Below are 57,671 nucleotides of genomic sequence, written 5' to 3'. Positions count from 1 at the left end.
GCTATCACAGGTCAGAAAGCTATACCTACAATGTCAAAGAAGTCAATCTCTAACTTTAAGTTAAGAGAAGAAATGCCAATTGGTGCTAAAGTAACTTTAAGAGGTGATAAGATGTATGAATTCTTAGATAGACTTCTTTCTATTGCTTTACCAAGGGTAAGAGATTTCAAAGGCGTAAGTGATAAAGGTTTTGACGGAAGAGGTAACTATACATTAGGTGTAAAGGAACAAATCATTTTCCCTGAAATCAGTATCGAAAAAGTAAATAAGATCAACGGTATGGATATCACTTTTGTGACTACTGCTGATTCTGATGAAGAAAGTTACGAACTGTTGAAGGCATTCGGTATGCCATTCGCAAGTAAAAACTAAATATTATGGCAAGAGCTGCAATAAAAGCAAGAGAATTAAAAAGAGAAAAATTAGTAGCAAAGTATGCTGCTAAGAGAAAAGCTCTTAAAGAAGCTGGTGATTATGAAGCATTGGATAAACTTCCAAGAAACGCTTCCCCGGTAAGATTACATAACAGATGTAAACTAACTGGAAGACCAAAAGGCTACATGAGAAAGTTTGGAATCTCTAGGGTTACATTCAGAGAAATGGCTTCTGAAGGTAAAATACCAGGTGTTACAAAAGCTAGCTGGTAATTCTCTTAAATATATTTTTAAAGAAATAAAATGTTTGTATCTTTGCAGGCCGTTTTCAGGGGTAGTAAGGATATAATTAGATTTAAATTAAAATGACAGATCCAATAGCAGATTATTTGACCCGTTTGAGGAATGCTATTAAAGCAAAGCATAAGGTAATTGATATACCTGCCTCAAATATCAAAAAGGAACTTACGAAGGTACTTTTTGATAAAGGTTATATCCTGAACTATAAGTTCGAGGATACTAAAAACCATCAGGGTAATATAAAAATAGCGCTTAAGTACACTGAAGATAACAAGCCTGCTGTTTATAACCTTGAAAGAGTGAGTAAACCTGGTTTAAGAAAGTATACCAAGGCTGATGCTCTACCAAGAGTATTAAACGGATTAGGTGTAGCTATCATATCTACATCTAAAGGTGTTGTTACTGACAAAGAAGCCAGAGAGCTTCAAGTTGGTGGAGAAGTATTGTGTTACGTTTACTAAGAATTAATTAAATAGACATCAATGTCACGAATAGGGAAAAAACCAATTAAGCTTGTTGACGGAGTGTCCTACAATTATGATACTAAGGAAGGTATCATTTCTGTAAAAGGACCAAAAGGCGAGCTTAAACAAAAAATTGACCCTGCTTTCAAATTGGTTGAAAATGAAGGCACGTTAAGTATCGAAAGACCAACAGAACAGAAGAGACATAAAGCTCTTCATGGTTTATACAGGTCTTTGATACATAATATGTTTGAAGGAGTTAGCCAAGGATATAAGAAGCAGTTGGAGTTAGTAGGGGTAGGTTACAAAGCCACCGCTCAAAACAATGTGTTGGAACTAAGCCTTGGATATTCTCACAATATCTGGATGGCCATTCCAAGTGAATTATCTGTATCAGCTGAGACTGAGAAAGGTAAGAATCCGGTAGTAACATTAGAAGGTTACGATAAGCAATTAATCGGACAAGTAGCGGCTAAAATTAAGTCGTTGAGAGAGGTTGAGCCTTACAAAGGTAAAGGTATCAAGTTTGTTGGTCAGTATGTTAGACGTAAGGCTGGTAAGCAAGCTGCTAAATAATTAAAGAGATGGCATTCAATAAGATTAGAAGAAGACTTCGAATTAAAAAGGGTATCAGAAACAGAATTCAGGGTACTACTGAAAGACCAAGATTATCTGTTTTTAAAAGTAATAAGGCTATTTACGCCCAGATTATTGACGATAGTAAAGGACAGACGCTTTCTGCATCTTCATCTGCAGAGTTAGGTTCTAAGCTAAATATTAACACTTCCATAGAAGTAGGTAAGAAGATCGCTGAAAAAGCATCTGCTGCCGGCATCAAAGAAGTAGTATTTGATAGAAATGGTTATTTGTATCATGGTAAAGTAAAAGCTTTAGCTGATGGTGCAAGAGATGGAGGTCTAAAATTTTAAAGCATTATGTCTCAAAGTAATATTAAATCAGTGAAAGCAAGCGAAATCGACCTTAAAGAAAAGGTTGTTGCCATCAAAAGAGTAGCCAAAGTGGTGAAAGGTGGTAGAAGATTTAGCTTCTCTGCTATTGTGGTTGTTGGTGATGGTAATGGTGTTGTAGGTTACGGATTAGGAAAAGCTAACGAAGTAACTGACGCTATCACTAAAGGAATTGATGACGCAAAGAAAAACTTAGTGAAAGTTCCTGTTATTAAGGGAACTGTACCTCACGAGGCTTTAGGTAAATACAGTGGTGGTTTCGTATTGTTGAAACCAGCATCTCCTGGTACTGGTGTTATAGCTGGTGGTGCGATGCGTGCTGTATTAGAAAGTGCAGGTGTACATAACGTACTTGCGAAATCTAAAGGATCATCTAACCCTCACAACGTGGTAAAAGCAACATTTGATGCTCTTACCAACATGAGAGATCCTTTTACTGTAGCTAAAGATAGAGGAGTATCATTGTCTAAAGTATTTAACGGATAAGATCATGTCTAAAGTTAAAATTTCACAAGTAAGAAGTACAATCGGAAGACCTGAGGTACAAAAGAGAACTATCAAAGCTTTAGGCTTAGGTAAGATAAATAAATCTGTTGAAGTGGAATTAACTCCACAAGTAAACGGAATGATTAATAAAGTGAACCATTTGGTATCTGTAACTGAGATATAATTATGAAACTCAATACATTAAAACCTGCAGAGGGTTCTGTAAAAGGAAAGAAAAGAATAGGTAGAGGTCAAGGATCTGGTAAAGGTGGTACTTCTACAAGAGGACATAAAGGTGCTCAATCAAGATCTGGTTACAGCAAGAAAAAAGGTTTTGAAGGTGGTCAAATGCCACTTCAAAGACGTGTACCTAAGTTTGGTTTCACTAGTCCTAACAGAATTGAATACAGAGCAATCAATCTTAGCACTTTAGAAGAGCTTGTAGGCAAAACTAAAGCGAAAGCAATCGATCTTCAATTATTGGTTGACAATGGATTGGCTCATAAGAATGATGTTGTTAAAATATTAGGAAACGGAGAGTTAAAGTCTAAAGTAGATGTTACGGCTCATGCTTTTTCAGCAACTGCAGCTAAAGCAATAGAAGCTGCTGGCGGTAAAGCAACTACGTTGTAATTATGAAGAAGTTTTTTACTACTATAAAGAATATATTTTCAATTGAAGATCTGAGAATCAGAATCCTTAATACTATTGGGTTCTTGATGATTTTCAGATTAGGTTCATTCATCGTGCTTCCCGGAGTTGATCCAGATGCATTAGGTAGTGGAGCTACTGGTGGTATATTCGATCTTTTAAATACCTTTTTAGGAGGTTCATTTAGTAGGGCTTCGATTTTTGCTCTAGGTATTATGCCTTATATTTCTGCCTCAATTGTTATTCAGTTGTTGACAGTGGCTGTACCTTACTTCCAAAAGCTTCAAAAGGAAGGTGAATCTGGAAGAAAAAGATTAACTCAAATCACGAGATTTTTAACAATAGCTATTACAGCAGCTCAAGGCGGTAGTTACTTAGCTGTAACGATACCTGCTGAAGCTATCATGTATTCAGCTGCATTTTTCCAGGTTGCTTCAATGGTAATCTTGGTTGCGGGAACCATGTTCTGTATGTGGCTAGGTGAGAGAATCACCGATAAGGGTATTGGAAACGGTATTTCTATGCTTATTATGATTGGTATCATATCTAGGTTTCCTGGATCAATCGTAAGTGAAATGATGACAAGAGGCATGAGTGGAGCTCTTATGTTTGTGTTGGAAATTGTGGCATTATTCTTCGTGGTAATGGCAACAGTAATGCTAACACAGGCTGCGAGAAGAATACCTATTCAGTATGCAAAGCAAGTTATTGGTAACAAGTTGTACGGTGGTAAAAGAGATTATATTCCATTAAAAGTGAATGCTTCAGGTGTAATGCCTATCATTTTTGCTCAGGCATTAATGTTCATTCCATCAATGATTGCCGGTTTATGGCAAGATAGTGATATCGGGGCATATATTGGAAGTACTTTTGCTGACCCTTACAGCTGGCAGTATAACTTAGTGTTTGGTTTGTTAATACTTGTTTTTACATTCTTTTACACGGCTATTACTGTTAACCCTAATGACATAGCTGATAATTTGAAAAGAAATGGAGGTTTTATTCCTGGTATTAAGCCTGGAAAGCAAACTTCTGAATTCATAGATCAGATTTTAACAAAAATTACATTACCAGGATCAATATTCTTGGCAATCGTTGCTATACTACCTGCATTTGCTGTTCAAGCTGGTGTAAGTGGTAATTTCGCTCAGTTTTTTGGCGGAACATCATTGATCATTATGGTGGGTGTAATTCTTGATACTTTGCAACAAATAGAAAGTTATTTGTTGATGAGACATTATGAAGGAATGATGAAGTCCGGAAAAGTAAAAGGACGATCTCAAATTGCTGCTGCCTAGTTCAGATAATGATTCATTACAAGACTAGAGAGCAAGTAGAACTAATAAAAGAAAGTGCGCAAATTTTAGGAAAAGCGCACGGTGAAGTTGCAAAGCATGTTAAGCCAGGTGTTAAAACCATTGAGCTTGACAGAATTGCAGAAGAGTTCATAAGAGATCATGGAGGAGTACCTTCATTTAAAAATTTCAACGGATTTCCTGCGTCACTATGTATTTCATTAAATGAGAACGTAGTTCACGGATTTCCAAGCGATTATGAATTAAAAGAAGGTGACATTATATCAGTTGATTGTGGTGTCTTCTTCAAAGGGTTTCATAGCGATTCAGCTTACACTTACCCAGTAGGAAAAGTGAATGACGAAACGTTAAAGCTCTTGAAAGTGACAAAAGAGTCGCTTTATAAAGGTATTGAAAAAGCTGTGTGTGGAAATAGAATTGGTGATATAGCCAGCGCTATTCAAAAACATGTGGAACCATTTGGGTATGGTATTGTTCGTGAGTTAGTGGGGCACGGAATAGGAGAAGAACTTCATGAAAGTCCGGAAGTGCCAAATTATGGTAAACCTGGTAGAGGACCTAAACTAAATGATGGATTGGTTATAGCAATTGAGCCTATGATTAATCTGGGTTCTAAAAGTGTAGTTCAGGAAGACGATGGATGGACAATAAGAACAGCAGATAGGAAACCATCTGCCCACTTTGAACATACAGTAGCAATATTTAAAGAAGGAACTGAGGTCTTAACGACCCATAAATATATAGAAGAAAACTTTAAGTTTTAATATGGCAAAACAGCAGTCTATTGAGCAAGATGGTACAATTACAGAAGCATTATCTAACGCAATGTTTAGAGTTGAGTTAGAAAATGGACACGAAGTAATTGCGCATATATCTGGCAAAATGAGAATGAACTATATTAAGATTTTACCGGGTGACAAAGTGAAGTTAGAAATGTCGCCTTACGATTTAACAAAGGGACGAATAGTTTATAGATATAAATAAGATACTGATGAAAGTTAAAGCATCTGTTAAAAAACGTAGCGCTGATTGCAAAGTGATCAGAAGAAATGGGAAGGTCTACGTAATTAATAAAAAGAATCCAAGGTTTAAACAAAGACAAGGCTAAGTTATGGCACGTATTGCAGGAGTTGATATTCCAGATAATAAAAGAGGCGTAATTGCCCTTACCTATATTTTTGGTATAGGAAGAAGTACAGCGCAAAATATTCTTGAGCAGGCTGGGGTGGATCCTAACAAAAAAGCACAAGATTGGACTGATGACGAATCTACAGCGATTCGTAACATTATCAGTGAGAATCACAAAGTAGAAGGTGTTCTTAAGTCAGAAGTTCAACTTAGTATCAAAAGATTGTTAGATATCGGTTGTTACAGAGGTCTTAGACATAGAAAAGGTCTTCCGGTTAGAGGACAAAGAACTAAGAACAACTCTAGAACAAGAAAAGGTAAGAGAAAGACTGTAGCTAACAAGAAAAAAGCTACTAAATAATAAATAGTGTAATTAACGATGGCACAGAAAAGAAAAGATAAAGCAAAAAAGCGTGTAGTAGCTGTAGAGGCTATTGGTCAAGCGCATATCAAAGCTTCGTTCAATAACATCATCATATCAATGACTAATACAACTGGTCAGGTGATATCATGGGCATCAGCCGGTAAAATGGGATTCAAAGGTTCTAAAAAGAACACTCCATATGCAGCTCAGATGGCAGCACAAGATTGCGCTCAAAAAGCTTATGATCTTGGTTTAAGAAAAGTAGAAGTACTAGTAAAAGGCCCTGGTGCAGGTAGAGAATCAGCTATCCGTACTATCCAAAATACTGGTATTGAAGTTACTATGATTAAGGATGTTACTCCATTACCACACAATGGATGTAGACCTCCTAAAAGAAGAAGAGTATAATATTATCTATTAAGAAAGAATAAGAAATGGCAAGATACAGAGGTCCGAAAGCGAAAATTGCTAGAAGATTTAATGAGCCAATATTTGGTCCAAGCAAGGCGGTTGCTAAAAAAGCATACCCTCCGGGCCAACATGGTAGAAGCAGAAGAAGAAAGCAATCTGAATATGCTATCCAGTTAATGGAAAAGCAAAAGGCTAAATACACTTACGGTGTATTAGAGAAGCAATTTGCTAACATATTCAAGAAAGCTTCTAGAAAATCTGGTGTAACTGGTGAAATCCTATTGCAAATGCTTGAAGCTAGATTGGATAACACAGTATTCAGATTAGGTATTGCTCCTACTAGAAGAGCTGCAAGACAATTAGTTCTACACAAGCACATCACTGTAAATGGTGAAATCGTAAATGTTCCTTCTGTTTCTTTAAGAATCGGAGATGTTGTAGCGGTTAGAGAGCGTTCTAAATCATTAGAAGCTGTTACTGATAGCCTTGCAACAAACGGAGCCAAAAGATTCCCTTGGTTAGAGTTTGATGCTAGTGAATTAGCTGGAAAGGTAGTTTCTGTTCCTCAGCGTGATGATATTCCTGAGAACATTAACGAGCAGCTAATCGTTGAACTTTACTCTAAGTAATCGAAATAAAATATTTACTAGTCCCGATCTTTTATCGGGACTACAACAATTAAAGCTAATACTAATATGTCAATTTTAGCATTCCAAATGCCAGATAAGGTCGCCATGGAAAAGGCGGATGACTTTCATGGTATCTTCACATTTAAACCTCTTGAAAAAGGGTACGGTGTAACTATTGGTAATGCCCTAAGAAGAATTTTACTTTCTTCTTTAGAGGGTCATGCCATTACAGGAATTAAAGTTCCTGGTGTGTTACACGAATTCTCAACGATAGAAGGTGTTGTAGAAGATGTTTCTGAAATTATCTTAAACCTTAAAATGGTAAGATTTAAGAAAATCGGAGATTCTTTTGATAATAAAATTACAGTTTCAATAAAAAATCAAAAGGAATTCAAAGCTGGTGATATTTCTAATTTCACTTCTGCTTTTGAAGTACTTAACCCAGATTTAGTAATCTGTAATCTTGATGATTCAGTTGATTTCGAAATCGAATTATCTGTTGACAAAGGAAGAGGTTATTTACCTGCTGAAGAAAACAAACCTGCTGAGCAAGTATTCGGATTTATTCCAATCGATGCGATCTTCACACCTATCAAAAATGTGAAATACAGCGTTGAGAATACAAGGGTAGAGCAGAAAACTGACTATGAGCAGTTAGTTTTAGATATTGAAACTGATGGATCAATTCATCCTGAGAAAGCATTAGAAGGTGCTGCTCACATACTTATTCAGCATTTCATGTTGTTCTCTGACAAGTCTATCGAATTAGAAACTGAGAGAGCTGGTGAAATTGAGCAAGTGGATGAAGAGATGCTTCACATGCGTAAGTTGTTGAAAACTCAACTTAACGATTTAGACTTATCAGTAAGAGCTTACAATTGCTTAAAGGCGGCTGATGTAAAAACTTTAGGCGATCTAGTAAGATTAGAAATTTCTGATATGATGAAGTTCAGAAACTTTGGTAAAAAGTCATTAGCTGAACTTGAGCAATTAGTTCAGGATAAGAACCTTACTTTCGGTATGGATCTATCCAAGTATAAACTTGATGAAGAATAATAAGCAATGAGACACGGTAAGAAATTTAATCATTTAGGAAGAACTGCTCCTCATAGAAGTGCAATGCTTTCTAATATGGCCTCTTCATTGATTTCAAACAAGAGAATCACTACTACAGTAGCAAAAGCAAGAGCGTTAAGAAAATATGTAGAGCCTATCCTTACAAAAGCTAAAGATGACACTACACACTCTAGACGAGTTGTTTTCTCTTACTTAAACGATAAAGATTCTGTTAAAGAACTATTTGATGAAGTAGCAACTAAAATTGCTGACAGACCAGGTGGTTACACAAGAATTCTTAAGTTAGGAAACAGACTTGGTGATAATGCAGACATGTGTATCATTGAGTTAGTTGACTACAATGAGTTGATGCTTGAAGAGAAGGGGGCTAAGAAATCTAAGACTAGAAGAAGCCGAAGAGGTGGAAGCAGCAAGAAGGACGATGCTCCTAAAGCAGAAGCAACGGAAGCAAAATCTGAGAAGAAAGAAGAGCCAAAGGCGGAAGCTGTAGAAGAAGTAGAAGCTAAAGCTGAAGAAGCGAAGGAAGAGCCAAAGGCAGAAGAACCTAAGGCAGAAGCTAAAGAAGAGAAAAAGGATGAAGAGAAAGACAACTAAAACGTTGAATTTCTAAAAAATAGAAGGGATTGGATTTATATCTAATCCCTTTTTTTATTTTTGCACCAAACTAAATTTAATGGATACAACCACGAAACAAAAAGCCTATCTGTTACTTGAAGATGGTCTTCTTTTTGAAGGTACAGCAATAGGTAAAAATGGAACAAAAGGTGGTGAAATATGCTTTAATACGGGCATGACTGGCTACCAGGAAATTTACACAGACCCATCTTATACGGGCCAAATAATTGTTAATACTAATTCGCACATAGGAAACTATGGGGTTATTGAGGATGAAAATGAGTCTGACTATCCTAAAATAAGCGGAATTGTTGTTAATGATTATTCTCCGATAGCCAGTAGACAAAGATCAAATGAAAGTCTCCAGCAGTATTTAGAAAGGCATGAGGTTACAGGCATAGCAGATATTGACACAAGAATGCTTGTTAGGCATATTAGAAGTAAAGGAGCAATGAATGCGATTATTTCTTCTGAATTGAACCCTGATGAACTTAAAAAAGAACTTGCAAAAGTCCCTTCTATGGATGGTCTGGAACTTTCTTCTAAAGTATGTACTAAGGAAAGAAAGAAACTGGGAGATGAAAATGCTGAATTCAAAGTTGCTGTATTAGATTTAGGTATTAAAAACAGCATATTAAAGAACCTTATTTCAAGAGGTGTTTATTGTGAAGTTTTCCCTGCAAAATCTACATTCGAAGATCTTAAATCTTTCAATCCTGATGGTTATTTTATATCCAACGGACCTGGTGACCCATCCGTAATGGATTATGCTGTGGAAACAGTAAAAGAAATACTCAAGGAAGATAAACCATTATTTGGCATATGTTTAGGTCATCAAATCTTAGCCAGAGCCTGTGGCATTGGTACATATAAAATGCACCACGGCCATAGAGGTTTAAATCATCCAATATTAAATTTAGGAACAGGTAAAAGTGAGATTACATCCCAAAATCATGGGTTTGTGGTTTCTGCTGAAGACATAGAGAAATCTGATAAAGTAGAAGTTACTCACCGCCATTTAAATGATGATACTGTGGCAGGTATCAAAGTAAAAGGTAAGAACGCATTTTCAGTGCAGTATCACCCTGAAGCTTCTCCAGGACCACATGATAGCAGATACCTATTCGATCAATTTATTGAATTAATGAAATCTAAAAAATAAAAGATGAGTTTAATAGAAAGCATATATGCAAGGCAAATCCTTGATTCTAGAGGAAACCCAACTATTGAAGTTGATGTAGTTACAGAAAACGGAATTTTAGGAAGAGCAGCAGTACCATCAGGCGCTTCAACAGGTGAAAATGAAGCAGTGGAACTTAGAGATGGTGATAAATCAAAATACTTAGGTAAAGGCGTATTAAAGGCTGTTGAAAATGTAAATGGCGACTTGGCTGAGGAGTTAATCGGTTTTTCAGTATTTGATCAAAAGTTGATTGATCGAATAATGATAGAAGCTGATGGTACACCTAATAAAGCTAAACTCGGTGCCAACGCTATATTAGGTGTTTCTTTAGCCGTTGCTAAAGCTGCTGCTGCTGAGCTTGGATTACCTTTATACAGATATATAGGTGGCACAAATGCAGCGACATTACCAGTGCCAATGATGAACATAATCAATGGAGGATCACATTCTGATGCACCAATAGCGTTTCAGGAATTTATGATTCGACCAGTAGGCGCGCCTACTTTTAGTGAAGCAATTAGAATGGGTACGGAAGTATTTCATAACCTGAAGGCTATCATAAAAGAAAAAGGACTTAGCACTGCCGTAGGTGATGAAGGAGGGTTTGCTCCTAATTTTTCGGGTGGTACGGAAGAAGCGCTTAACAGTGTTCTTGATGCGATAAAGAAAGCAGGCTATACTCCTGGTAAAGATATTACTATTGCATTAGACTGTGCTTCATCAGAGTTTTATGAAGATGGAAAATACAACTACGCAAAGTTCGAAGGTGAGAGTGGTGCTGTTAGATCTAAAGAAGAGCAAGTTGCTTATTTGGCTGAATTAGTAGATAAATATCCAATTGATTCAATCGAAGATGGCTGTGATGAAAATGATTGGGAAGGCTGGAAGATGTTAACTGCCAAGATTGGAGATAAATGTCAACTAGTGGGTGATGACCTTTTTGTAACGAATGTTAAATTCTTAAAAAGAGGAATCGAAGAGAAATCGGCTAACTCAATATTGATAAAAGTAAATCAGATTGGTACGCTGTCTGAAACATTAGACGCTATAGAAATGGCTCATAAAGCAGGATTTACGGCAGTAATTTCTCACAGATCAGGAGAGACTGAGGATGCAACAATTGCTGATATCGCAGTTGCTACTAATGCAGGCCAGATTAAAACAGGCTCTGCATCTCGTTCTGATAGAATGGCCAAGTACAATCAATTACTAAGAATTGAAGAGGAATTGGGTGAAGTAGCTTACTTCCCTAAAAAGTAGAGTATACTGTACGATTACATATCTAAAAAGCCGGTTCTTCAGCCGGCTTTTTTTAGAAAATCGTATTTATTCTTATATTCAAACATATTTTTTAAACTATCATACAATGCAAATTCCAAGATTTAGCAGAAACTTTTACTTCTTGTTTGGTATTTTCTTTTTAATCTGGATGCTTTTTATTGATTCAAACGATATCTACACCCAATACAAATTGAATCAAAAAAGGAAGAACCTTGAAGACCAAAAAGCGTATTATCTAGAGAAAATTACTGAGGTAAAGCAGGAGCGTGAGGAGCTTTTTAGTAGCAAGAAAAAACTGGAGAAATTCGCACGCGAGAAGTACCTCATGAAAAAAGAGTCAGAAGACTTATTTATTATCGAAGAAGAGGAATGAAAAAATACGCTGTTCTATTTGTCTTTGCTTTGATGTCATATGCATCTTTAGCTCAGACAGGGAATGAATTAGATGGTGATAAACTATCTGATAGAATTTATTTTGGGGGTAATCTTGGGCTTCAATTTGGAACAATTACAAACATTGAAATTTCACCTTTAGTCGGGTACCGATTTACTGATGACTTCTCGGCAGGTCTGGGCATCACCTATATTTACTTCAAAAGAGAATTTGACAATTTTGAAGATTTTGAAACTAACATTTATGGTTACCGTCTCTTTGCTAGGCATAATATTCAAGAGCAATTCTATGCACAGGCAGAGTATGAAAATTTGAGCCTTGAATTTTTCAATATTAATGATGGCTCATCAAGAAGAGAGTGGGTTCCGGGGGCATTTGTAGGTGGCGGTTATTTTCAACCATTAGGTAGAAATGCTGGTTTCAATATCGCAGCATTGTATAATGTACTCTATGATGAAGATAAATCACCTTATAACAGCCCATGGGTGTTTAGAATTGGGGTAACCTTGGGATTTTAAGCTAAAGTTTAACACCAAACTTTTCAGCCAACTCCTGCAAATCAGCCACCACTTTTGAATTTAGAGGGATTCCCTCTTTTATTCTTTTAGCTTCAAACTCTCTTTCTGGATCACCTGGTATTAATACCTTCTTACCTTCAATGGCCTTTGTTTCTCTAAAACGGGAAATCCAGTTATCCATGTGAGATTTAAATTCATCGGCTGGCCTCCAGGCATCTATGCGCATAGCACCTACGAAATGACCTAAGCCTTCACCCACCGGATTTTCAGGTAAGGGTAGAAAGCTTACAAACGGAGGCGCCCAAGGCCCATAGTTGGCACCACTGAAAACCGCAGAGAAAATATCTACGATGGATCCTAGTGCATAACCTTTGTGGCTCCCATGTTCTCGATCACCACCTAGTGGAAGTAGTGCTCCGCCATCTTTTAATTCATTAGGGTTAGTGGATGCACTGCCATCTTTTTTCTGTACCCAACCTAAGGGTGCTTCTACATCTTTGCGTTGTAGAATTTCCAGTTTGCCATTAGCAGCAGTAGTTGTTGCTAAATCCGCTACAAAAGGAGGTTGATTTTTAGTGGGTATGCTTACAGCTATAGGATTAGTTCCTAGCATTCTTTCCGTAGCGAATGTAGGAGCTACTAAAGGACTTGCATTCGTCATAGCCATACCAATCATATCTCTTTCTAGTCCCATCATGGCGTGATAACCTGCTATCCCGAAATGGTTCGAATTTTTAACGCTCACCCAACCGGTACCAACTTTATCAGCTTTTTCCATGGCTATTTCCATAGCTTTTGGAGCCACTACCAAACCTAAACCTTTATCACCGTCAACAACTGCTGTACTAGGGGTTTCGTGCACTATTTTAATTTCAGGTTTGGGATTTACTCTATCTGTTTCCCATAGTCGTACGTATCCAATTAACCGTGCCACACCGTGAGAATCAATACCTCTTAAGTCAGCTTTTATTAGAACATTGGTTGCTAGATCAGCATCTGATTCACTACATCCTATTGATAGAAAAATGTTCTTTGTGAATTTTGTTAGTCGCTCAACTGGGATTATTTCTTCCATCTGAATTTTGATTCATTAGCTCAGCCAGAGCACCCTCTTTTAAGGAGTATGTAGATACTCTAACACTTTCAAACTTATATTTTGATACTAGGTAATTTATCAGGCACGAAGCTACAACAATCATATCAACTCGTATCTCAATCATACCGGGAATTTGCATTCGTTCTTCCCGTGTTTTGTTGATCAATTTTTGATGTATTTGTAGATATGAAGATAATGTGAGTGGTAATTCCGGTTTATTTTCATCGAAATCAAGTCCATTTTCTTTGCAGTAGATTTCACTTAAAGTATCGAAAGTACCTGACGAGCCTGCAAGTATCAAAGGTTTGTACTTAGAAAGAGCTGTCACTAATTCGCCAAGATTTTCGTCAAAATACTGATCCAAAGCTTTCATTTCATTGGAGTCTATAGGATCAGACTTATGAAACAGCTCAACTAATCTCTGTCCACCTATTTCAAAACTTCTTTTCCAGCTAATCTCTTTATTATTACCGATGATAAATTCTACACTACCGCCTCCAATGTCCATCACCAACGCTGGTTTTTCATCTAAATTAAGCGCCAGGCTTACGCCTTTAAATATTAACTCTGCTTCCCTATCACCAGTAATAATGGATACATCAATACCTGTAATTTTAAAAATGCTCTTTTTTATATCCTCACCGTTAGTAGCATTCCGGAATGCACTAGTAGCAAAAGCATGAACCTCTTCTATTTTTTCATTTATAATTCGCTCACTAAATGAGCTGAGGGCCTCAATAGCCCTATCTTGCGCATCTAGCAGTATCGTTTGATTATTAATGCCACCAGCACCAATTTTTACAGCCTTCTTTATTCTTTCAATGATTCTGAAATTTTTGCTTCCTAATTCGGCTATCATCAAATGAAAGGTGTTTGTACCACAATCGATTAGTGCAATTTTTTTCATTCAGTAATTATATCAGTTCACAATATAGCTGGGATTTATTAAAAAGCCTATCCGCTTATTGGCTCTCTTTTACTTATATTTGACGCTCTAATCAAATAAATCGATAACTACATGTCTGATAAAAGAGTCTATACATTACCTACAAAAGACGAAAAATATAAACTATTAGAAAGTAAAAATAACGAAGCGTTAAAAGGTGGCGGTGAAGCAAGAATAGAAGCTCAACACGGCAAGGGGAAGTTGACAGCAAGAGAACGTATTGATCTGTTGTTAGATGAGGGCTCGTTTGAAGAGATTGGAAAGTTTGTCATGCACCGTTGTAAAGATTTTGGCTTGGATAAGCAGTACTATTTAGGTGATGGTGTTGTGACTGGCTATGGAACGGTCAACGGTAGGTTGATCTATGTGTTCTCACAGGACTTTACTGTTTTCGGTGGTTCATTATCAGAAACACATGCTGAGAAGATCGTTAAAATTATGGAGTTGGCCATGAAAAATGGTGCTCCATTAATCGGTTTAAACGATTCAGGTGGCGCAAGAATTCAGGAAGGGGTAGTTTCCTTAGGCGGTTATGCGGATATCTTTTATCGAAACACACGGGCTTCAGGCGTTATACCTCAGATTTCAGCTATTATGGGACCTTGCGCTGGAGGAGCAGTTTACTCACCCGCGATTACTGATTTCATCCTAATGGTAGAGAATACTTCTTACATGTTTGTGACAGGGCCGAATGTGGTGAAAACTGTTACTCAGGAGGATGTTTCGGCAGAGGAGTTGGGTGGAGCAAGCACTCACAGTACGAAAAGCGGTGTAACACACTTTTCATGCGCTAATGAAGTAGAATGTATTAATAATATAAAGGCACTGTTGAGCTACATGCCACAAAACTGTGAGGATGATGCGCCAATGGTTGCGTATGAAAGTAAGGCTGATGAAAAAGTACCTTCCTTAAATAACATCATTCCAGATAATCCTAACCAGCCTTACGATATGCGTGAGGTTATTGAAGGCATTGTAGATGAAGATTCTTTCATGGAGGTTCATAAAAACTTTGCTGATAATATCGTTGTCGGTTTCGCGAGAATAGCAGGAAGGAGTATTGGTGTAGTGGGCAATCAGCCTGCGTCATTGGCAGGTGTATTAGATATTGACGCCAGCACAAAAGGAGCTCGATTTGTACGTTTTTGTGATTGTTTTAATATTCCATTATTAGTGTTGGAAGATGTACCCGGATTCTTACCAGGAACAGATCAGGAGTGGAATGCAATAATTACTAATGGAGCTAAATTACTTTATGCTTTTAGTGAAGCAACTGTGCCAAGAATTACAGTAATTACAAGAAAGGCGTATGGTGGAGCGTATGATGTAATGAACTCTAAACATATTGGTGCTGACATGAACTATGCTTGGCCGATGGCAGAAATAGCCGTTATGGGAGCAAAAGGTGCATCAGAGATTATTTTTAGAAAAGAAATTTCTGAAGCCAAAGACCCTGAGGCCAAATTGCAGGAAAAGGTCGATGAATACACAGAGAAATTTGCCAACCCTTACAGAGCTGCCCACAGAGGTTATATTGATGAGGTGATTATGCCCGAAGATACACGCTCGAAGCTCATCAAAGCATTCAAAATGCTTGAGAATAAAGTTGATACTTTACCCAAAAAGAAACACGGAAATATTCCTTTGTAATTATGAAAAAAGAGAGCAGAAAGTTTTTAGATAAGTATTTAAATAATGCATCGCCAACAGGTTTTGAAAAATCAGGGCAAGAGATATGGCTTGAATACATTAAGCCATACATAGATGATTATTTTACTGACACTTATGGAACAGCGGTAGGTGTAATAAACCCAAAGGCAAATTACAAAGTTGTGATTGAGGCTCATGCCGATGAGATTTCATGGTTTGTGAACTACATTACAGAAGAAGGGTATATCTACGTTAGGCGTAATGGTGGCTCTGACCATCAGATTGCACCATCGAAAAGAGTAAACATCCATACAAAAAAGGGCATTATAAAAGGTGTTTTTGGTTGGCCGGCAATTCATGTTAGAAGAGATAAATCATCTGAAGAACAACCTTCACTCAAGAATATTTTTGTCGATGTAGGGTGCACTAGTAAGGAAGAGGTAGAAAAGTTAGGAGTGCACGTTGGCTGTGTAATGACTTTTGATGATGAGTTGATTGACCTTAACAAAAATTACTTATCAGGTAGGGCACTAGATAATAGAATAGGCGGCTTCATGATTGCGGAAGTAGCTAAAATGCTACATGAAAATAAAAAGAAACTAGATTTTGGTCTGTATATAGTCAATGCTGTACAAGAGGAAGTAGGTTTGAGAGGGGCGCAGATGATCGCAGAAAGGATTAATCCTAATATAGCCATTGTAACGGATGTTTGCCACGATACTTGCTCACCCATGTATAACAAAATAGAAAGTGGTCATCAAAAGGCCGGGGATGGCCCTGTTCTGACATATGGCCCTGCGGTGCACAACAATGTGCTTGACATGATTATTGAAGTGGCAGAAAAGAATAAAATACCATTTCAGCGAGCAGCTGCATCAAGAGCTACCGGTACTGATACAGACGCTTTTGCTTACTCAAATCAGGGAGTCGCATCGGCTTTAATTTCGCTACCATTGAAATATATGCATACCACAGTAGAAACTGTACATAAAGAAGATGTTCAGAATGTTATAAAACTTATTTATTCATTCTTATTAAAGGTTAAAAACGGGCATGATTTTCGCTATTTGAAGTAAAATCGAAATTTATTTTTGTAATTTCCTTACATTCAGCTATTTGAAGAGTTGGAATTTTTCAATTAACCAGAATGGTTTCGTATTTTTGTTGCAACCTATGACTAAACTTGAGAAGTGATGAAATTGATCAAAATTATATTTTTAATGGCTGTTTGTACCATGGCGTTTAATACTCAGGTGCAATCCCAAAATCGTCCTGAGCATGAATTGCATGCGATGATGATTTACAACTTTTTGAAGTATATCCAGTGGCCTGGTGATCAGAATGCAGGTGAATTTGTGATAGGCGTACTCAAGGATGACAACGTTTATAACACACTTAATACCTGGTACGGAAATAAGGAGAGAGGTGGTAAGAAGTTCATTATTAAGAAATTTGAATCAGCTTCAGAGGTATCTGGCTGTCAGCTGTTGTATGTTGGAGATAGCGGTAGCAATCAGTTTGAGGATGTTTTAGGCAAAATTGGCTCTAGCTCAACTTTAACAGTTACAAACAGAAGAGGTCTAGGAGAAAAAGGAAGTTGTATCAACTTTAAAGTGTTAGATGGTAGGTTAAAGTTTGAATTGAATCAGGCGGCAATGAATAAAGCCAACTTAAAAACCTCAAGTCAATTAACGGCCATGGCAATATTAATATAACCGAATTAAAAATAATTGAAAGCCATTCGCTAACCAGTGAATGGCTTTTTTATTAGGTAGCCTTTAGATAATCATAATCAAAACTCTTAATTTTCTGTTAATCGGCTTTTAAATTGATGAATAAAACTTCACTAGTCTCTGCTCATACATTGGAGGAAAGCATTAAAAATGCACCTTTTGCTATGTGCTGGATGAATGCCGAAGGTGAGCTGATAGCCGTTAATAATCAGTTTTGCGAATTGTCAGGATATTCTAATGAAGTACTTCTTGCAAAGAAAGTAACAGACATACACCCTGATTTCTCACTAAAAAGCTTTAAAAGTTATTTCTCTAAGCTTTCTTCTAATTCAGAAGAGGCCTTTGATACGCCATTATTGCTTTGTTCGGGCAACGAAAAAGTGGTACAGATTATTCCGCGCATTTTTAAGTCTGACGAAAGCGAATTATTGTGCCATTTTTTAATTGATGTTGAAAAACAACGAAGTGTTGAGCAGGAGTTAATGGCCAATCAGGAGAGGTGGAAAGTGGGTATGGAAATTCTAAATGAAGGGGTTTGGGATTGGAATATTAAGGATAAAAAGATTTTCTTCAGCAATCAGTTTGCGGAAAATTTAGGTTACACTCGAAAAGAGCTAATGAATTTTTTAACTGATTGGAATGACTTTCTACATCCAGACGATTCAGCGAAGTATAGCATTCGGTTAGCTGATCACTTAAAGGGCTTAACAAAGAAATATGAGTCGGAGCATCGATTAAAAAATAAAGCGGGACAATATAGGTGGTTTAAGGATAGGGGAATGGTCATTGCAAGAGATGAAAATGGCCGAGCTACCCGAATGATTGGTAGTAGTTTAGATATCACCGAAAGACTGGAACTTGAAAGTAAGGAGAAGGCCACAACTAAAAGGGCGCTTGAAGATAGTCAGAACAAGTTTCAGAATATCCTTAATTATTCAAATGATGCCATCATAATACTTGATGCGGTAACTCAATCTATTGCCGAGGTAAACCCAAGATCTGAAGATATTTTGGGATTCAGGGGTAAAGAACTCATCGGAAAAAAAATATCGGAATATACTCCCTCACAGCATGATAAGATTAATAAGTTTTTAGACTCTGTATTAAGTAGCAAAAAGGGTTTATCTGCACAGTTTGTATTACAGTGCAAAAATGGGGAGACCATCTCAGCTGAAGTATCAGCTTCGCATTACGCTGTGGAGCAGAACCAGGGAATAATATTAGTGATACAACCCATTTCTCAACAAAAACATATTGAGGGTATTATTACAAGGCTGGTGGAAGAAGCTTTGTCAAAATCCAAGATGGATTTTATTCCCAATTTCATTAGAACAATGGCTGAATACCTCAATGTTTCTATTGTTGGTATATCACAGGTTGTAGATAACGTTCAGGATGAGCTTGAGATTGTTAGTTTGTGGAACAAGGATCATTTTGAAGAAAATTACACCTATAAAGTAAATGGTTCTCCAGCTGAGAAGGTGTTGAAAGAGGGAACTACTTATTATAGACAGGGAATTGCGCAGGCCTTCCCAAAAGATGCATTTTTAACAGCTAATAAATCGCAAGGTTATCTGGGTGTACCTATTTCTGATAGCTCCAAAAAAACTATTGGGCATCTTTTTATTATTGACTCTAAAGAATTGGAGCGAGAGCCGTGGGTTGAGTCACTATTATTAATTGGTGCCAACCGAATGGGCCTTGAAATTGAGCGCAAAAGAGTGGAAGATGAGTTGAAAGAGAGGTTAGAGCTCGAAGGTTTGGTTTCAGATATTTCAGCAGAATTCATTAATGCTAATGAAAAGACAATCAGAGAGTCAATCGACTGGGCCTTGCGGAAGGTAGGCGAATACGTTAATGCAGACAGATCTTACATATTCAAACTGAGTGAAGATGGTTCTTACGGTACAACTACCGCTGAATGGGTGAAACGGGATGTAATGCCTTTAAAATCTGAGTTTCAGAAAGTTTTACGAAAGGATTACCCATGGCCTTTTGAATTGCTTGACGCTAAACGTATGCTTCTAATCTCAGATATTGAAGAGCAGACGGATGACATAGGAGCGTTTCAGAAGATATTCGATCAATACGGCATCAAATCTATGCTGAATATGCCAATGGTGGTTGGTAATAGAGTGTATGGCTACATGGGTTTTGATGCAGAGCAGAAAAATAATTGGTCTATTAATGATATCATTCTTCTTAAGCTTGTGGCGGAAGTAATAGTGAACTCAATTGAGAGAGTGACCATTGAAAAAAGTTTACGGCAAATGAATGATAACCTTGAAAAGGAGGTAAAAGACCGTACAAAAAAGTTGGAGAAGGCACTAGAGGAGGTGAAAGATCTACGAGATAAGCTAGAAGCTGAAAATATTTACCTAAAGGAAGAAATTGGATCTACAAATTATATTGAAAACATAATAAGCCAGGATAAAGATTTTAAGCGCGTTTTAGTTGATATGGAGCATGTTGCCAAAACATCTTCAACAGTATTAATACTCGGTGAGACCGGTACAGGTAAAGAGGTGATTTCCAAAGCAATTCATAGTTTAAGTGAAAGAAAGGATAAACCACTGATAAAGATAAATTGTGCTGCATTGCCCGCTACATTAATAGAAAGTGAATTATTTGGGCATGAAAAAGGTGCATTTACAGGGGCAGTTGCTGCCAAACAAGGTAGGTTTGAGCTGGCCGATGGAGGTACCTTGTTTTTAGATGAAGTGGGTGAAATGCCCATTGAGCTACAACCAAAGCTTTTGAGAGCTTTGCAAGAAGGTGAGTTTGAAAGATTAGGCGGTACAAAGACCATCAAAGTAGATGTGCGCTTAATAGCTGCTACTAATCGCGATCTTGAAAAGGCTGTTGAAGAAGGTAGTTTTAGATCTGATTTATTTTATCGGTTAAATGTGTTTCCGCTATATATTCCGGCTTTGAGGGAGCGAAAGAGTGATATTAGATTGTTAGTGAATCATTTTGTTCAGAGATATAATCAAAAACTGGGAAAAGAAGTAAATAAAATACCACAAAGTGTTATTTCTCAATTGGAGAAATACAATTGGCCCGGTAATGTGCGTGAGCTTGAAAATATTATCGAGCGTGCTGTAATTATTAGCCCTTCTAATCAATTGAAGCTAGGCGACTGGTTTCTTTCGGGTACGAAGTCAACACAAAATGATGATAAATTTGAGACACTCGAAAAATTTGAACGCAACTATATTTTAAAAGTATTACACCACACCAATTGGAAAATTAGTGGACCAGGAGGTGCTGCAGAGGTGCTGGGCCTCAAACCAACAACGCTTGAAAGCAGAATTAAAAAGCTCAATATTTCACGTCAATAATTCACGAAATATCGTGAAAAACACGAAATATCGTGAATAAATATTTCAATTAATCTTTTCTCATTTAGTTGAAAAGCCCTTTTTTGGACTTAAAACCCATTTTTTAGTTTAAATTAATTTTTTGGCACTGCCTTTGTAAAGTGAAGAGCATTGTCCAACTAGTTTATTTAAAAAAAATGAGAAAATTACAAACAACATTTGCATTAACACTTTTACTAATTGCTTCATTAACTGGAAAAGCAGGTAGCGATCGCCCTGTTCACGAAATCCACTCAATGATGATTTACAACTTCATTAAATATATTCAGTGGCCAGGATACGATTCGTCACAAGACTTTGTAATCGGAGTAATTGGAGATGATAATGTATACAGCACACTAAACACTTGGTACGATGGTAAGGTAAGAGGTGATAAGAAATATGCTGTTAAGAAATTCAACTCTGTAAATGAAATAACAGGGTGCCATATTATTTATGTGGGTAAAAATGAAGGAAGATCTTTCGAAAGTATTCAAAGAAAGCTTGCTGGTTATCCTACACTAACTATTACTGACACTCCAGGGTTAGGTCAGAAAGGAAGTGCAATCAACTTTAGAACAGTAAATAACAAATTAGTTTTCGAGCTTAATCAAAAAACTGTTGATCAGGCCAATTTAAAAGTAAGTGGTCAGTTAGCTGCAATGGCAATACTTATATAAGTAAGTCGTACTCGTAGATATTTGATTCTGGTGTTAGGCACCTATAGAATGCCGAAATAATGACAATAAATTATCTAGAGGGGTTGTCCTTAGCTGGGCTGGAGGGAGAAGATATGTTTCATTCAATTGTGGAGAAATCCAACGATATAATTTTAATCACCGATGATGAATATGTGATTAAATATATCAACGGATCAGTGAGAAGAAAATTGGGCACACGGCCCGAGGAAGCTTTAGGCAAAAGTTTATTTGAGTTTATTAATCCTGAAAAGCAGAACTCATTACGAGATTTTGTTAACAGAAGAGATAATAGTAAAGAGAGTAAGCTTACAGAAATATGTCTACTGGCAAAGAAGGGTGGCACATTGTACTTTGATGTTACAATATCTAATCTGTTAAAAAATGAAGAGGTTGGAGGTTTGGTAATCACGCTTCACGACATCACTGATAGGAAAATTGCAGAAGAGAAGCTAAGGAAAGCCAACAACGAACTAGATCAATTTATCTATAAAACCTCTCACGATTTAAGAGCGCCATTATTATCAGCACTAGGTCTAGTAGAGCTAGCCAGACAGGATCCGGAGAAGGAAAAGCACGACTACCTGGGTATGATAAGAAAGAGTTTGTTAAAACTCGACCATTTTATAGAAGACATCAACAGTTTTTACAGAAACGAGAAGTTAGCAATACGAAATGAAAGAATTGACTTTGAAGAAATCATTAAAGAGGAACTTGATCAGCTCACTAATTTTTACAATGCTGATCATGTTGCTGTTACTTACAATATAAACCGAATATCAGATTTATATTCTGATTCGGTGAGAGTAAAAACCATTCTGACCAATGTTATTTCCAATGCCTTTAAATACAGCGATAAGGGAAAACAGGAGTCATACTTAAAAATAAACATTCAGGTTACGCCTGATGAATGCAATATTAAGGTTGAAGATAACGGTATCGGTATCAGACAGCAGTACCTTAATTATATCTTCGATATCTTTTACAGGGCAGATGAAAATGCCAAAGGATCTGGTTTGGGGTTATATATAGTAAAAGATACAGTTGATAAACTTGGTGGACAAATAAGGGTGCAGTCTGAGTATGGTAAAGGAACTTCCTTTACCATATCGATACCAAACTTCCTTAATACCGAAGTCCACGCCCGAGCATTTTCATTAAACTAATTTTTTAATTCTTATTGTCTCAGCTAGCTTTGAATAGATGGCTGAGAAACAACTTTTTAAAGACCAAATGGGGTCTGAGGTCATAATACCTCATTCCCCCATGCGGGTAATTTCCTTAGTTCCTTCACAAACAGAGTTGCTTTTTGACTTAGGTTTGGAGGATAAAATAGCAGGTCTTACTAAATTCTGTATACATCCAGCTGACAGCGTAAAATCAAAACCAATAATTGGAGGTACAAAGAACTTTAGATTTGATAAGATTGATGAAATTCAGCCTGATCTTATAATTGGTAATAAGGAGGAAAATTATGAGTCTGGTATTAATCAGCTTAAAAAGAAGTACCCGGTTTGGATGAGTGATATCTATGATTTGAATGATTCTCTAAATATGATCACTTCTATAGGCACGATATTTAGAGTAGAAGATAAAGCGAACCGATTGGTTAATTCCATTAGAACGTCATTTGATCAATTACCAGAATTTAAAAAACTTACATGTCTTTACTTCATCTGGAATAAACCCAAGATGGTGGTTGGAAAGGATACCTTTATCAATAAAATGCTTCAAAAGTCGGGTTTTGAAAATTTAATTTCACCAAGCAGATACCCTGAGCTTAGTTTGGAAGAGTTAGAAAATCTTCAGCCACAAGTGGTGCTTCTTTCATCCGAACCATTTCCGTTTAAGAAGAAACATTTAGAGGAATTTGAAGAGCTCTTCCCAAAATCTAAAATTCTAATTGTAGATGGAGAATTGTTTTCGTGGTATGGGAGTCGATTATTAAAAACAGCGGATTATTTTAAACAGCTTCGGGCTAAGCTAGACCCACTTTTCTAAAGTCGTTCCAAAAGCCAGGATAGGACTTATTCACTACCGATGGATCTTTAATTTCCACTTTACCTAACATGCATAAAGGGGCGAAAGCCATAGCCATTCTGTGATCTTCGTATGTATCTATTACCAAATGATCCCATTCAGGATTTGGTGCAGGTTCTAAAATCCAAACATTATCAACCTCATATAAGGCTGCACCAAACTTGCTAAGCTCAACTTGTAGTGCCTTTACTCTGTCTGTCTCCTTTATTTTAAGACTTTCTAACCCGGTGAACTTTGCCTTTATTCCTTTGGCAGCACATACCACGGCTACTGTTTGAGCAAGGTCAGGACAATGAGTAAAATCATATTCAAACGAATTGCTGTATTCTGCTTTAGTCAACACTGCCCCTTCTTCATTAAAAGTAGTGTTCACTCCTAATGATTGCATTATCTTCCAGATAACACTATCACCCTGTATGGCGTCAGGCTTTAATCCTGCCAACGTTATGCTAGAATTTTTACTCAATGCAACTAGACTATACCAGTAACTCGCAGCGGACCAGTCAGGTTCGATAGAATAGGTAGCGTCTTTATACTTTTGAGGAGGAATTGAAATCACATTTGCACTAAATTCTCCCGCTGCTCCAAAGTGTTTCATTACAGCAAGAGTCATTTCAATATAAGGCTTACTACCTATTTTCCCCTCCAGGTTTATTTTTAAGCCACCTTTTAATAAAGGAGCCACCATCATTAAAGCTGAAATGTATTGGCTACTAACATCACCGCGCATCTTTATTTCTTTAACCTCTGTAGCAGCAAATCCTTCAATTTTAATTGGTGGAAAACCTTCTCTTTCGACATAACTAATTTTGGCTCCAATACTTTTTAATGAATCAACAAGAATACCTATTGGTCGCTCTTTCATTCTGGCGGTTCCGGTTAGTATTTTATGTTGATTAGTAATGGCCAAAAAAGCTGTTAGAAAGCGCATGGTAGTTCCTGCATCAAGAACATCCAATAGTTCCGAATCAGAGTGTAAAAGGCGTATCATGGTTTGTGTATCTCTTGCTTCAGATAGATTTTTTATCTCAGATTTTCCTTTTGCCAGAGCATGAACAATTAAGGCACGGTTGGCAACACTCTTTGATGCAGGGAGTTGTATAATTTTTGGATCAAAATTTGATGTAGATGGAAGTAAGATACTTTCTTCACTCATAATTTACTTTCTATGTGAAGAGAACAATTATAGAGGAAAAAACGTATATAACAGTATATAAACAAACTATTTGTCTCTAGTAAAACTTTAAATTGAAAATGAAAACAGGTAAAAAATTGGCTTTGTTATTTGGTTTAGCAACAGGTGCGGCTGTGGCCTTTATGGCTTTTGGGAAAACCGGTAAAAAAGTTAGAAGTTCAGTAGTAAAAAAAGCATCTGAATTAGACAATAAAGGAAAAACAGACCTTTATGATGAATCAGATGTTAACTACACATGATTTAAGAAGTTTAAAGCTTCAAACGTCTCTTTTTTAGAGATTGTACAGTCGAAGGTTGCTTCTCCAATAGAGTTTAGCAAAACAGCTAAAACATTGGAGGTGTTATTTTTTTTATCTTGCCCCATTAAATTCCAAAGTATTTCAAAAGCTTCTTCTTTAATAACCCTCAATTTATAGTGGTTTGAAATATGATGGGTGATTTCATTTAACACATCTTTTGAAATCATATTCCTTTGAAAGGAAATATGGCTTTCACAAATCATTCCTAATGCAATGGCTTCACCATGTAACAAAGGCTCATCAGTATTTAAAAAGTGGCTTTCAATGGCGTGACCCACTGTATGTCCAAAGTTTAATATTTTTCTTAATCCAGATTCTCTGGGGTCTTCACTTACTATCTGGTTTTTTATTTTAACCGAGTGTTTAATAATCTCTAACCAATCGAGGGAGTTAAACTCTGACTGAGAAAGAGTATTCCACCCATTAAAATCTCTAATCAGATGGTGCTTTATAACCTCCGCATAGCCTGATTTTAATTCATTCTCTGGCAATGTCCTTAGAAAGATAGCATCAATAAGTACAGCTTCAGGCTCAGCAAAAAGTCCAATGTGATTTTTAAACCCGTTAAAATCTACACCTAATTTTCCACCCACACTTGCATCTACCTGTGCGAGTAATGTAGTAGGGATGTTTATAAATCGAATACCTCTTTTATATGTGCTGGCGCAAAACCCGCCCATATCTCCAATAACACCACCACCAAGATTTATTACGAGTCCGTGTCTGTCAAAAGAATACTCAGTTAGTTTCTGCCAGATGAAGGTACAGGTATCTAGTGTCTTATATTTTTCCCCGGCATTTATTTCAATTAACTTATAATCTTTAGTATCCAATAATGGCAAGCAATGCTTTAAGGTGTTTTCGTCCACAATAACAGCCAGCTTGCTATACTTGGTGCTATCGAGTATCCTATTTAGTTCTTTACTTATTTGTGTTGAAAAAATAACGTTGCTCACAATTATTTGCTGGTAGTTGAAGCTTCAGAAATACTTGTTTGTTTTTTTATAGATTCCTCATGAATTATCTTGTAAATATCTTCGATGAACTCTCTTCTTAATTGCGCATCTTCAGCCCATTTCCCTCTACTCTGCATTATATCCTTCCACCTGTTTAGTTGGAATATAGAGACGTTGTTTTCTTTTTTATAAACACCTAATTCATCCACCAAATCCATTCTATTCCTTAGAACCTGTATGAGCTCTTGATCAACTTCGTCAATTTTATCACGTAATTGCTCCAGTTTAGATAAAAATAAGGCATTATCTGAGGTTGCAGACCGTACTTGCAAAGTACCAAGAAGTCTCTCCAGAGTTGCTGGTGTAATTTGCTGTTTGGCATCGCTAAGTGCTTTATCCGGATTTGGATGCACCTCTATCATTAAGCCATCATAATTAACATCTAGTGCCTTCTGAGAAACGGCTTCTATTAAACCTCTCTCACCAGCAATGTGACTCGGGTCTCCAATTAATGGCAGGTCCGGGTGAAGCCTTTTTAATTCTATGGGTATCTGCCATAAAGGCTCATTTCGATATTTCGATTTTCTATGTGATGAAAAACCCCTATGTATGGCGCCTAATTTAGAAATACCTGCATTAGATAGGCGCTCCAATGCTCCTAACCACAAGGCTAAATCAGGATTAATTGGGTTTTTAACAAGAACAGGAATGTCAACTCCTTTCAATGAGTCTGCAATTTCTTGAACTGTAAATGGGTTTACAGTGGTTCTGGCACCTATCCATAAAACATCAACACCATATTCCAGAGCCAATTCTACGTGTTGTGCCGTAGCTACTTCAATAGCAAACTGAACATCAAAATCCTTTTTAATGTCTTTAATCCATTGCAATGCGGGGCTTCCTATGCCTTCAAACGTATTTGGTCTGGTTCTTGGCTTCCAAATACCCGCACGAATTACTTTGACACCTATTTCGCTCAACAACTGCGTACTTAAACGTAGTTGTTCTTCACTCTCGGCACTACATGGCCCAGCAATCATTAAAGGCGATTTATCTTTCTTCCAGAGGGTTTCTATTCTTTCTCTCATACTAACACAATTTAGGGTAGCTGCCTAACCATTTAATACTATCATTATCTGCCAGCAACTGACTGACGGATGCGTCATCAAAATGTCCATCAAATTCTAATAGAAACTGATAACTAAAACCTTTGCCTTTTTTTGCAGGATAACTTTCAATCTTGTTCAGATTGATGTTAGCATCATAAAATTTTTGCAAAAAATTAACGAGACTTCCTGGTTCGGAAGAAAGCTTAACCAATATCGATGTTTTATCATTACCGCTTTTATTATTCTTAAAATCATCTGAAATGATTAAAAAACGTGTAAAGTTGTCTGCACTATCTTCAATATTATCAAACAAAACAGGCAGTTTATACAGCTTAGCTGCAATGGGTGAGCAGATAGCTGCTGTGCCGCTTTTCTCAGAGGCCAATTGAGCTGCTTTACTGGTTGAATCTACAGGTATTAATTCAACGTCATGGTTGAAATATTCTTCTATAAATTTACTGCATTGCTGAAAGGCAATATCTTTTGAATAAATTTTAGTTATTGCTTTCAGGTCATCATTGATGGAACCGAAAGTAAAGTGAATAGGCATTGGTAATTCGGCTACGATATTAATATCTAAACTATTTAAAAGCTTAATAGTATCATTAACTATGCCTTCCTGATTGTTTTCAACAGGGATCACACCAAATCTAACCCTTTTGGTGTCCACAGCTTCAAAAACACTTTTAATGGTTTTTAGCGGTATGTATTCACTTATTGCTCCGAACCTACTTTCTGCCGCCTGATGCGTAAAGCTACCCTCAGGCCCGAGGTAGGCCACTTTTTCCGACAATTCAATATTTCTACTTACAGCAAAAATTTCAAGAAAAATTGCCTCAATCGCCTTCTTGTTCAATCTGCCAGTAGTAAGCTCAGATAACCTTTGAATGATGGCCTGTTCCCTGTCCGGCCTGTAAATGGCTCCATTGGAGTTTCTCTTCAAATCACCTATAGATTTAACAACTTCCATACGGTCATTCAATAAACGCAGTAATTCTGCATCAATAGAATCAATTTTGACTCTTGCTTCCTCTATAGAATTGATCTCACTCATAGCAGACTAAGATATTAAATTAAAACAAATCAGTTGATTATAGGTTATTTTATATCTTTGACTCAATAAATTTTACCTATGCAATTAGCATCGAATATTTCTTTTGATGATACATCCATCGCTTTTGAAGCGAAGTCAAATAAAGCACTAAAAAAGGCTAATTTTCTTTTTACAGTAGTTAACAATCCGACTATTTCCAGCTTAGCCACAGGATCTGTGAAGTTGGGGATGGCACTACGCTTACCAATAAAGGGAATTATAAAGTATACCATATTTGAGCATTTCTGTGGTGGAGAAACCATTAAGGAAAGTGAGAAGACCATTAAGGAGCTCAGTGATTATTCTATAGGCACTATTTTAGATTATTCTGTAGAGGGAGAGGAGGATGAAGCTTCTTTTGATAAAACAAAAGATGAAATCCTTAAGACTGTAGAGTTTGCGAAGTCATCACCAAGTATACCATTCAGTGTTTTTAAAGTAACAGGTTTGGCGAATACTAATCTGCTTATTAAAATTCAGAATGGAGAAACGCTTACAGAAAAGGAGAATAAGGCCTTTGATAGAGTAAAGGAAAGAGTAAATACCATTTGTAAAAAAGCCTTTGAAAGTAATGTGCCAATCTTAATTGATGCAGAAGAAACCTGGCTTCAGAATCCGATAGATGATATGGCCTATGCCATGATGAAGGAATACAATAAAGAAAAGGCCATTGTTTATAATACACTTCAAATGTACCGTACTGGCACTCTGGAGGCGTTAAAGAATGCCTTTCATTATGCCGCCATGGATAACTATTACTTAGGTGTAAAGTTGGTTAGAGGTGCCTACATGGAAAAGGAAAGAGAAAGAGCTGAAGAAAAAGGGTATCCTAGCCCTATTCAACCAACAAAAGAGGCAACAGACGATAATTTTAATAAGGGCTTAGCTTTTTGTATCGATAATAAACAAAGAGTGTCAGTTGTTTGTGGTTCGCATAACGAGTATAGTAATTATTACCTGGCTTTACTGATGGAGAAACACAGCATGAATAATAATGATCCTAGAGTATGGTTTGCCCAGCTTTATGGTATGAGCGACAATATTTCATTTAACCTAGCGAAGGCAGGCTATAATGTAGCCAAATATGTTCCTTACGGACCTGTAAAGTCCGTGATACCGTATTTGCTGAGAAGAGCAAGCGAAAATACCTCGGTAGCAGGCCAAAGTAGTAGAGAGTTGTCCTTAATACGAAAGGAACTAAAGAGAAGAAAATCACTTCTCTAAAATCACGAATTCAACGCGTCTGTTTTTTTCTCGGCCAGATTCATCCTCGTTGGTTTCTCTTGGTTTAGTTTCACCAAAACCAAAGGAAGATAGTCTCTTATCTTTAATACCATTATCTACCAAATATTCAAGTACTGCTCTCGCACGGTCTTCTGAAAGCTTCTGATTGTAATCGTCCTTACCAATTGAGCAAGTATGTCCGTCCAGCTGTATTTTTATTTTCTTATTGTCCTCTAAGAATTTTATCACCTTATTCAATTGAGGTGCTGATTCAGGTCTCAATGTCGCATTATCAAAGTCAAAATAGATGTTATCCAATGAAATTCGCTCTCCAACTTCAATGGGAGACATTAAAATGTCTTTATTAACACTATCACTCTCATAAATAGAGTGCATGTCCATCGGTTCATGTTCAACGGATATATAGCCTTCTCTCTCTGCGTTTATTTCGTAAACAGCACCTATGGGTATGGCAAAGCTGTAAAAACCATCTTCTGATGTGTACACTTCAGCTTCAATGAAGTGATTGGTTGTATTGCTGAGTGTAATGTCAGCTTTATCAAGTGGAACCAACGTGTTTTTGTCAAGCACTTTTCCATATACTGTAACGATTGGCTCAGGTAGATGCATTGCCGGTAATTCAATCCTATATATATCGGCATCATCGCCAGTTCCGTTAACATAGTATGCATACTTGCTATCATACTCTAACTGAAAAAATATCTGGTCGTCACCGTTATTTATCAATGGCCCCAAATTCTCAGGTTCACTCCAATTAGTCCATGAATCATCCAATCGGTGAGAAACAAATATGTCACTGCCTCCAAAACCTAAATGACCTTTTGAAGAGAAATATAAGGTCTTACCATCTGGTGCTAAAAAAGGAGAAGACTCTTCATCAGAAGTATTGATTGTTTTACCCAAGTTAATAGGCGTTCCATAATTACCGTTTTCTTTTACATGACTGACATATAAATCTCTCTTACCAAAAGACTCTCTTCTCTGTACTGACATCAAAATTGATTTTTGATTTTGACTCATGAAATAATTGGCATAAGGAGAATAATTTTCAGGATTTTCGATAATTACATCTCTGATAGATGAAAGCCCACTATCTAACTTGTAGGCTATTGATAGCCCTTCTATCATTTTATTTTTCTTGTATCTATTGCCAAGCAATAAAATGTACCCACTCTTATTTGGGATAATTGAACAGATGAAATTTGGTCCGTCATTGTTCAAAGGAGCACCGATATTAACTGCCTTTTGCCATTCGCCATATGCATCTTTTTCTGCATACCAGATATCTTCTAAATCTTTATGGCCACCAACATTACTAGGATCCTGAACTCTGCTGAAGAACATGGCATTAGCATCAGGTGTGATAAGCGGTTTCAAATCTTTATAAGGACTGTTGATACTTTCACTCAACCGTTCAGGGTCTACTGAGGCATAAATTCCTGTAGCAAATTCAACATTAATTTTAATTGGCACTTCTGAGTCTGAGATTGCTATGGCATCAATTCCATTGTGTCCCGGTACTTTACTACCATCTATTTCTACTTTAATCGCATTTACTTTATAGGGCGTTTCTTCCAAAAAAACATTCAACAAACGACCCTTAATAGGTATTGGCTTCGGGTTAAAGATGTTAATGAGATGTTCATTGCCCTGTTCATCATAAGCATATACTTTGGAAACGGCTGTGGGGTTAAGAGATTCTGCAATGGCAATCTGCTTTATATGAATAGCCTCTTCGAAGCCTACTTTAATAAAATCTAATTCTTTTGCCTTTTTTGGTGCCCAGGCCCTGGTAGATCCTTCACTTCCAGGATATATATTAGGTTCACCAAGCACTTGTTTAGCTTTATGAGAATCATCACCTAATAGCACTAAATGTCTTGATGCAGTCCATTCAGACGAGACTTCCAATACTTCACTTGCCCAGAGTACTTTTTGGGAATAATTGAAATGAGAACAGGTAATAAGAATTAATGTAATTAAGTATCTCATTTAGTATCTAGACTTTGGAGGTGTATGACTTGCAAATCTGTAAGCCAAATTAATTTCATAGGTTCCAATTCCTCTATCATTATATCTTAACGAAGATGTATTCCAGTCATAGCTAAATGCAACTTTGAACAGAGCTGTTTCAAATTCAGTCAGAAGAATAAATGAATCATTCACTCTATACCAACCGCCAAGTCTGGCTATGCCATACTTTACTTTTCCACTATGAAACGTAGTGAGCTTATAGCTTAAATAACTGCCTATATTGTTCTGGGTAGTTTCGTCCTGATAAGCAATTAAATAGTTGATTGATGCTGTTGCCTTGTGAGATAGATTAAAGACTATGCCGCCATGATATTTCCATAATAGAGGTAATTGCTGCGATTCAGTGTCTAACAGCGATTCATTCGGATTATTTAAATGAGAAATTGATAGACCTGAATTGGCACTATTAATAAGTGCATTTTCTCTTGGTAGCGGGGTCCACCAATAAAAGGCGCCAGCATTAATATCGATAAATGTTCTTCCTCTAAGGTTGCTTACTTCAGATGGACTTATACTGGCATCAAACCCAATAAAAGCATCGTACTGCTCCCCCCATTGCAAATTATCCGGGTCTATCCGTTTATTAATTGCACCTATCTGTAATCCAAATGAAATTAAGTGAACGTACTGTTTATCCAAAGGTAAATTGTAAGCACCGGTGATATTCCCACCAGTGGTTTTAAAATTATTATCCTCACCAGCTACATCACTATAAACAGATACCCCGAGAGCACCTACATGTCCAAGAGGTTTTTGGTGTTTATTTTTGTAATAAGGAACAATTGCAGAAAATTGACTGGTTGTATAAGGAAATAGCAGGTTTTGCCATTGAGACCGATGCCCAAAACTAACAGTAACGTCAGGTTCTATTCCAGCAAGTGCCGGATTTAAATAGAGTGTACTATTAAAAAATTGAGAAAATACGGCATCTTGTCCTTGTACATTGCTTGTCAAAGGAAGAAAAATAACTATAACAATTAAAACTTTGAGCCACCTATTGCTCATCTCATTTAACCAAGGTTATAGTCCCTGTTTCTTCAAATGGGTTGCCGTTATTAAATTTACCACGGACAGTATAAGTGAATACATTATTCCCTTTTTCTTCGCCTGAAGTCTCTCCATTCCATCCAAAATTTTGCGCTTCATCAAGATTTGAAGTTCTATATACAACTTGACCCCATCTGTTATAAATAAAGAATTCAAATCCTTCGTTTGAGAGGTCTTCGCCATATACTTTAACTGAGCTGTTTTCAGGGTTAGAAGAAGTTGGACTAAATACGTTTGGTATAAACAAGTTGTCATTTTCTATCACTGTAACATCAATGCTTTTTGAATCAGAGCAATCACCATCGTTTGTTGACAAGGTAATCTTATAGCTTCCTACAGACTTATAAACATGTGCTACTTCAGGTAATGATGAAGTCACTCCATCCGAAAAATCCCAGTTATATGAATTTGCTTCTCTGTCATTTGCAATAAAGTCATACTTTACACCAACTAACATCTCTCCGTTCTTTAACTCAGGTGAAACACTAAAATTAGCAGTAGTACCGATAACATTCGTTACTGCAAAAAATTCAGTATTCGAACAACCATTATTAACAGTAAGTATAAATTGAACCTTATCCTCTTCTTCGATAGCAATGTATGTTGGAACTTTCATATCAGCACCTTGCAGGTTACCTGATCCTGTTGTGGTCCAACTGTAAGAATTACCTTCTCCACTAATATCATTATTCAAGGTAATATCCGTGCCAAGACAGTAATTAGGATCAAGGTAAATTTCTCCTTCTGGAGTAGATGCAGAAGTCACAGAAGCACTTCCACTCACAGTACCCTGACAATTAGCATCCTGAACACTTATTAAAGAGTAGCTACCAGCGTTTGCTTCGAAAGAATAGTTATTGCCCTCCACAGTCACTTCAGTAGTTTCAGTACCATTAGAATAAGTCACAACGAAAGGTGCTGTACCTGATAAGTCGATAGACACTGTAGTCGTGCCTTCGCCACAAATTTGTCCGCCACCAGAAATGGAAGCAGTAGGGGCATCCGATTGGCTTACCACAGCCTGACCGTTTACAGTACCCTGACAATTAGCATCCTGAACACTAACTAAGGAGTAGCTACCAGCGCTTGCTTCGAAAGAATAGTTATTGCCCTCCACAGTCACTTCAGTAGTTTCAGCACCATTAGAATAGGTAACAACGAAAGGCGCTGTACCCGTTAAGTCGATAGACACTGTAGCCGTGCCTTCGCCACAAATTTGTCCGCCACCAGAGATGGAAGCAGTAGGGGCATCCAATTGACTTACCACAGCTTGACCGTTTACAGTACCCTGACAATTAGCATCCTGAACACTTACTAAAGAGTAGCTGCCAGCACCTGCTTCGAAAGAATAGTTATTTCCCTCCACACTTACTTCAGTAGTTTCAGCACCATTAGAATAAGTCACAACGAAAGGCGCTGTACCTGTTAAGTCGATAGAAACTGTAGCTGTGCCTTCGCCACAAATTTGTCCGCCACCAGAAATAGAAGCAGTAGGGGCATCCGATTGGCTTACCACAGCCTGACCGCTTACAGTTCCCTGGCAGTTAGCATCTTGAACACTAACTAAGGAGTAGCTTCCAGCGCTTGCTTCGAAAGAATAGTTATTGCCTTCTACAGTCACTTCAGTAGTTTCAGCACCATTAGAATAAGTCACAACGAAAGGCGCTATACCTGTTAAGTCGATTGAAACTGTGGCTGTGCCTTCGCCACAGATTTGTCCACCACCAGTCAGCAGTGCGGTTGGTAATTCAATTTCAGACACAGAAGCTGTACCGCTAACAGTACCATTATAATTAGCATCCGAAACTGAAACCAAGCTATAGTTTCCGGCTGGAACTTCAATTAAAATTTCATTTAATTCAGTGGTTTGATCAAAAGTATCTACACCATTACTATAAGTGAAGTTAAAAGGAGATGTACCACTAAAGTTGATTTGAATTGTCCCACTACTTCCGGCACAAAATTCACCACCACCAGAAAGTGTTGCAGTTGGTATTTCAAACACTTCTACTTCTACAATATTTGTTTCACCCCAGTAATCTTCACAACCTACAATTCTAGCGCATCGGATGTAATACATTGTTTGCAACAGTCCTGAAATAGGTAATTCAGTTAAATTTTCAGAACCGGCAACCATACTCCAGCTAGAATTTCCAACAGTATTGGGCACATTTTCCTCGCTTTGCAACCACACATATTCAAAGTCAACACCTTCAAATGGGCTGGAAGGTAATTCTACATTGTTAATGATATTTGTTCCCTGTGGGTTATATGGTCCACTAAAAGCAATGATTCCACCATCGATATTTTCTGGCGTACAAGGATCTACTGCTACTTCAACAATATTTGTTTCACCCCAGTAATCTTCACAACCTACAATTCTAGCGCATCGGATGTAATACATTGTTTGCAACAGTCCTGAAATAGGTAATTCAGTTAAATTTTCAGAACCGGCAACCATACTCCAGCTAGAATTTCCAACAGTATTGGGCACATTTTCCTCGCTTTGCAACCACACATATTCAAAGTCAACACCTTCAAATGGGCTGGAAGGTAATTCTACATTGTTAATGATATTTGTTCCCTGAGGGTTATATGGTCCATTAAAAGCAATGGTTCCGCCATCGATATTTTCTGGCGTACAAGGATCTACTGCTACTTCAACGATATTAGTTTCACCCCAGTAGTACGAGTCACAGCCAATGATTCTAGCACATCTTAGGTAATAGGTAGTTTGGAATAATCCTGAAATAGGCAGTTCGGTTAAGTTTTGCGATCCTTCCACTAGGCTCCAATTGCTGTTGCCAACATAATTTGGCTCATTGACCAAGCTCTTTACCCACACATATTCAAAGTCAACACCTTCAAACGGGCTGGTAGGTAGTTCCACATTGTTAATGATATTTGTTCCCTGTGGGTTATATGGTCCATTGAAAGCGATGGTTCCGCCATCGATATTTTCAGGAGTACAAGGGTCAACTGCTACTTCAACGATATTAGTTTCACCCCAGTAGTACGAGTCACAGCCAATGATTCTAGCACATCTTAGGTAATAGGTAGTTTGGAATAATCCTGAAATAGGCAGTTCGGTTAAGTTTTGCGATCCTTCCACTAGGCTCCAATTGCTGTTGCCAACATAATTTGGCTCATTGACCAAGCTCTTTACCCACACATATTCAAAGTCAACACCTTCAAACGGGCTGGTAGGTAGTTCCACATTGTTAATGATATTTGTTCCTTGAGGATCATATGGTCCATTGAAAGCGATGGTTCCGCCATCGATATTTTCAGGAGTACAAGGGTCAACTGCTACTTCAACGATATTAGTTTCACCCCAGTAGTACGAGTCACAGCCAATGATTCTAGCACATCTTAGGTAATAGGTAGTTTGGAATAATCCTGAAATAGGCAGTTCGGTTAAGTTTTGCGATCCTTCCACTAGGCTCCAATTGCTGTTGCCAACATAATTTGGCTCATTGACCAAGCTCTTTACCCACACATATTCAAAGTCAACACCTTCAAACGGGCTGGTAGGTAGTTCCACATTGTTAATGATATTTGTTCCCTGTGGGTTATATGGTCCATTGAAAGCGATGGTTCCGCCATCGATATTTTCAGGAGTACAAGGGTCAACTGCTACTTCAACGATATTAGTTTCACCCCAGTAGTACGAGTCACAGCCAATGATTCTAGCACATCTTAGGTAATAGGTAGTTTGGAATAATCCTGAAATAGGCAGTTCGGTTAAGTTTTGCGATCCTTCCACTAGGCTCCAATTGCTGTTGCCAACATAATTTGGCTCATTGACCAAGCTCTTTACCCACACATATTCAAAGTCAACACCTTCAAACGGGCTGGTAGGTAGTTCCACATTGTTAATGATATTTGTTCCTTGAGGATCATATGGTCCATTGAAAGCGATGGTTCCGCCATCGATATTTTCAGGAGTACAAGGGTCAACTGCTACTTCAACGATATTTGTTTCACCCCAGTAATCTTCGCAACCTGCAATTCTTGCACATCGGATGTAATACATTGTTTGCAACAGTCCTGAAATAGGTAATTCAGTTAAATTTTCAGAACCGGCAACCATGCTCCAGCTAGAATTCCCAACGGTATTAGGCACATTTACTTCGCTTTGTAACCAAACATATTCGAAATCTACTCCTTCAAACGGGCTAGAAGGTAATTCTACATTGTTAATAATATTTGTTCCCTGTGGGTTATATGGTCCATTAAAAGCTATTGAACCACCATCAATAGATGACGCAAGACAATAGTCATCATTGAAACATTTTTGGTCAGGATTATTGCTGGCAGTGGAAGTACGGGTTGAGCCGTTAGGACTTTTAAGTGTCCAAACAAGGTTGCTTCCGTCAAAATTTACCTGGAAGGCATCATAAACTCTACCTGGTTGAAATATTGTAGTTTGACCTCGATCTTTAGGGTTGGGAGTAAATTTGTTATTGGGACCCACCTCAATTGTAGCAACAGAATTATTCTCATTTAGGTATCCAAAATGTGCGGTAAAAGTGCCATTTGCATTATGATCAACACATTCAAGAACCGGTCTAACAGGTTCCGTCAAATTAGCAAAGCATGAGCCATTCCAACTTACATTTGCTACATATTCTCCGTAACCGGGCCCATCACCACTTGAATTGCATCCAGACTTAATCCAAATACCAATAATTTCTTTGTTTGCATTATCACCAGTTCCCTGAAAACTTTTGGTTTTACCACTCAAGTCATCAAACTTTTGAGTTGACTCGTCACAAAACTTCAAGACAACATTTGATAGCTCTTTTGTTGAGCTGGCAGTAACACTCAGACTAGAAGCGTTGAATGTAGCACTTACTTCTGGTAAACAGTCGCCTTTTGCCCCTAATGAGTAGATACTCAATAAGAACATGCACATAATATATTTCTTAATAAAGCCAGTCGTTTTCATAGTTCTAAAACTTACGTAATGCAATCAGTACAAAAATACAATTATTTGGTAGCTAAATGATAATAATGGTTTGAAATAAGTAAAGTTAATACTTTCAAATTGTAAAAAGTAACCCAAAATATTACATCAATATTTGATGAAAAATTAAAAGATCAATTAATAATACAAAATGAATAAAACGTGATATTATATATCTTTGCGCCTTCGATAAAATTTTGAATTCATATGCAACTGAGCGAACAGGAAAAAGTAAGAAGAGAAGCCAAAGAAAAACTGGAAGAATTGGGTATTAATCCCTATCCTTCTGAACCTTACGAGGTAAATGTTTCTGCCAAAGAAATCCTTGAAAATTACGAACGAAGGAAAATTGATTATAAAAACATCTCGATTGCAGGTAGAATCATGAGCCGCAGAATCATGGGTTCAGCATCATTTGCTGAAATTCAGGATTCAACTGATCGTATTCAAATTTATATTCGAAGAGATGATATTTGCCCGGACGAGGATAAGACACTTTATAATACGGTCTTTAAAAAGCTGCTTGATATAGGCGATATCATAGGAATAAAGGGCTATGTGTTCACTACTCAAACCGGTGAGATTTCTATCCATGTAACTTCACTAAAAGTACTTTCCAAGTCTCTCAGACCTTTGCCAATTGTTAAAGAAACGGAAGACGAACATGGGAATATTGTGAAACACGATGCTTTCGCAGATCCTGAGCTTAGATATAGACAACGATATGTTGACTTGATTGTAAATGATCATATCAAGGATACCTTCATTAAGAGAACAAGGCTGGTGAATTCAATGCGTGAGTATTTGAATGAAAAGGGCTATCTGGAAGTAGAAACACCAATATTACAACCACTTTATGGAGGAGCTGCTGCAAAGCCTTTCAAAACTCATCACAATAGCTTAGATATGACTTTGTATCTAAGAATAGCCAACGAACTTTATTTAAAGAGATTGATTGTTGGGGGTTTCGATGGGGTTTATGAGTTTTCTAAAGACTTCAGAAATGAAGGGATGTCAAGATTCCATAATCCTGAATTTACCCAGGTTGAGTTATATGTGGCATATAAGGACTATAACTGGATGATGGATTTGGTCGAAGAGATGATTGAGAAAGTGGCACTTGACATTCATGGCACTACGGAAGTTCAAGTAGGTAAGAATGTAATTGACTTTAAGAGGCCTTGGAAAAGGTTTACCATGTTTGAAGCCATCGAGCATTTTACAGGAATAGATATTTCTGAGATGAATGAAGAAGAGCTTCGTAAAACAGCGAAAGAGCTGAAAGTACCTGTTGATGAAACTATGGGTAAGGGTAAGTTAATTGATGAAATTTTTGGGGAGAAATGTGAAGGCCAGCTTATTCAACCAACTTTTATTACAGATTATCCAGTGGAAATGTCTCCATTAGCCAAAAAGCATAGAACCAAAGAAGGCTTGGTAGAGAGATTTGAGGCAATAGCTAATGGAAAAGAAATATGTAATTCATTCTCGGAATTAAATGATCCTATAGATCAAAGACAGCGTTTCCAGGAGCAATTGGAGCTCGGTAAACGAGGAGATGAAGAAGCAATGACTTTGGACGAAGATTTCTTGCGAGCTCTTGAATATGGAATGCCTCCAACAGCAGGATTAGGCGTAGGGATAGATCGATTAAGTATGATAATGACTAACTCCAATTCCATTCAAGATGTACTATTCTTTCCTCAGATGAAACCGGAGAGGAAGCCAGTAAAAGCAACAGATGAGGATTTTAAGAAGTTAGGTATAAGAGAAGATTTGTTGCCTATTATACATAAAATGGAGATTACAGCTACAAAACAGATAAGAGAAGCAAACCCAAATAAGCTTTTTAATGACATCTGTGGTATGCGTAAGAAGATGAAGCTAGAGATTGAAAATCCTACAATTGACGAGGTAAAGGGTTGGCAAAAGTAATAGGATGATTAGCGATCGAAGAAACTTCTGTTTCTGTCTATCTTAAGATCCTGTAATAAAGACGATTTCACGTGGATTGAAAAACTATAGCTTTGGAATCGACCAAAGGGAGTCCAGTTGAAATCCATTTGCCAACAGTGCAGGTCCCGTGTAATACCGAGTCGAGTAGTCGTGAAATCTTTATTTTCAAAGTCATAACCAGAGTTGAAGGTTATTTTCCACTTTTCAGTTAATGAGAAATCTCCGGAAAATCTGAGCGACTGTGTTGTGTTGGAATCTTCAAAACCTCTCTGGCTAAAGTTAAGACTATAGTTTAGCCTCAGACTCCATGGAATATTGAAATCAACATAAGAATCAGGATTAGCCAGTAAGAAATCTTTGTCGTCTTGATTTAGATCCGAATTTTGAATTGCATTGTTGGTCGTATTATCTTTATTTCTGGCCTTAGGATTCAGGTTTGTGCTTATGGCTATTGTTGCTTGTGATAGTTGGCCTAACCCATCTCCATTATTCCACGCGTACCTGTCAATTCTTCTTTGAAATACATTTTTTCGTCCTCTTGTATCGAAGTTAATACTATCTAAAATATAGACATACGGATCAATTGTTCCATTAAAGTTTATATTGAATTTATTATCAAGGATGGATGTATTTGCTCTTATGCTAAAATTTGATAATTGAAATTCTTCCGCTACAAGATTGTAGCTAGTACTAAATCCAAAATTATTTAGTAACGGTACTTTTTTGGATTTAACTTCAGCTGTATCTGATTTGGCCTTTACCTTCATTTCTAAAGTATTATTGAGTGAAAGACCTATTGAAGCATTTTCTCCAGTTCTTGGACTTCCATATACAAAGCCTTGATAACGAGATTGTAGCAATTCATCACCGTTTTCATTTTCTAGCCTTTGGAAGTAACCATATCGATCATCACTGAAGTCTGGGGCGTAATTAAAGGAAATATTTGGATTCATAACATGCCTAATAGCTTCAACTTTTCCTTTCTTGAAAAAATACGTACCATAAAGTCTGGTGTTAAAGCTAGTTCCAACACTATAGGTTGAAATTCTGTTGAAACCACTGAGCGTATCAACCACAACCGCTCTGGACTGATTAGCAGTATCCAAATCCCATATTAAACTTTCGAAATACCAAGTTTCCTCATAGTTAAGAGAGGGACTGGCAGTAAAGTGCTTTAGCATTTTGAAAGATGTACTCAAAGGAATGGTATGACGTACACCATTTTTAGCATTTTTAAAGAAAGTCCCCAGGTTGTCAAAATCGAAAGGAGCGATACTATCTTGAGCTTCATCAGCACCAATACGCCCAACATTGTTTGTAATTTGATTTGTACCGGCCATAGTATATCGCAAATTCAGTTTTTCCATCCATCCAGGTCCTGTTCCTGTTTCGCTAGCTAAGGGGTAGACGTTACCCATATTTAATGTTAAAGAAGGTAGCTGCAAGTCAACTTCACGAGTTCGAATATCCTGATTATGACGTGCGCTAATACCTAAAGTAAAAGGGCTATTTCCAAATGTTTTTGAATATGCCACATTGGAACTTAACTGTCGAGTTACGTTATCAAAACGGTTACTGTTCGCATCTCCGTTAATACCAATAAAGTTATTTTGGTTGTAGGTAGAGGTAGCGGCATTAACACTTGCATTAAACCTGCTATTCCCTTTACTCTCAGGGTTGTGCGACCATGTAAGGCGAAAGTCATTTTGGTTAGACTCATCCTCAATCTGATCGCTCAATCTAATTTTGGTGTAAGCAAAATTAAGGTTTCCATTAAACGCATAACGCTTTTTATATACAGAATTAAAATTAATCCCATGACCACCTTTGGAGTATAAATCGCCTGTTAATGTTGCCTTAAAATAGTCGCTTACATCAAAGAAATAACCACCTCCTCGAATGAAAAAGCCCCTTCTACTTTCTTCACCATACGATGGAATAATAACACCGGAAGAGGCCTCATTCTTAGCGGGAAACATTCCGAAAGGTAGCCATAAAGGTGTAGGTACGTCATTAATTTCTAAGTTGGCTGGGCCAGAAACTATTTTATCATCTGGTATTGCTTTGGTTCGTTTGGCTCGAATCCGATAATGTGGATGCGCTAAATTGCAAGTGGTATATGAGTTATCAATACTAAATAACTCGTTCTGAGCATTTTTATAAACGGTTTCTCCATGTAAGTACCCTTCTCCTTGTTGGGTTACTACTTCAGAGATTCTGGCCCTACCAGTTTTAAAATTGTAGGTAATGTCTTTGGTTTCGTATACCTCACTTCCATTTTTAAAAATCGGGAAACCTATTTTTGTTCCAGTGGAATCTACTTTTCCTTTGGCGGAAAGCGTATTATTGTTGTAGTCAATTGTAATATTTTCTGCCTCTAACTCAATTGAGCCATATTTGATTTTTGCATCACCATATAGCTGAACAATTTTTGAGTCAACAGAAAAGTTAATTGAATCTTTGGCTGAATATTTGATTGTTGTCTCTATGTCTCCTTTAGGAGGCGGTTTTGAGGCAGAGTCAGCAGGGTTTTGATTACTTAAAGAGTCTAAAGCTACAACTGTTGAGTCGTTGCTTAATAATGAGTCGTTTTTAACAGGGATTTCATTTAAATCTCCGGTTTGAATATTCAGCTCATTTTCTGGGTTTTGACTTAAACCCGGAATTGTGAAAATAGTACAAAATAAAAAGAGAAGGCAAAACTTCACGGGTATGAAACAATTCAATTTGTATGGCCTACTTTTCGGATTTAATGAAAATTTTACAATTTTGTGTAAAGTTATTGTAATAACACTGAAGAAGCGAAAGAATGTGAAGAATATTGCCATCGTAGCCGTTCTCTTAGCAATAACCTTGCTAACTTCATCAACCTCTCTCAGGAAATCTGACTTTAAAATCAAAACGGTAGTTATTGATGCCGGCCACGGAGGTCATGACCCTGGTACTCACGGTCAGTTTAGCGAAGAAAAAGACATAGCCCTAGATGTTGCTATGAAGGTTGGTGGTTATATAAAGGAGTATTTGCCTGATGTAAAAGTTATTTACACAAGAGATGCTGATAAATTTATTGAACTCGAACAGCGTGCTAATATTGCTAATAAGAACAATGCTGATGCCTTCATTTCAATACATGCAAATGCAGTGTCAAAAAACACCATTTATGGTACAGAAACCTATGTGATGGGTGCGCACAAAACCCAAGGAAATTTTGAAGTAGCCAAAAGAGAAAATAGTGTAATCCTTTATGAAGATGGTTACGAAGAAAAATATGAAGGTTTCGACCCCAATTCACCCGAATCTCAAATTTTATTTTCATTAAGCCAAAGTGCTTACATCGAAAATAGTTTATATCTGGCTAGTAAAATAGAAGAACAGTTTGGCAAGAGAGCCGGAAGACATAGCCGCGGGGTAAAACAGGCTGGTTTCTGGGTGCTTTGGCGAACAGCTATGCCGAGTGTTTTAGTGGAAATAGGATACCTCACCAACCCAAAAGAAGAGCAAGAACTAAATAGTGAATCAGTACAAGGAAATATAGCTTCAGGAATATTTCGTGCTTTCCGAGACTATAAAAATGAAATAGAATCCTTAAACTAGCAAAGTGAAAATATCTAAAGAATTTAAGGTAGGCGTTTTTATGGTTGCAGGTATAAGTATATTATACCTGGGCTTTAACTATTTGAAGGGGCAGGAATTCTTTTCTTCCAACGATAAATACTACGCCATTTATGCCAATATAGATGGTTTAAATGTATCTAACCCAATCATGATTAACGGGTTTACTGTAGGTAGAGTGAGCAGAATTACCCTTTTGCAAAATGACAATGATAAGGTACTTGTTGAGCTAGATATAAGAGGAGAGATTGTTGTTGGTGATTCTACCGTGGCAGTGTTAAACAGCGATTTCTTAGGCAATAAATCTATTTCACTAAGAGGAGGAAATGTGGCTGTGCCCTTACAAAGTGGAGATACACTTATTGCACAGTTAGATAAGGGAATCGCAGATATTTTAGCGGAAAGTGCTCAACCAGTAGCAAATAACCTTGAAGCAACAATTAAAAAGATAAATGCGATTTTAGATAACCTTCAAGGTAATGGTGAAAGAGTCAATCAGTTGATGGAGGAATTAGCTAAAAGTCCTAAAATACTGAATGCATCTATTTATGAGCTAAGAAAAAGTGCAATAGATATGATGACTACCTATGATCAGGTAGGGAAGGAGTTGAATACAACATTAAAGAGCACTAAACCAGCTATTAGAAATTTTACAGCCTTTTCTGATTCACTAAAACAAATGGAACTTCAAACAACTGTTGAGAGAGCCAACAAGGCACTTTCAGATTTAAGTTCTGCCATCGAGCATTTTTCTAAAAATGAAGGAACTCTTGGAAAGCTCATTAACGATGATTCATTATATGTAAACCTGAATGATGCTGTTCAAAGTTTAGATAGGCTGCTTATTCATATAGATACTAACCCTAAGCACTTCTTCTCACCATTGGGTAAAAGCAAAGAGAAGATTGAAAAAGAGCGTAGGAAAGAAGCCAAAAGAGGCAACTAGCGAGGTAAATAGTCAATATTCCTGGCGCTTTCTGTTACTGAGTCAATTTGAATACTGCTTAATTGCTCCATTTACTTAATTATTCCTCTGATAATCTTTAAAATTGTGGCAGTTAACTTACAAACGTTTGTAAGTACAAATTATAAAGAATGACAACCTACTTATGGATATAGAATTCAATAAGAATGAGGATAACCTTAAGCAACTCATTTATCAATTAAAGACTAAATCGGATAAAACAAAACTTGGCGGTGGCGAGAAGAAAATAGCTTCTCAGCATGAAAAGGGAAAGCTCACTGCCAGGGAAAGAATTAATTATCTTACCGATAATGAATCCGAATTTCTTGAAATAGGTCTCTTTGCTGGTGAGGGTATGTATCAAGAAGTAGGAGGCTGCCCATCGGGTGGTGTGGTAACAGGCATTGGCTATATTCAGGGTAGACAGTGCGTAATAGTAGCCAACGATGCCACTGTAAAAGCGGGTGCATGGTTCCCCATTACTGCCAAAAAGAATTTACGCGCTCAGGAAGTGGCTATGGAAAATAGACTTCCAATCATCTATTTAGTAGATAGTGCCGGAGTGTTTTTGCCAATGCAAAATGAAATTTTTCCTGATAAAGAGCACTTTGGAAGGCAATTTAGAAATAATGCAAAAATGTCTTCAATGGGCATCGTTCAAATCGCAGCTGTTATGGGTAGCTGTGTGGCTGGTGGAGCATATCTTCCAATCATGTCCGATGAAGCGATGATAGTTGATAAAACAGGTTCCATATTTCTCGCAGGCTCATACCTAGTTAAATCGGCCATTGGCGAAACAATAGATAATGAAACACTCGGTGGCGCTTCCACTCATTGTGAGATATCTGGCGTCACTGATAATAAGTTTGATAATGATGAGGCTTGTTTGGACTATATAAAATCGATTTTTGATAAAATTGGAGCTTACGAGAAAGCAGGTTTTGATCGGGTTAAATCAGAAGAGCCATCTGAAAGTGTTGATAGTTTGTTGGGCATTATTCCTCAAGATAGGGTAAAACCATACGATGTTAAAGATGTAATTAAGCGGCTGGTGGATAAGTCAGAATTTGACGAATACAAGGCGCTTTATGGAAAAACCATAGTCTGTGGCTATGGCAGAATTGATGGCTGGTCAGTGGGTATTGTGGCCAATCAACGTAAGGTGGTGAAAAGCAAGAAAGGCGAAATGCAAATGGGTGGTGTAATTTATTCTGATTCGGCTGATAAAGCAGCTCGCTTCATTATGAACTGCAACCAACGTAAAATTCCTTTGGTTTTTTTACAAGATGTAAGTGGTTTTATGGTGGGGAGCAAAGCGGAGCATGGAGGCATCATTAAAGATGGAGCCAAAATGGTAAATGCTATGGCTAACTCTACCGTACCAAAGTTTACTATTATGATGGGCAACTCTTACGGAGCGGGTAATTACGCAATGTGCGGAAAAGCATACGATCCGAGATTAATTTACGCATGGCCTACAGCACAAATAGCAGTAATGAGTGGGGCTTCGGCAGCTAAAACTCTGCTTCAGATAAAGGTAGCAACTCTTAAGGCAAAGGGAGAAGAAATTACTCCTGAAGCAGAAGAGAAGCTTTTGAAGGAAATTACTGATAAATATAATGAGGAGCTAAGTCCATATTACGCTGCCTCAAGATTGTGGGTAGATGGAATTATTGATCCCAGGGAAACAAGAAAAGTAATTTCAATGGGTATAGAGGCGGCAGATCATGCTCCTGTAGAGAAATTTAATGTTGGAGTTATACAAACCTAATTTTGAAATTAAATTTTCCGGACATAAATTAAAGCTGGCTAAATAATCTAATTTGAAGGATAGCGAATTTAAAGCACTAGTATCATTACTTGATGATGAAGACTCTCAGATTATTAATCACGTAGAGGATAAAATCAAATCATTAGGACAGGAAATAATACCTTATCTGGAAACGGAATGGGAGAGTAATTTAAACCCTTCTGTACAGCGAAGGATTGAAGATTTAATTCATGTGCTTCAATTTGAGTTACTACAAGAAAGACTTACAGAGTGGTATGAAACAGATTCTGATGATTTGTTAAAAGGCCTTTGGCTTATAGCCACCTACCAATATCCTGATCTCGAATTTGTAAAATTGAAGCAGGATTTAGAGCAGATTTATTATGAGGCATGGCTGGAATTTAAACCTGATGCACACCCTATCGATCAGGTGAAACTTTTGAATAGTGTCTTATTCAATAAATTAAAGTTCGGTGCTAACACAAAAAATTTTCATTCACCGGGTAATTCCATGATTAACGTGGTATTGGATTCAAAAAAAGGAAATCCAATAAGCTTATGCGCCATTTATATGCTTGTAGCACAACGTTTAAAAATGCCGGTATATGGCGTCAATCTTCCCAATTTATTTATACTTACTTATAAAGAGGAACAGCATCATCAATTTTATATTAATGTATTTAACAGAGGATTAATTTTCTCAAGAGATGATATTGACAATTACATTGCTGAGCTGAGAATTAATCCTCAGGAAAATTTCTTTCAACCCTGTAGCAATGTCGATATAATAAGGCGTTCCTTAAGAAACCTAATGAATGCATTCGAGAAGATCGGTGAGCACTCTAAAACCGAAGAAGTAAAATTGTTACTCCGCGCAATTGCCGGAGGAGATGTTAACGATTTAATCTAATCATCTAATCATACAACCAATGGGTCTGGTTGAATTTGCAACAGCAGATTTACCTGCTAACAAATTCTCAATATTCTTTTTTAAATATTGATCTTTTACATCATTAGCAACTTGTGGGTTGTTATCAATTGATCCTTTGTAATAAACCTTGTATGCCCCTCCTACAGGCTTGAGAAGAAAAACTTCAGGGCTTTTACGTGCACCAAATTGGTTGCTTATCGTACCATCTTTATCCGCAAGGTAAGGTACAGACAATCCCCAGGTGGAGATTTTATTTTTCATTTGCTCTGCTGTCTCCTTATCATCAGTCATACTGTTTACAAGAATAAACTGTATCCGATCTCCGTAGTCAGAAACTAACTGAGTAATCCTACCTTCGTAGTAAACAGAGTAAGGGCATACGTTACTGGTGAATATTACCACTACTCCATTTTTTGATGGCATATTTTTTAAGGAAAAAGCCTTTCCATCCTGAACATTTAAAGCAGTAAAATCGGTAATTGTCTGCCCAAAAGCGGGACTCGAAAGCAGAATAATTAAGCTAAATATATATTTCATCATTAGTCTAGGTTAAAAACAAGAACATAATCCGGTGTTACCCTGTAATGTAATTTAACCTTTTTTTTGTACTCATTCATATGAATAAGGCCAGTAATCGTGCCAGATTTTGATAAATCGAATGGTTCAACAATCATATGTTCATTAAAGATTAAACCTCTTTTTGAGTAAATTTTATACATGGCTTCTTTGGCGCTCCATAGAATACAAAGCTTTACAATGTCATTGTAAGAACCCTTTAACTCAGCTTCAGATAAGAATTTGTGAGCGATCTTTAACAACTTATCCTTCGGTTGCTCCAAATCAATTCCAACATCAGATTGGATATCATGTATTACAGCAACATAAGGATAAGAATGTGTAATAGAAATCTCACGCGATGAGCCTATTAATATGGGTTTTCCATTTTCATTTTTACTAAGGCCATTAAACTGAAATGAAAGACTTTTGGAGAGAGTTAACAAGCTCGCCCATGCAGCCAGTAATTCTAACCTTTTAGTATCAACTTTTATTTCTGAAAGCTTCCGTAGCAATTCAGGACTATTACCAGTTAATTGAAGTAATTCACTTTCAGATTCATTGATATGCCATAGAACGAGGTGCCTGGATGGAGTTATTTCTTCGATTTTTTCTAGAGGCATTGATATAGTAGCTCAGATCGTGCTTATTTGCTTAAAATTACCAATTTAGTCAAATTCAGGTTATGAGTAAGGTTGTGGTCAATAAAATAGATTCATATAAGGGCCATAACGATGCTGTTTATACACTAGAAGGCTTTTCTTCGGATAACATTTTCTTTTCTGCAGCAGGCGATGGCATGGTGGTACAATGGGACCTTTCAGAGCCCGATAAAGGTAAACTAGTTGCTAAATTGCCTAATTCGATCTACGGACTACATTACCTTCGAAATGCCAATGTACTGGCAATCGGGCATAATTACGAGGGCGTTCACTTCATTGATTTGGATGGAAAAGAGGAGCGAGCCTCACTTAAATTCTTAGAATCGGCCATTTTTGATATTCAGTCGTACAAAAATAAAATGTACGTAGGCGGTGGTGATGGGATACTTTATATTCTTTCATTAACACCTTTGAAATTAATCGATAAAATTAGTGTAGCTGAAAAGAGTGTAAGAACCATTTCAATCAATAAAGAAAGGCAAGAAATAGCAGTAGGAACTAGTGATAATACCATTAAGATTTTCGATTTAGAGAATCATGAAGAAAAGTATAGCATTGATGCTGCGCATGATAATAGTGTTTTTACACTGAAGTATAGTCCGGATAATAAGCTGTTGTTGAGTGCTGGCCGAGATGCACATTTAAAAATTTGGGATGTTGAAGCCGGGTACATGTTATTAGAAGATATAGTTGCCCACATGTATGCCATTAATAATATAGCTTTTAGCCCGGATGGCAAACATTTTGTAACTTGTAGCATGGATAAATCGATAAAAGTATGGGATGCTGAACGATTTAAACTACTGAAGGTTATTGATAAAGCAAGGCATGCGGGGCATGGAACATCGGTAAACAAACTGTTATGGACAAATCATAATGATTTGTTAGTAAGTGCCAGTGACGATCGAACAATATCGATTTGGAATTTAGAGTTATAGATTATAGTTGGATAGCAATATAGAAACATGAAAATTACGCCATTAGAAATACGCCAAAAGACGTTTGAGAAGGCTTTCAGAGGCCTTGATAAAGATGAAGTTATGGCGTTTTTAGCAACACTCTCAACTGAATGGGAGAAAATGCAGGACGAAAACAAAGAGCTCAAAATCAAGCTTGAGTCATCGGAGAAGGAAGTTGAGAAATTGAGAGAGGTAGAGAACTCGCTCTTTAAAACATTGAAAACTGCTGAGGATACTGGTGCAAGCATGATTGATCAGGCTACTAAAGCTGCGCAACTACATATGAAGGAAACAGAGATGAAGGCCGAGGCGTTAATGAACGAGGCCAAGTCGAAAGCCAAAGATATGATAGAAGAAGCTGAGATGAAGTCAAAAACGGCTGTCGATGATATGGAAGATAGGCTCAGATCAATGGCTCAGATTTATAGAAACCTTGAAAATGTTAAAGAAGATCTTTTATCGGACATTAAGACTTTTGCCAGTGAGGCTATTGAAAAAGCGAATCGCGTAAAAGCTCAACTTAAACAAATCGATATTGACGAAGAGCTCATGAAAGTGAAGCGGGATAGTAAACCTGCCAGTAAGAAGCTTACCCTTGATTTTGACACCAAATTAGAAAACACGGAACCTCCTGCACCTAAGGAACTGAAAGTGGAGAAACCGCAACCAGAAAATAAGGAGAAGAAAGAAGAATCAAAACCTGTGGAGGCTCCATCTTCTGATAGCTCTGATAACTCTTTTTTTGACGATTTCGAATAATGGGTAAGATTACGTTAGAAGGCCTGGCCTTCTATTCCTATCATGGTTACCATGCGGTTGAAAGAGAAAACGGCAACCACTTTGAACTCAACATTACTGTAGATACAGATTTTAGTGATGCGGCCGAAAATGATGATCTGGCTAAGACTGTAGATTATGAAAAGTTGTATGCTATTGCCAAAACGGAAATGGCCAACACTTCCAAACTTTTGGAACATGTGGTGAACAACATTGGCAAACGAATATTAAAAGAAGAAGGTGTGAATGAGGTGGAGGTTAGTCTTTCTAAGTTTAATCCACCTATCAATGGTGAGTGTAAACGAGCCACAGTGTCGATGAAGTTCAGACACTAGTCAGGCATTAGGCTGGTTGTTTTTTCACAAAGGTAAAGCCTCGGGCATCTGCGCCCTCATGAAAATCTACTTCTAAATCTAGTAGGTACATGGTGTGCTTTTTTTCAACTAATACGGATATTCCTGCAACTTCATAAACAAGGTCAGTTTCTTTTTGCTTATCGAAACCAAGCATATATTCAAAACCAGCACAACCACCTGAACCCTTAATGCCAATTCGCAATAAATAACCTTCTGGAATATTCTTATTTTCCATGATGTTTTTTATCTCTTCAGCGGCTTTATCGGTAATGGTTACTGGAGTTATTGCTTGCATTTTATCACTGAGTTATAATATTCTCTCGTACTTTCTTAAATTCACCTTCTTAACACAAAAATACGTTATTCGTTAAGCTAAACATATGGAAGCACTAATTGAGTTCGGTAAAATCATTATTCCTGCAGGTCTGGTATTATATGCCATGTATTTGATTGTAAAATCATTTATTAATGCTGAGTTGGATAAAAAGAGACTGGAGGTAAGAGGTAAAAGCATAGAAACGGTTATGCCTAACAGATTGCATGCATATGAACGTGTTTGTTTGTTTTTGGAGCGCATTAGCCCGAATAACCTGATTGTCAGGTTAAATAATGGAAACTACACAGCAAGAGAGTTTCAGCAAATATTGTTGAATGAAATTAGAGAAGAATATAATCATAATGTTTCGCAGCAGTTATATATGAGTGAAGATGCATGGGAGCTTGTAAAATCAGCCAAGGAAGACTTGATTGTTACTATTAACGAGGCAGTTTCCAATTTAGATGAAAAAGCCACAGGGGTGGATTTATCGAAGCAGATTTTTGAGAAAACCATGCAAAAGGAACCAGACCCTATTCAGCATGCGTTACTTTCGGTGAAACGTGAGATTTGGGAGACTTTTTAATTAAGTAGAATGAAGAATGTAGAAGGAAATAAATTTTTTAAAAATGCGAGACGGAGGGCAGGAGCACTTTTGGGAAATAATAATCGGATGAGACAACTTCTTAATGTCTCAAAAGATAAGTTATCCGAAATAGACGTTTCTGCGGTCACAACATCTAAGCTGGCCACTCGCCTACGCACACTTATAAGGATGGTAAAGGCTTACAGAAAAGGAGAATATAGAGATATTCAGGTTCAGAATATACTTCTAATTGTGGCGGCCATAGTGTATTTTGTTACCCCGCTTGATTTGGTTCCTGACTTTATTCCTATCACCGGTTTGATCGATGACTTTACCGTTGTGCTTTGGGTGTACAACAAACTTCAAGAAGAAATTGATAAGTTCTTAGAGTGGGAGAATAGCCTCCAAGAAGGCTAAATACCTATCATTCCTAATCAAAATTACAATTATCTATGATTGCAGCTATTCAGCGAGTTTCTGAAGCATCAGTTAAAATTAATCATGAAATTAAAGGCCATATTGGTCAAGGTTTGATGATCTTGTTAGGCATTGAAGATGCTGATAATCAAGAGGATATAGAATGGTTGAGTAAAAAGGTTGCCAACCTACGAATATTTGATGATGAGGAAGGTGTAATGAACAAAAGTGTGATGGATGTGGATGGCAATATTTTAGTCATCAGCCAATTTACTCTGCATGCCAATACAAAAAAAGGCAACAGGCCTTCTTATAATAAAGCTGCCAAACCCGATGTGGCTATACCTTTGTATGAAGATTTTATTAAAGCGTTGGAAGTCCATACGTCTAAAGAAATTAAAACCGGTGAGTTTGGTGCAGATATGAAGGTTAGTTTAGTGAATGATGGGCCTGTAACAATTATTATCGATACGAAAAACAAGCAGTGAGCAAATTATCTAAATCAGCTCAAATAGCCAAGGAGGCGATCATTTTGCAAGACATAAACTCTGCAAGTCGTTATTTTCTAATTTTTAAGATACTATTTGTTTTTTGCCTGCTTTTGAGCTCCTTTTTTATGATTAAAGCGTTTGCTGAGGGGTTTAATTTAGGAGTAGTTATTTACCCCATTTGTACATTTATCTATCTGTACTTTTGGAAGGCTTATAGCAAAACACCTTACAGTTCAATTATCTCTGGTTTAAGTATTTATTTAATTCATTCTTTTATCGAATTGGTATTGGGATTTATTCCTTTAGAAATTATTCCTAACCATGGGGAATCATTTAAAAATGCCGGTAGGGGCATGTTTGGTGAAGTGGTTTTAATCTCTATACCAATAATTTATATCTCTATCAGATTGTTAATTATATATGTTTTCGGAAAATATTTAGTTAAAGTGGATAAACTAAAAGCAAGTGGTAGATATGAGCAGTTACTTTTAAAATTAAAAAAATGACAATCGAAGAAGCCCAGCAAAAAGTAGACGAATGGATCAAAACCATTGGTGTTCGATATTTCAATGAACTAACAAACATGACCATTCTTACAGAAGAGGTAGGTGAGCTGGCACGTATTATGTCGCGCAGGTACGGGGAGCAATCAGAAAAAGAATCTGATAAGAATAAAGAGTTGGGAGATGAGATGGCCGATGTTCTTTGGGTTCTCATCTGCTTAGCTAATCAGACCGGTGTTGATCTGACTAAAGCACTGGAAAAAAACTTTGAAAAGAAAACGATCCGTGATGCAGACCGTCATAAGAATAACGATAAGTTAAAATAACTTAAACTACTAACTCTCCATCTTTTAACTTGGGCACTACATCAAAAACATCCTCAGTTAAACAGTACTCAATGTCTTTGATAACGTTCAGCCTATTCAACCTTCTGGCATGAGAAGAGTTTTTAATCTGGCCGAGAAGATCATCTTTCATTTGTAAATAACCAGAGCGAGCTAATAGCGGTGCATCTGTTTCATAATCGAACTGATCAATAATTCTATCTACAAGAGCCCCCGCAAAAAGTGAGTCCTCAAGATTTACCTTACCTTTCCAGCCGGCACATAAAATAAGTACATTCTGCTTTTGAGCCAACACATACCTCGCTACGCTACTTATGTTTAGAAATGAACCGATTATTACTTCAATAGATCTTCTGGACTTTTCAATGGCAACAGTACCATTAGTGGTAGTTACTGCTACTTTTTTACCTTTTACTTTTTCATCCATATAGTCGAAAGGTGAGTTGCCGAGATCAAATCCTTCTACTTTTTCTCCATTCCGTTCTCCAGCAATCAGATAACCCTCGGTTTTCATTCGCTGGCATTGCTCAAGGTTTTCGAATGGAGTAATGCTTTTCACTCCGCTTGCCAAACCTGCCGTCATGCAAGATGTTGCTCTTAAAATGTCTACTACCACAACTACCTTGTCGGTAACATCATACAGGTGAATCAGGTCAGGACTAAGGCAAACGTCAACCGTTTTCATAAGCTAAACTTTGGCTGCAATGTTAAATGATTATTTTTTCTGATTACCCAGTTTTCTCTCCAACTCCTCAATTTTGCTAACGTATTCTTTTTCTTTTCGAATCATCTCTTCCTGTGTAGCTTGCAGTTCTTCCATGTTTTGACGCATCTCCTCTTCCTGGCTTTGTAAGTCTTCTGCCTGAATTTTAGATTGCTCTAATAACTTCTTGGTTGTATTGTTAATTTTCGCAGAGGATACTGTAGATGCGATATTTTCAGCCAATTTTTGTAGAAATTCTATCTGGTAGGTTGGTATTTCATTAAATGACACCAGCTCTATTGCACCAAATACCTCTCCATTGAGCATTAATGGCATAATCAGAATTACATTAGGCTTAGCTTCGCCCAATCCAGAGGTTATATTTACATAATCTTGCGGAACTTCCTTTAGGTAGATGTAGCTCTGCTCTTTCATTGATTGAGCCACAAGCCCTTCATCCATTTCTATTCTCTTATCCATCCACTTTTTGCGTTCGTAAGCATACGCGCCCTTTAGCTGAATGAATTTATCGCTAGGATCATCATCATTAATAAGGAAAATGCCACCTTGTATCACTTTCGTATAGCTTACCAAGTTGCTGATTATTTTGGAGCATAAAGCATCAAGGTTCTCTGAATCAGATTGAAGTATGTCTGCAAATTTCGCCAATCCTTCATTCGTCCATCTTCTTTTTTCTTCTTCACTCTTTGCATGCTTAAGGCTATTACGCATCTCCAGAAGTGAATTACCTAATACATCATCTTCACTGGATACTTCAAAATCAGCATCTAAATTGCCTTCTCCGATTAGCTTCGAGAAAGTAGCTTTTTTATTGAGCTCATCCATTAATGTATTGACTGAGCTGGACATTTGCCCTAATCGGTTTTTGCTGTTCACATCCAGCTTATTGCTCATGTTAATATCTCCTCTGGCTATATCTTTCAGCAGAGCGCTGGTCTTTTCTAAGGAACTAACAATATCATTACTGATTCTAAGAATTACGAATGTTAACAATGTTAAACCAACAATGGCAACAACAATCATAAACCAGAATGTAGTATTGATGGTACCGGTTATTTCAGCATACGGAACGATAATTCCCACTGACCAGGGGGCATCAGATCTACCTACCGGTATTGGTGCTATCGATACATAAGCATCATCTTGTAATTCTTCACTGTAGATAGTAAATGATTTTTTGCCTCCGGTTTGAACTAGCTCCATTAGATTAAAATCCAAATCGTCATAGTAGTCCAAAACTGTTAATGGCTTGTTTGAATATTCCGGATTTTTATGGGCTACTATGGTTCCGTTGTTGGAGGCCAGAAATGCATAACCATGCTCATAACCTTCAATAGTAGTCATTTTGCTGTATTCTTCTAATGACATATCGATGCCCATCACACCTAATGCCGTGCCATCATCATCTAACAAAGTTTTAGTTGGTGAAACGGCCAGTAATGTTCCTCCAGAATTAATATCATATGAGTCGAACTCATAAGGCTCGGTTAAAACCTCTACTTTCTCAGTTAAAAGTCGATAGTATAAACCATCAAGTACAAAGCCATTTAAGTCTTTTCTCTCCTGAGATGTTTTTATGGTTCCATTATCCCAATAGCAGTTAATACTCAGTCGACCATATTCTTTGGTCCAGGCAGAATCTATATATTCTAGTTGCCAGCTCATCCAAACCGCCTCGTATTTCGGGTACTGTTCCAAAATGCTTTTCATCAATTGAAACTGCATCTTTTCTCGTTGGTCTGTGGGCAGGTCCACATAATCCTGCATAATAAGTGTCATGGCACGAGTAATGGCCATATCTTCATCCAGTTTCGCCTTAATGTCGTTGGCTTTATCTGAGGCATACGTATCAGCTAGTTTTTTAGCTTCTTCAATGGCTTCATCACGCAGGCTGTAGATAGTATATCCAATAGTTATCGAATAAATTACTACGGTAAGACCCAAGATGAAAAACATCATCTTTTTCTTAATTGTCATGTTTTTGAACATGGCGAAAAAATGTATTTAGGTTTTATGTAAGTTCAATATCAGAATGCATTACGCAGTCTACATCAAAAATAATTTTTATTCTGAAACAAACTAATAAATTGGTGATCTCTGTGGATGTTAACTTCTTTTAACACTATTTTTTCAACTTACCTGAACATTCGGTAAATAATTGAATGATTAAACTCAATTAACGCTATCCTATAGAGAAACTAAAGAAAAAGGTGAGATGAGGTAAAATTACTGCTTTAAATTCTGGATTCTGGATTAAATCCGAAACGACAATCCAAATAAGCTGTCATGCCGGACTTGATCCGGCATCCCATTATTTCTTGACTAAATCATCATCATGATACCAATCTTCACTAAGGTCTTTCCACTTCGGATTTTCTTTTTCAATCAATTCATTTTTCCAAATGCGCTTCCAATTCTTAAGTTGCTTTTCTCGTGCTATTGCATCATTTACTTGATTGAATTCTTCAAAATGTACGAGCTTATCTACATTATACTTTGAAGAAAAGCCTTTGACAGTTTTTAGTTTGTGTTGGAGAACCCGTGTTTCTAAATCATTGGTTACACCTGTGTAAATTGTTGAATTTGAGTTGCTGCTCAGTATATAAACGAAGTATTGATGATCAGGCATTGTTTCTAAATCCAGGATTGCGGATCAAGTCCGCAATGACAAGTAGATATTTAAAATATTGTCATTCCGGCCTTGAGCCGGAATCTTTTTATTCATTAACGAAAATTTCATTAGCTCTCAAACCCAAACTTTTCCTCATATCAAAGGCAACTTACTCACTACTGCCTTCAGGCTTCGGTTTCTAACAGCTATGAATATTTCAGTCTCTGGTTTAGCAAATTCGGTTTTTACATAACCCATTCCAATACCCTGAGAAAGTACTGGCGACTGAGTACCAGAAGTTACTCTACCAATTTTATTTCCATCAGCATCCTGAATATCATAATCATGGCGAGGAATGCCTCTGTCAATCATTTTGAAACCGACTAACTTCTGAGTTACACCCTCCTCTTTTTGCTTCTTTAAAGCCTCAGAGTTGGTAAAATCCTTTGTAAATTTTGTAATCCAGCCAAGGCCTGCTTCTAAAGGCGAGGTGGTATCATCAATATCATTGCCATACAAGCAATAACCCATTTCCATTCTTAGGGTATCTCTGGCACCTAAACCAATCGGCTTAATGTCAAACTCTTTGCCAGCTTCCATAATTTTATTCCAAATCATTTCAGCATGATGGTTGTGCATGTATATTTCAAAACCTCCTGCACCTGTATATCCAGTAGCTGATATAATCACATGCTCAGCGCCAGCAAAATCTCCCACATCAAAGTGATAAAATTTAATTGCTGATAAGTCAACTGAGGTAAGTTTCTGTAAGGCTTCAACAGCCTTTGGTCCTTGAACTGCAAATAGTGAAAAGTCGTCAGAGATATTTTTCATCTCAGCACCTACATCATTCTTTGAAGAGATCCAATTCCAGTCTTTTTCTATATTAGATGCATTCACTACTAGCAGATATTGCTCTTCTTTCATTTGATACACCAACAAATCATCAACAATTCCGCCATCATCGTTAGGTAAGCAAGAATATTGTGCCCTTCCAATTTCTAATGTTGATGCATCGTTAGAAGTAACTTTTTGAATAAGATCTAATGCATTTGGACCGGAAATTAAGAATTCACCCATGTGCGATACATCAAAGATACCAACGCCATTTCTTACTGTCATGTGCTCTTCAATATCTGAGCTGTAACGTACAGGCATGTTGTAACCGGCAAAAGGCACCATTTTAGCACCAAGTTTTTCATGAATATCGTTAAGGGCTATTTTCTTCAGTTCCATAGTTTCTTAGTTAATAGGCGGCAAAGTTAATTTTTTAAATTTTATGAAAAACGGTTACCAGGCATTTGATGCCTCTTCCAGAATTTTATCATAAGTAGATTTTATCTTGGTATACTCTGAGTCACTTACCATGGTCTTTATTTTTTCTAAACCGGATTTTGCATAGGTTTCTTGCTCTATTCTGCCGCACTGATAAATGTATGCTATTAATAGTTTAATGGAATTAGGATTAATCTCAGTGGCGTTTAAAAGCATATTGTAAGCTTCAAACT

At 37.2% G+C, this 57,671-nt stretch carries 61 protein-coding genes (2 of these 61 running past the window's edge); 43 read left to right on the top strand and 18 right to left on the bottom strand.

What is annotated here, in order from left to right; genetic code table 11:
* The 21 genes from rplE to JR347_RS01355 form a co-directional block, all read left to right on the top strand.
* Window positions 1-372, top strand: partial view of a 50S ribosomal protein L5 gene (rplE, locus tag JR347_RS01455; RefSeq protein WP_205722290.1) — the 3' portion only. It extends 180 nt beyond the left edge of the window; only the last 372 of its 552 coding nucleotides appear in the window; its start codon lies beyond the left edge, outside the window; the stop codon is at window positions 370-372.
* Window positions 373-377: 5 nt separating this feature from the next.
* Window positions 378-647 (top strand): 30S ribosomal protein S14, encoded by a 270-nt coding sequence (gene rpsN, locus JR347_RS01450; RefSeq protein ID WP_205722289.1) that lies wholly within the window; start codon window positions 378-380, stop codon window positions 645-647.
* A 92-nt stretch (window positions 648-739) separates the two neighbouring features.
* Window positions 740-1,135 carry a 30S ribosomal protein S8 gene (gene rpsH, locus JR347_RS01445; RefSeq protein WP_205722288.1) on the top strand — a complete coding sequence of 132 codons (396 nt, stop codon included), beginning with the start codon at window positions 740-742 and terminating at the stop codon, window positions 1,133-1,135.
* A 21-nt stretch (window positions 1,136-1,156) separates the two neighbouring features.
* Window positions 1,157-1,714, top strand: a complete 558-nt coding sequence (gene rplF / locus JR347_RS01440; RefSeq protein ID WP_205722287.1) for a 50S ribosomal protein L6 — start codon at window positions 1,157-1,159, stop codon at window positions 1,712-1,714.
* An 8-nt stretch (window positions 1,715-1,722) separates the two neighbouring features.
* Window positions 1,723-2,067, top strand: a complete 345-nt coding sequence (rplR, locus tag JR347_RS01435; protein WP_205722286.1) for a 50S ribosomal protein L18 — start codon at window positions 1,723-1,725, stop codon at window positions 2,065-2,067.
* A 6-nt stretch (window positions 2,068-2,073) separates the two neighbouring features.
* A complete protein-coding gene (gene rpsE, locus JR347_RS01430) occupies window positions 2,074-2,592 on the top strand; it encodes a 30S ribosomal protein S5 (protein ID WP_205722285.1) in 519 nt (172 codons plus the stop codon).
* Window positions 2,593-2,596: 4 nt separating this feature from the next.
* Window positions 2,597-2,776, top strand: coding sequence for a 50S ribosomal protein L30 (rpmD, locus tag JR347_RS01425; protein WP_317192609.1), 180 nt, complete (start codon window positions 2,597-2,599; stop codon window positions 2,774-2,776).
* 2 nt (window positions 2,777-2,778) lie between these two features.
* Window positions 2,779-3,225, top strand: coding sequence for a 50S ribosomal protein L15 (gene rplO / locus JR347_RS01420; protein ID WP_205722284.1), 447 nt, complete (start codon window positions 2,779-2,781; stop codon window positions 3,223-3,225).
* A gap of 2 nt (window positions 3,226-3,227) precedes the next feature.
* Window positions 3,228-4,541, top strand: a complete 1,314-nt coding sequence (gene secY, locus JR347_RS01415; protein ID WP_205722283.1) for a preprotein translocase subunit SecY — start codon at window positions 3,228-3,230, stop codon at window positions 4,539-4,541.
* 8 nt (window positions 4,542-4,549) lie between these two features.
* Window positions 4,550-5,323 carry a type I methionyl aminopeptidase gene (gene map / locus JR347_RS01410; RefSeq protein ID WP_205722282.1) on the top strand — a complete coding sequence of 258 codons (774 nt, stop codon included), beginning with the start codon at window positions 4,550-4,552 and terminating at the stop codon, window positions 5,321-5,323.
* A gap of 1 nt (window position 5,324) precedes the next feature.
* Window positions 5,325-5,543, top strand: coding sequence for a translation initiation factor IF-1 (gene infA, locus JR347_RS01405; protein WP_205722281.1), 219 nt, complete (start codon window positions 5,325-5,327; stop codon window positions 5,541-5,543).
* A 7-nt stretch (window positions 5,544-5,550) separates the two neighbouring features.
* Complete coding sequence (gene ykgO, locus JR347_RS01400) at window positions 5,551-5,667, top strand: type B 50S ribosomal protein L36 (protein ID WP_073122828.1); 117 nt, start codon at window positions 5,551-5,553, stop codon at window positions 5,665-5,667.
* A 3-nt stretch (window positions 5,668-5,670) separates the two neighbouring features.
* Window positions 5,671-6,048 (top strand): 30S ribosomal protein S13, encoded by a 378-nt coding sequence (rpsM, locus tag JR347_RS01395; protein ID WP_205722280.1) that lies wholly within the window; start codon window positions 5,671-5,673, stop codon window positions 6,046-6,048.
* Window positions 6,049-6,066: 18 nt separating this feature from the next.
* On the top strand, window positions 6,067-6,459 hold the full coding sequence (rpsK, locus tag JR347_RS01390; protein WP_205722279.1) for a 30S ribosomal protein S11: 393 nt from the start codon (window positions 6,067-6,069) through the stop codon (window positions 6,457-6,459).
* Between the two features lie 26 nt (window positions 6,460-6,485).
* Window positions 6,486-7,091: a 30S ribosomal protein S4 gene (gene rpsD / locus JR347_RS01385; RefSeq protein ID WP_205722278.1), complete on the top strand. Its 606-nt coding sequence runs from the start codon at window positions 6,486-6,488 to the stop codon at window positions 7,089-7,091.
* A 66-nt stretch (window positions 7,092-7,157) separates the two neighbouring features.
* Window positions 7,158-8,147 carry a DNA-directed RNA polymerase subunit alpha gene (locus tag JR347_RS01380; RefSeq protein WP_205722277.1) on the top strand — a complete coding sequence of 330 codons (990 nt, stop codon included), beginning with the start codon at window positions 7,158-7,160 and terminating at the stop codon, window positions 8,145-8,147.
* A 6-nt stretch (window positions 8,148-8,153) separates the two neighbouring features.
* Window positions 8,154-8,762, top strand: a complete 609-nt coding sequence (gene rplQ / locus JR347_RS01375) for a 50S ribosomal protein L17 (protein ID WP_205722276.1) — start codon at window positions 8,154-8,156, stop codon at window positions 8,760-8,762.
* Window positions 8,763-8,841: 79 nt separating this feature from the next.
* Window positions 8,842-9,945 (top strand): glutamine-hydrolyzing carbamoyl-phosphate synthase small subunit, encoded by a 1,104-nt coding sequence (carA, locus tag JR347_RS01370; RefSeq protein WP_205722275.1) that lies wholly within the window; start codon window positions 8,842-8,844, stop codon window positions 9,943-9,945.
* A gap of 3 nt (window positions 9,946-9,948) precedes the next feature.
* Window positions 9,949-11,226 (top strand): phosphopyruvate hydratase, encoded by a 1,278-nt coding sequence (gene eno / locus JR347_RS01365; protein ID WP_205722274.1) that lies wholly within the window; start codon window positions 9,949-9,951, stop codon window positions 11,224-11,226.
* Window positions 11,227-11,332: 106 nt separating this feature from the next.
* On the top strand, window positions 11,333-11,620 hold the full coding sequence (locus tag JR347_RS01360) for an FtsB family cell division protein (protein WP_205722273.1): 288 nt from the start codon (window positions 11,333-11,335) through the stop codon (window positions 11,618-11,620).
* Complete coding sequence (locus JR347_RS01355; protein WP_205722272.1) at window positions 11,617-12,159, top strand: hypothetical protein; 543 nt, start codon at window positions 11,617-11,619, stop codon at window positions 12,157-12,159. Before JR347_RS01360 ends, JR347_RS01355 begins: the two co-directional genes overlap by 4 nt.
* Before the next feature lies 1 nt (window position 12,160).
* On the opposite strand, the gene JR347_RS01350 is transcribed toward JR347_RS01355, so the two are convergent.
* The gene (locus JR347_RS01350) at window positions 12,161-13,234 is read right to left on the bottom strand and encodes an Ldh family oxidoreductase (RefSeq protein WP_205722271.1); all 1,074 of its coding nucleotides are present in this window, start codon (window positions 13,232-13,234) and stop codon (window positions 12,161-12,163) included.
* The gene (locus JR347_RS01345) at window positions 13,212-14,162 is read right to left on the bottom strand and encodes a Ppx/GppA phosphatase family protein (RefSeq protein WP_205722270.1); all 951 of its coding nucleotides are present in this window, start codon (window positions 14,160-14,162) and stop codon (window positions 13,212-13,214) included. The genes JR347_RS01350 and JR347_RS01345 overlap by 23 nt, the downstream gene beginning before the upstream one ends.
* A 111-nt stretch (window positions 14,163-14,273) precedes the next feature.
* On the opposite strand from JR347_RS01345, the gene JR347_RS01340 reads away from it, so the two are divergent.
* The 7 genes from JR347_RS01340 to JR347_RS01310 all read left to right on the top strand — a co-directional run bounded on the left by JR347_RS01340 (window position 14,274) and on the right by JR347_RS01310 (window position 23,642).
* Window positions 14,274-15,851 (top strand): acyl-CoA carboxylase subunit beta, encoded by a 1,578-nt coding sequence (locus JR347_RS01340; protein WP_205722269.1) that lies wholly within the window; start codon window positions 14,274-14,276, stop codon window positions 15,849-15,851.
* A gap of 2 nt (window positions 15,852-15,853) precedes the next feature.
* Complete coding sequence (locus tag JR347_RS01335) at window positions 15,854-16,927, top strand: M42 family metallopeptidase (RefSeq protein WP_205722268.1); 1,074 nt, start codon at window positions 15,854-15,856, stop codon at window positions 16,925-16,927.
* 117 nt (window positions 16,928-17,044) lie between these two features.
* Window positions 17,045-17,566, top strand: coding sequence for a YfiR family protein (locus JR347_RS01330; protein ID WP_235689726.1), 522 nt, complete (start codon window positions 17,045-17,047; stop codon window positions 17,564-17,566).
* Between the two features lie 116 nt (window positions 17,567-17,682).
* Window positions 17,683-20,925, top strand: coding sequence for a sigma 54-interacting transcriptional regulator (locus JR347_RS01325; RefSeq protein ID WP_205722267.1), 3,243 nt, complete (start codon window positions 17,683-17,685; stop codon window positions 20,923-20,925).
* Window positions 20,926-21,101: 176 nt separating this feature from the next.
* Window positions 21,102-21,623 carry a YfiR family protein gene (locus JR347_RS01320; protein WP_205722266.1) on the top strand — a complete coding sequence of 174 codons (522 nt, stop codon included), beginning with the start codon at window positions 21,102-21,104 and terminating at the stop codon, window positions 21,621-21,623.
* Window positions 21,624-21,682: 59 nt separating this feature from the next.
* Window positions 21,683-22,807, top strand: a complete 1,125-nt coding sequence (locus tag JR347_RS01315; RefSeq protein WP_205722265.1) for a PAS domain-containing sensor histidine kinase — start codon at window positions 21,683-21,685, stop codon at window positions 22,805-22,807.
* A gap of 37 nt (window positions 22,808-22,844) precedes the next feature.
* Window positions 22,845-23,642 carry an ABC transporter substrate-binding protein gene (locus tag JR347_RS01310; protein WP_235689725.1) on the top strand — a complete coding sequence of 266 codons (798 nt, stop codon included), beginning with the start codon at window positions 22,845-22,847 and terminating at the stop codon, window positions 23,640-23,642.
* Here JR347_RS01310 and JR347_RS01305 read toward each other — a convergent pair.
* Complete coding sequence (locus tag JR347_RS01305; protein WP_205722264.1) at window positions 23,620-24,837, bottom strand: 3-phosphoshikimate 1-carboxyvinyltransferase; 1,218 nt, start codon at window positions 24,835-24,837, stop codon at window positions 23,620-23,622. The genes JR347_RS01310 and JR347_RS01305 overlap by 23 nt on opposite strands.
* Before the next feature lie 98 nt (window positions 24,838-24,935).
* Here JR347_RS01305 and JR347_RS01300 point away from each other — a divergent pair, with 98 nt between their 5' ends.
* Complete coding sequence (locus JR347_RS01300; RefSeq protein ID WP_205722263.1) at window positions 24,936-25,115, top strand: hypothetical protein; 180 nt, start codon at window positions 24,936-24,938, stop codon at window positions 25,113-25,115.
* On the opposite strand, the gene aroB is transcribed toward JR347_RS01300, so the two are convergent.
* Genes aroB through pheA form a run of 3 tightly spaced genes read right to left on the bottom strand, consistent with a single transcriptional unit; the run spans window position 25,106 to window position 28,294 of the window.
* Entirely contained in the window at window positions 25,106-26,131 is a 1,026-nt protein-coding gene (gene aroB / locus JR347_RS01295) for a 3-dehydroquinate synthase (RefSeq protein ID WP_205722262.1), read from the bottom strand. The two genes, JR347_RS01300 and aroB, sit on opposite strands and share 10 nt — an antisense overlap.
* Before the next feature lie 2 nt (window positions 26,132-26,133).
* On the bottom strand, window positions 26,134-27,219 hold the full coding sequence (locus JR347_RS01290) for a bifunctional 3-deoxy-7-phosphoheptulonate synthase/chorismate mutase type II (protein WP_205722261.1): 1,086 nt from the start codon (window positions 27,217-27,219) through the stop codon (window positions 26,134-26,136).
* 1 nt (window position 27,220) lies between these two features.
* The gene (gene pheA / locus JR347_RS01285; protein ID WP_205722260.1) at window positions 27,221-28,294 is read right to left on the bottom strand and encodes a prephenate dehydratase; all 1,074 of its coding nucleotides are present in this window, start codon (window positions 28,292-28,294) and stop codon (window positions 27,221-27,223) included.
* Between the two features lie 78 nt (window positions 28,295-28,372).
* Here pheA and JR347_RS01280 point away from each other — a divergent pair, with 78 nt between their 5' ends.
* On the top strand, window positions 28,373-29,557 hold the full coding sequence (locus JR347_RS01280) for a proline dehydrogenase family protein (RefSeq protein ID WP_205722259.1): 1,185 nt from the start codon (window positions 28,373-28,375) through the stop codon (window positions 29,555-29,557).
* Here JR347_RS01280 and JR347_RS18455 read toward each other — a convergent pair.
* The 3 genes from JR347_RS18455 to JR347_RS01265 form a co-directional block, all read right to left on the bottom strand.
* Window positions 29,546-29,908: an OmpA family protein gene (locus JR347_RS18455; protein ID WP_394369449.1), complete on the bottom strand. Its 363-nt coding sequence runs from the start codon at window positions 29,906-29,908 to the stop codon at window positions 29,546-29,548. The two genes, JR347_RS01280 and JR347_RS18455, sit on opposite strands and share 12 nt — an antisense overlap.
* Window positions 29,909-31,570: 1,662 nt before the next feature.
* Complete coding sequence (locus tag JR347_RS01270; protein WP_205722257.1) at window positions 31,571-32,617, bottom strand: PorP/SprF family type IX secretion system membrane protein; 1,047 nt, start codon at window positions 32,615-32,617, stop codon at window positions 31,571-31,573.
* Between the two features lies 1 nt (window position 32,618).
* Window positions 32,619-37,610, bottom strand: a complete 4,992-nt coding sequence (locus tag JR347_RS01265) for a PKD domain-containing protein (RefSeq protein ID WP_205722256.1) — start codon at window positions 37,608-37,610, stop codon at window positions 32,619-32,621.
* 225 nt (window positions 37,611-37,835) lie between these two features.
* On the opposite strand from JR347_RS01265, the gene lysS reads away from it, so the two are divergent.
* The gene (lysS, locus tag JR347_RS01260; protein ID WP_205722255.1) at window positions 37,836-39,563 is read left to right on the top strand and encodes a lysine--tRNA ligase; all 1,728 of its coding nucleotides are present in this window, start codon (window positions 37,836-37,838) and stop codon (window positions 39,561-39,563) included.
* A gap of 8 nt (window positions 39,564-39,571) precedes the next feature.
* Here the strand turns inward: lysS and JR347_RS01255 are convergent, their stop codons facing one another.
* Window positions 39,572-42,292, bottom strand: coding sequence for a putative LPS assembly protein LptD (locus JR347_RS01255; protein ID WP_205722254.1), 2,721 nt, complete (start codon window positions 42,290-42,292; stop codon window positions 39,572-39,574).
* 4 nt (window positions 42,293-42,296) lie between these two features.
* Between JR347_RS01255 and JR347_RS01250 the strand changes: the two genes are divergently transcribed.
* The 4 genes from JR347_RS01250 to JR347_RS01235 all read left to right on the top strand — a co-directional run bounded on the left by JR347_RS01250 (window position 42,297) and on the right by JR347_RS01235 (window position 46,841).
* Entirely contained in the window at window positions 42,297-43,178 is an 882-nt protein-coding gene (locus JR347_RS01250) for an N-acetylmuramoyl-L-alanine amidase family protein (RefSeq protein WP_205722253.1), read from the top strand.
* A 4-nt stretch (window positions 43,179-43,182) separates the two neighbouring features.
* Window positions 43,183-44,142 carry an MlaD family protein gene (locus JR347_RS01245; RefSeq protein ID WP_205722252.1) on the top strand — a complete coding sequence of 320 codons (960 nt, stop codon included), beginning with the start codon at window positions 43,183-43,185 and terminating at the stop codon, window positions 44,140-44,142.
* Window positions 44,143-44,305: 163 nt separating this feature from the next.
* Window positions 44,306-45,931, top strand: coding sequence for an acyl-CoA carboxylase subunit beta (locus tag JR347_RS01240; protein WP_205722251.1), 1,626 nt, complete (start codon window positions 44,306-44,308; stop codon window positions 45,929-45,931).
* Between the two features lie 52 nt (window positions 45,932-45,983).
* A complete protein-coding gene (locus JR347_RS01235) occupies window positions 45,984-46,841 on the top strand; it encodes a transglutaminase-like domain-containing protein (protein ID WP_205722250.1) in 858 nt (285 codons plus the stop codon).
* On the opposite strand, the gene JR347_RS01230 is transcribed toward JR347_RS01235, so the two are convergent.
* The gene (locus JR347_RS01230; protein WP_205722249.1) at window positions 46,842-47,402 is read right to left on the bottom strand and encodes a redoxin domain-containing protein; all 561 of its coding nucleotides are present in this window, start codon (window positions 47,400-47,402) and stop codon (window positions 46,842-46,844) included.
* Entirely contained in the window at window positions 47,402-48,040 is a 639-nt protein-coding gene (locus tag JR347_RS01225) for a 4'-phosphopantetheinyl transferase family protein (RefSeq protein WP_205722248.1), read from the bottom strand. Before JR347_RS01225 ends, JR347_RS01230 begins: the two co-directional genes overlap by 1 nt.
* Before the next feature lie 62 nt (window positions 48,041-48,102).
* Here JR347_RS01225 and JR347_RS01220 point away from each other — a divergent pair, with 62 nt between their 5' ends.
* Genes JR347_RS01220 through folB form a run of 3 tightly spaced genes read left to right on the top strand, consistent with a single transcriptional unit; the run spans window position 48,103 to window position 50,150 of the window.
* The gene (locus tag JR347_RS01220; RefSeq protein WP_205722247.1) at window positions 48,103-49,017 is read left to right on the top strand and encodes a WD40 repeat domain-containing protein; all 915 of its coding nucleotides are present in this window, start codon (window positions 48,103-48,105) and stop codon (window positions 49,015-49,017) included.
* A gap of 27 nt (window positions 49,018-49,044) precedes the next feature.
* Window positions 49,045-49,797, top strand: coding sequence for a DivIVA domain-containing protein (locus tag JR347_RS01215; protein ID WP_205722246.1), 753 nt, complete (start codon window positions 49,045-49,047; stop codon window positions 49,795-49,797).
* Window positions 49,797-50,150, top strand: coding sequence for a dihydroneopterin aldolase (gene folB / locus JR347_RS01210; protein WP_205722245.1), 354 nt, complete (start codon window positions 49,797-49,799; stop codon window positions 50,148-50,150). Before JR347_RS01215 ends, folB begins: the two co-directional genes overlap by 1 nt.
* A 7-nt stretch (window positions 50,151-50,157) precedes the next feature.
* On the opposite strand, the gene JR347_RS01205 is transcribed toward folB, so the two are convergent.
* The gene (locus JR347_RS01205) at window positions 50,158-50,466 is read right to left on the bottom strand and encodes a HesB/IscA family protein (protein WP_205722244.1); all 309 of its coding nucleotides are present in this window, start codon (window positions 50,464-50,466) and stop codon (window positions 50,158-50,160) included.
* Between the two features lie 85 nt (window positions 50,467-50,551).
* On the opposite strand from JR347_RS01205, the gene JR347_RS01200 reads away from it, so the two are divergent.
* The 5 genes from JR347_RS01200 to JR347_RS01180 all read left to right on the top strand — a co-directional run bounded on the left by JR347_RS01200 (window position 50,552) and on the right by JR347_RS01180 (window position 52,810).
* Window positions 50,552-51,073 (top strand): DUF7935 family protein, encoded by a 522-nt coding sequence (locus JR347_RS01200; RefSeq protein WP_205722243.1) that lies wholly within the window; start codon window positions 50,552-50,554, stop codon window positions 51,071-51,073.
* Between the two features lie 9 nt (window positions 51,074-51,082).
* The gene (locus JR347_RS01195) at window positions 51,083-51,490 is read left to right on the top strand and encodes a YkvA family protein (protein ID WP_205722242.1); all 408 of its coding nucleotides are present in this window, start codon (window positions 51,083-51,085) and stop codon (window positions 51,488-51,490) included.
* A 35-nt stretch (window positions 51,491-51,525) separates the two neighbouring features.
* Window positions 51,526-51,978, top strand: coding sequence for a D-aminoacyl-tRNA deacylase (gene dtd, locus JR347_RS01190; RefSeq protein WP_205722241.1), 453 nt, complete (start codon window positions 51,526-51,528; stop codon window positions 51,976-51,978).
* 128 nt (window positions 51,979-52,106) lie between these two features.
* Window positions 52,107-52,487 (top strand): hypothetical protein, encoded by a 381-nt coding sequence (locus tag JR347_RS01185; protein WP_205722240.1) that lies wholly within the window; start codon window positions 52,107-52,109, stop codon window positions 52,485-52,487.
* Window positions 52,484-52,810, top strand: coding sequence for a nucleotide pyrophosphohydrolase (locus JR347_RS01180; RefSeq protein WP_205722239.1), 327 nt, complete (start codon window positions 52,484-52,486; stop codon window positions 52,808-52,810). Before JR347_RS01185 ends, JR347_RS01180 begins: the two co-directional genes overlap by 4 nt.
* Before the next feature lies 1 nt (window position 52,811).
* Here the strand turns inward: JR347_RS01180 and JR347_RS01175 are convergent, their stop codons facing one another.
* From JR347_RS01175 to JR347_RS01155, 5 genes are all read right to left on the bottom strand, one after another.
* Complete coding sequence (locus JR347_RS01175; protein WP_205722238.1) at window positions 52,812-53,513, bottom strand: 2-phosphosulfolactate phosphatase; 702 nt, start codon at window positions 53,511-53,513, stop codon at window positions 52,812-52,814.
* A 30-nt stretch (window positions 53,514-53,543) separates the two neighbouring features.
* On the bottom strand, window positions 53,544-55,529 hold the full coding sequence (locus JR347_RS01170; RefSeq protein WP_205722237.1) for a GAF domain-containing protein: 1,986 nt from the start codon (window positions 55,527-55,529) through the stop codon (window positions 53,544-53,546).
* Between the two features lie 334 nt (window positions 55,530-55,863).
* On the bottom strand, window positions 55,864-56,181 hold the full coding sequence (locus tag JR347_RS01165; RefSeq protein ID WP_205722236.1) for a GIY-YIG nuclease family protein: 318 nt from the start codon (window positions 56,179-56,181) through the stop codon (window positions 55,864-55,866).
* Window positions 56,182-56,316: 135 nt separating this feature from the next.
* Window positions 56,317-57,399, bottom strand: a complete 1,083-nt coding sequence (gene gcvT, locus JR347_RS01160; protein ID WP_205722235.1) for a glycine cleavage system aminomethyltransferase GcvT — start codon at window positions 57,397-57,399, stop codon at window positions 56,317-56,319.
* 54 nt (window positions 57,400-57,453) lie between these two features.
* A protein-coding gene (locus JR347_RS01155) for a tetratricopeptide repeat protein (RefSeq protein ID WP_205722234.1) crosses the window boundary here: on the bottom strand, window positions 57,454-57,671 show its 3' end. The gene runs 2,785 nt beyond the window's last position; only the last 218 of its 3,003 coding nucleotides appear in the window; the start codon falls outside the window, past its right edge; its stop codon occupies window positions 57,454-57,456.

The sequence above is a fragment of the Fulvivirga lutea genome, from assembly GCF_017068455.1.
Taxonomy (GTDB): Bacteria; Bacteroidota; Bacteroidia; order Cytophagales; family Cyclobacteriaceae; genus Fulvivirga; species Fulvivirga lutea.
The sequence above is the reverse complement of the archived record's forward strand: the minus strand, read 5'-3'. Positions and strand labels throughout refer to the sequence as shown.

Coding starts and splice junctions, on each gene's coding strand:
- rpsN (WP_205722289.1), top strand. CDS start 378: ATGGCAAGAGCTGCAATAAAAGCAAGAGAATTAAAAAGAGAAAAATTA.
- rpsH (WP_205722288.1), top strand. CDS start 740: ATGACAGATCCAATAGCAGATTATTTGACCCGTTTGAGGAATGCTATT.
- rplF (WP_205722287.1), top strand. CDS start 1,157: ATGTCACGAATAGGGAAAAAACCAATTAAGCTTGTTGACGGAGTGTCC.
- rplR (WP_205722286.1), top strand. CDS start 1,723: ATGGCATTCAATAAGATTAGAAGAAGACTTCGAATTAAAAAGGGTATC.
- rpsE (WP_205722285.1), top strand. CDS start 2,074: ATGTCTCAAAGTAATATTAAATCAGTGAAAGCAAGCGAAATCGACCTT.
- rpmD (WP_317192609.1), top strand. CDS start 2,597: ATGTCTAAAGTTAAAATTTCACAAGTAAGAAGTACAATCGGAAGACCT.
- rplO (WP_205722284.1), top strand. CDS start 2,779: ATGAAACTCAATACATTAAAACCTGCAGAGGGTTCTGTAAAAGGAAAG.
- secY (WP_205722283.1), top strand. CDS start 3,228: ATGAAGAAGTTTTTTACTACTATAAAGAATATATTTTCAATTGAAGAT.
- map (WP_205722282.1), top strand. CDS start 4,550: ATGATTCATTACAAGACTAGAGAGCAAGTAGAACTAATAAAAGAAAGT.
- infA (WP_205722281.1), top strand. CDS start 5,325: ATGGCAAAACAGCAGTCTATTGAGCAAGATGGTACAATTACAGAAGCA.
- ykgO (WP_073122828.1), top strand. CDS start 5,551: ATGAAAGTTAAAGCATCTGTTAAAAAACGTAGCGCTGATTGCAAAGTG.
- rpsM (WP_205722280.1), top strand. CDS start 5,671: ATGGCACGTATTGCAGGAGTTGATATTCCAGATAATAAAAGAGGCGTA.
- rpsK (WP_205722279.1), top strand. CDS start 6,067: ATGGCACAGAAAAGAAAAGATAAAGCAAAAAAGCGTGTAGTAGCTGTA.
- rpsD (WP_205722278.1), top strand. CDS start 6,486: ATGGCAAGATACAGAGGTCCGAAAGCGAAAATTGCTAGAAGATTTAAT.
- JR347_RS01380 (WP_205722277.1), top strand. CDS start 7,158: ATGTCAATTTTAGCATTCCAAATGCCAGATAAGGTCGCCATGGAAAAG.
- rplQ (WP_205722276.1), top strand. CDS start 8,154: ATGAGACACGGTAAGAAATTTAATCATTTAGGAAGAACTGCTCCTCAT.
- carA (WP_205722275.1), top strand. CDS start 8,842: ATGGATACAACCACGAAACAAAAAGCCTATCTGTTACTTGAAGATGGT.
- eno (WP_205722274.1), top strand. CDS start 9,949: ATGAGTTTAATAGAAAGCATATATGCAAGGCAAATCCTTGATTCTAGA.
- JR347_RS01360 (WP_205722273.1), top strand. CDS start 11,333: ATGCAAATTCCAAGATTTAGCAGAAACTTTTACTTCTTGTTTGGTATT.
- JR347_RS01355 (WP_205722272.1), top strand. CDS start 11,617: ATGAAAAAATACGCTGTTCTATTTGTCTTTGCTTTGATGTCATATGCA.
- JR347_RS01350 (WP_205722271.1), bottom strand. CDS start 13,234: ATGGAAGAAATAATCCCAGTTGAGCGACTAACAAAATTCACAAAGAAC.
- JR347_RS01345 (WP_205722270.1), bottom strand. CDS start 14,162: ATGAAAAAAATTGCACTAATCGATTGTGGTACAAACACCTTTCATTTG.
- JR347_RS01340 (WP_205722269.1), top strand. CDS start 14,274: ATGTCTGATAAAAGAGTCTATACATTACCTACAAAAGACGAAAAATAT.
- JR347_RS01335 (WP_205722268.1), top strand. CDS start 15,854: ATGAAAAAAGAGAGCAGAAAGTTTTTAGATAAGTATTTAAATAATGCA.
- JR347_RS01330 (WP_235689726.1), top strand. CDS start 17,045: ATGAAATTGATCAAAATTATATTTTTAATGGCTGTTTGTACCATGGCG.
- JR347_RS01325 (WP_205722267.1), top strand. CDS start 17,683: ATGAATAAAACTTCACTAGTCTCTGCTCATACATTGGAGGAAAGCATT.
- JR347_RS01320 (WP_205722266.1), top strand. CDS start 21,102: ATGAGAAAATTACAAACAACATTTGCATTAACACTTTTACTAATTGCT.
- JR347_RS01315 (WP_205722265.1), top strand. CDS start 21,683: ATGACAATAAATTATCTAGAGGGGTTGTCCTTAGCTGGGCTGGAGGGA.
- JR347_RS01310 (WP_235689725.1), top strand. CDS start 22,845: ATGGCTGAGAAACAACTTTTTAAAGACCAAATGGGGTCTGAGGTCATA.
- JR347_RS01305 (WP_205722264.1), bottom strand. CDS start 24,837: ATGAGTGAAGAAAGTATCTTACTTCCATCTACATCAAATTTTGATCCA.
- JR347_RS01300 (WP_205722263.1), top strand. CDS start 24,936: ATGAAAACAGGTAAAAAATTGGCTTTGTTATTTGGTTTAGCAACAGGT.
- JR347_RS01290 (WP_205722261.1), bottom strand. CDS start 27,219: ATGAGAGAAAGAATAGAAACCCTCTGGAAGAAAGATAAATCGCCTTTA.
- pheA (WP_205722260.1), bottom strand. CDS start 28,294: ATGAGTGAGATCAATTCTATAGAGGAAGCAAGAGTCAAAATTGATTCT.
- JR347_RS01280 (WP_205722259.1), top strand. CDS start 28,373: ATGCAATTAGCATCGAATATTTCTTTTGATGATACATCCATCGCTTTT.
- JR347_RS18455 (WP_394369449.1), bottom strand. CDS start 29,908: ATGTCTCCCATTGAAGTTGGAGAGCGAATTTCATTGGATAACATCTAT.
- JR347_RS01270 (WP_205722257.1), bottom strand. CDS start 32,617: ATGAGCAATAGGTGGCTCAAAGTTTTAATTGTTATAGTTATTTTTCTT.
- JR347_RS01265 (WP_205722256.1), bottom strand. CDS start 37,610: ATGAAAACGACTGGCTTTATTAAGAAATATATTATGTGCATGTTCTTA.
- lysS (WP_205722255.1), top strand. CDS start 37,836: ATGCAACTGAGCGAACAGGAAAAAGTAAGAAGAGAAGCCAAAGAAAAA.
- JR347_RS01250 (WP_205722253.1), top strand. CDS start 42,297: ATGAAACAATTCAATTTGTATGGCCTACTTTTCGGATTTAATGAAAAT.
- JR347_RS01240 (WP_205722251.1), top strand. CDS start 44,306: ATGGATATAGAATTCAATAAGAATGAGGATAACCTTAAGCAACTCATT.
- JR347_RS01230 (WP_205722249.1), bottom strand. CDS start 47,402: ATGATGAAATATATATTTAGCTTAATTATTCTGCTTTCGAGTCCCGCT.
- JR347_RS01225 (WP_205722248.1), bottom strand. CDS start 48,040: ATGCCTCTAGAAAAAATCGAAGAAATAACTCCATCCAGGCACCTCGTT.
- JR347_RS01220 (WP_205722247.1), top strand. CDS start 48,103: ATGAGTAAGGTTGTGGTCAATAAAATAGATTCATATAAGGGCCATAAC.
- JR347_RS01215 (WP_205722246.1), top strand. CDS start 49,045: ATGAAAATTACGCCATTAGAAATACGCCAAAAGACGTTTGAGAAGGCT.
- folB (WP_205722245.1), top strand. CDS start 49,797: ATGGGTAAGATTACGTTAGAAGGCCTGGCCTTCTATTCCTATCATGGT.
- JR347_RS01205 (WP_205722244.1), bottom strand. CDS start 50,466: ATGCAAGCAATAACTCCAGTAACCATTACCGATAAAGCCGCTGAAGAG.
- JR347_RS01200 (WP_205722243.1), top strand. CDS start 50,552: ATGGAAGCACTAATTGAGTTCGGTAAAATCATTATTCCTGCAGGTCTG.
- JR347_RS01195 (WP_205722242.1), top strand. CDS start 51,083: ATGAAGAATGTAGAAGGAAATAAATTTTTTAAAAATGCGAGACGGAGG.
- dtd (WP_205722241.1), top strand. CDS start 51,526: ATGATTGCAGCTATTCAGCGAGTTTCTGAAGCATCAGTTAAAATTAAT.
- JR347_RS01185 (WP_205722240.1), top strand. CDS start 52,107: ATGATTAAAGCGTTTGCTGAGGGGTTTAATTTAGGAGTAGTTATTTAC.
- JR347_RS01180 (WP_205722239.1), top strand. CDS start 52,484: ATGACAATCGAAGAAGCCCAGCAAAAAGTAGACGAATGGATCAAAACC.
- JR347_RS01175 (WP_205722238.1), bottom strand. CDS start 53,513: ATGAAAACGGTTGACGTTTGCCTTAGTCCTGACCTGATTCACCTGTAT.
- JR347_RS01170 (WP_205722237.1), bottom strand. CDS start 55,529: ATGACAATTAAGAAAAAGATGATGTTTTTCATCTTGGGTCTTACCGTA.
- JR347_RS01165 (WP_205722236.1), bottom strand. CDS start 56,181: ATGCCTGATCATCAATACTTCGTTTATATACTGAGCAGCAACTCAAAT.
- gcvT (WP_205722235.1), bottom strand. CDS start 57,399: ATGGAACTGAAGAAAATAGCCCTTAACGATATTCATGAAAAACTTGGT.